This is a genomic window from Leptotrichia wadei (assembly GCF_007990545.2).
Taxonomy (GTDB): Bacteria; Fusobacteriota; Fusobacteriia; order Fusobacteriales; family Leptotrichiaceae; genus Leptotrichia; species Leptotrichia wadei.
The window spans coordinates 2,018,501-2,076,171 of the sequence record NZ_AP019829.2; the positions used below are offsets into that span (position 1 = coordinate 2,018,501).

The following is a 57,671-nucleotide window of genomic DNA, read 5'->3' on the forward strand; positions in this document are numbered from 1 at the left end:
AAAATTCCTCCAGCGATTCCGACAATCCCGACAATTGGAGTTACCCATTTATCCAATCCTACAAAGTCCCAAGTATAAATCCATGCATTTAAAATCAAAAAATACATAACAGCTTCAGCTAAAATAAATAGTCCAGCAACCCTAAACATCTTAACTTTATTTCCAACTGCAATCAAGGCTGTCAAAAATAAAACTAAAACCCACATAGCACAAGGATTAAATCCATCAATTGTTCCTAAAACTATTGACATTGTCAATAAAGAATAATTTGTCAAATCAATCGTCTTATTAATAATTGGAATATTTACAAGCACCTGACGTTCAGCCCTTTTTGTAAGTCCTGGAATTTCACAAACTTTATCTCCAGTACAAACCGCACCATTACTGCTCACATTCCCCTTTCCAGCTTGCCCGCTTTCCAAATATTCCTTCAAACTCAAAATCTTATCTTTAGTTTTTCCAGAATCTATCAGCTCTTCAATTTCTTTTCCAGTAGTTTCTGCTGTATTAAATCCTTGAATGATATGCTCATCAACATAAATAATCGGAGTTCCCTTTACAAGTTTCAACTTTGTCGCAGTTTCATCAAAAAAAGCCTTTTCCTCCTTACTCTCATCAATCTTATGCTCCACATACTCAAAATCATCCCTTTTAGTCGACAATTCCTTCAAAAACTTTTCCAAATTAGCACAATTCTTACAATCTTTTCTCCCAAAATACTCAATTTGTATCTTCTTTACTTGACTATTTCCAACAGAATAATTAATTTGATTTATAAAAAATAATCCCAAAATCATAATTAGTAATGTAAAAACTTTGCTTTTTCCTACTTCATCTCTAAAATCATTTCTCCAAAACATACTTTTTCACACCTTTCTTTTTTACAATTTTTATCCTTTTATTTTAAATTTTTTTATTTTTTATAAATAATAACCGTACTAACTGCATATTCCCTGCTATGTGAAATGCTAATCTGAATTGTAAGTCCTTGCGCCTTCTCCTTTATCACATTATAAAGTGTCACATAAGGCTTCCCAAGCTCATCATTCAAAATCTCAATATCACTTAGCGAAAATCCATGCACTCCAGTCCCAAATGCCTTAGAAACTGCCTCTTTTGCCGCAAATCTCCCCGCGTAACTAGAATACGGATGTTTCTTTTTCTCAACATGCTCAATTTCCTTTTCTGTATAAACTTTTCTTTTAAAAAGGCTTGTCTGCTTAATCGCCTTTTCAATTCGGGATATTTCAATAATATCTGTCCCAATACCGTATATTTCCATTTTTATCTCCTTTTTAAAACTTGCTATTGTTAGATTATACTACAAATTTTTAAAAATACAAAATTTGTATAATTTTAGTAGTTTAATTTTAAATAAGTTTATGTATATTTTTTTCATTTTTCAAACATAGTCTAGTATAAATAACCCGTCGAAGCATTTTTCTGTGCTGGCAAAACTGTTTGAGCATAGCGAGTTTTTTTTCAGTGCAGAAAAATGTCGTAGACTAGCCATAGGTTGTAGGATTTGTCGCAATGAGCAATCCTACGAAAATAAAAAAGAAAAAACATAGTAATATGAAAAAATATTTATTAATCAAAATATCTAAAAAATAATTTAATTGATACTAAACCCTATTTGAATAACGAATACATTGTAAATCTTTTTAGCAGATTAAACCTGATATTTATTCTTAAATAATTAAAGTAAATGTTCGCTTTTTAAACGGGGAATAGTATGAATAATTACGAATTTGCTATTAAACAACCTTATTATAAAAAATTATTCCTATTTCTAAACGGGATTTAGTATTAATATTTATTAAAAAAAACTCTACATAAGAAAAAATAATTCCTAAATAGAGATTTTTTATTTTAAAATTTACTATTTCACTTTCACAATTTTCTTTTTTCCAGCCCTAATAATCATTCCGCTTTCGATATTGACACTTGCCTTAATATCTTTTATTGGCTCGTCATTTATTTTGAATCCACCTTGTGAAATTAGCCTTCTTGCTTCACTTGTTCCTCCAAGTAATTTTGCTTCTTTTACAAGTAAGTCGATTACATTAATTTCTCCATAAGGAACTTCCACTTCTGGTAAATCTACGTCAAGATTTTTTTTACTGAATACATTTTCAAACCAATCTCTCGCTTCTTTAGCCGCTTTTTCACCGTAGTAAATTTTTACAACTTCAGCTCCCAATTGTTTTTTAGCTTCCATTGGATGTAAACTTCCATCTGCGATTTGTGCCTTAATTTCTTCAATTCTCTCAAAAGGGACATCAGTTATCATTGTATAATAATTTTCCATCAATTCATCTGAAATTGACATAACTTTACCAAACATATCGTTTGGCGTATCTTTTACACCAATGTAGTTTCCTAATGATTTAGACATTTTTTCCACTCCATCAAGTCCAACCAAAATCGGCATTATCATACAAATTTGCTGCTCTTGACCAAAGTTTTTCTGTAAATCTCTTCCTCTTAGCAAGTTAAATTTTTGTTCAGTCGCACCTAATTCCACATCTGCATGTAATTCTACTGAATCATACCCTTGCAAAATCGGATACATAAACTCAATCAATGAAACTGGTTTATTTTCAGATAATCTTTTTGAAAAATCTTCTCTTGAAATCATTTGTGAAACTGTAAATTGTGACAACAAATTCAACGCATCAGATAACGACAATTTTTCCAGCCAGTCAGCATTGTAAACAACATTAATTTTATCTAAATCTAAAATTAATTTTACTTGTTCCAAATATGTTTTAATATTTTCCATAACTTGTTCTTCTGACAACATTTTTCTAGTTTCAGATTTTCCAGTCGGATCCCCAATTCTTCCAGTGAAAGTCCCAATCAAGAAGAACACATCGTGCCCCAAATCTTGAAACTGTTTTAATTTTCTCAAAGGTACCGCATGTCCCAAGTGCAAATCAGACCCAGTTGGATCAATCCCCAATTTTACTCTTAATGGAGTATTTGTTGAAATTGATTTTTCCAACTTTTTCTTAAATTCATTTTCATTAATTATTTCATCACACCCACGACTTAAAATATTAAATTGTCTTTCTACTTCTTGTTTAATTTCTAATTCTGTCATTTTTTTATTTTTTCTCCTTATTTCTTAATTTTCTTTAATTTTTATATTTTTTTAATTTTTTTAACAAATCTATTATTTCTCAATTTTTACTAATTTTATTTTTATAAATATGCAACATATTTCATAAAATAATACACAATCGGCAATACAAATAACGCACTGTCAAATCTGTCCAAAAATCCACCATGTCCTAAAAGTAAATTCCCAGAATCCTTAACTTCCAATTCTCTTTTTATCTTAGATTCCACCAAATCTCCCAGTTCGGCAAAGATTCCTATTGCAAGTGCAAGGATAAAGGCTTTTAATCCTCCAATGGCAACATAATCGTAATTTACAGAACAGTTTTTTGATAAAAATGAAATTCCGCAGACAAAATTTGCTATGAATAAATATATTTTGTCAAAAGATAAAATTACTAAAAATACCCCTAAAATTCCTGCAATTGCACCTTCAATTGATTTTTTTGGACTAATTTTTGGAGCAAGTCTGTGTCTAAATATTTTCCCGCCGATTGCCATTCCGACAAGATAAGCAGAAATATCACATGCCCAAATTAACATAAATGTCATTACAACTAAAATTTTTCCATTTGGAAATTCATATTTTATTAGTAAAATATGTGAGAATAAATATGAAACATAAATTATTCCAAATAAAGTATAGGAAATTTCTGCCATTGCATTGTGAATTTTTACTTTAAAAACTTGCCTTAAAGACAGAAGAATTATTGCAAATACGATAAATCCTCCCATATCAAAGTTAATTTGCTTAAAAAGTTCAAATTTAAAATATGAAAAAATATTTTTTGAATTTTCCTGAAAATATATCGCAACAGGCAAAAACAGCCCAAGTCCCATTCCAATCCTGCTTGCTACTTCAAATCCCTTGTCCTTTAGCATTTTGTAAAATTCAAAAAGCGATATTCCAATTATTACAAGAGTAAACACCAAAAACATCAGATTCCCTTTTAAAAATATCCATAAAAGGAAAGGTACAAACAACAAAATAATAAATAATCTACTTAACATTCAGCCCTCCGTATCTTCTATCCCTTTTATTAAAGGATAAAATCGCTTTATCTAATTCATTTTCATCAAAATCAGGCCAGAAAACATCTGTTATATAAAACTCCGAATAGGCAATTTCCCAAAGCAAAAAATTGCTTATCCTAAATTCTCCACTCGTTCTGATTACAAGTTCTGGATCTGGGATTTCTGGTCGGTACATATATTTTGAAAACTCTTCTTCTGTAACTTTTTCGATTTTTTTTGTTTCATTTTCACTCAAAATTTTATTTACCGCACTTACAATTTCCCTTCTTCCGCCATAATTAAAAGCAATATTAAAAGTTATTTTACTACAATCTTCCAAAAATTTTTGTGTATCTTCAATTTTTTTTAGAAGTTTTGGAGAAATATTTTCCTTTTCCCCTGTCACAACTAACTTTACACCTTGCTTTTTCAGATTTTTTTTCTCTTTATCTAAATATTTTCCAAATAAATCCATAAGACCATTTACTTCCTTTTGCGGACGCTTCCAGTTCTCAGTTGAAAAAGCGTAAACAGTCAAATATTTGACTCCAATTTCTCCAGCATATCTTAAAATTTTCTCAAGGCTAGCTGCTCCAGCTCTATGCCCTTCTAACCGAATTTTTCCACGTTCCTTAGCCCATCTGCCATTTCCATCCATAATAATCGCGATATGCTTAGGAATTGCTAATTTATCTCTATCCATATTATTCCTTTCAAGAATAAAATATTATTGCTATAATTATAACAGGCAAATCATTATTTTTCAAGGTGTTTGTAAAATTATTACATAAAAATATACTTTTAAATTTATAATATTGTTTAACAAATTGAAATGTTTAATTTAGAGAGAAACCCATTTTTTATTTATTATATAATATTTTGGGTTTTCTCTTTTTTATTTTTGAATTGATAAATGAATTTAATTTATTAAATCGAATAAATATCTATCTCGTTATCATAATATCTTCTCAGGAAGTTTTGTAATCTTTTACTTCCAGAACTTTTAAAAATTTCTTCAGGCACTCCTTCTTCTATGATTTTTCCTGAATCCATAAATACAATATAATCAGAAATTTCCCTTGCAAACTGCATTTCATGGGTAACAATTATCATTGTCATATTTTCTTTTACCATATCTTTTATAACTTTCAGAACTTCTCCTATAAGTTCAGGATCAAGTGCCGAAGTTGGTTCATCAAGCAAAATTACCTCTGGACTCATCGCAACCGCCCTTGCGATTCCCACTCTTTGCTGCTGCCCCCCAGAAAGCTGATTTGGGTAAAATTCGGCTTTATCTTTTAATCCTACTTTTTCAAGCATTTTCAATCCAATTTCTATTGCTTCGTTCTTATTCATTTTTTTTACAATCAAAAGACCTTCAATTACATTTTCCAAAGCAGTTTTGTTTTTGAATAAATTATAATTCTGAAAAACCATTGTCGTATTTTTTCTAAGCCTATTTATATCTTTTTTATTTATTTTACTCAAGTCAAATGTTTCGTTTCCAAAAGTTATTGTTCCCGATGAAGCTGTTTCAAGAAAATTAAGGCTTCGTAAAAATGTTGATTTTCCCGACCCACTCGGTCCTATGATGCTTATTACCTGTCCTTTTTCTATTTTAAAGTTTATTCCTTTCAAAACTTCATTTTTTCCAAAAGACAATTTTAGATTTTCAACCTTTATCATTTTACAGTCCACCTACTCTCAGTTTCTTTTCCACAATTCCCATGACTTTTTCCACAATTATACAAACAACCCAGTAAATTCCTGAAACTACGATATATGCTTCAAAAATATCCAGTCCTGAAGCTGAAATTATTTTTGCCTTTCCAATCATTTCCACAATTGAAACTGAAAAAGCAAGTGAGGAATCCTTTATCAAACTTATAAAAGTATTTCCAAAATTAGGAAAAGTTATTATAATCGCCTGCGGAAGTACAATTCTTCTCATTGCCTGCCACTTTGTCATTCCAATAGACAATGCAGCTTCAACTTGCCCTTTATCCACCGACTGAATTGCCGCCCTGAATGTTTCCGACAGATAACCTGATACATTTAAAATAAATGCCACATAAACAAAGATAATCGCAGGAATATTATTCACATCTATATTAAATCCATACTTTAAATGTATATAATCTAATATTTTAGGCAATCCATAATAGGCAAGGTAAATCTGAACTAAAAGAGGTGTCCCTCTTATAAAGGACACATAAATTGTAGCAAGCCTTGTCAGCACAGGAATTTTATTTATTCTCACAAGTGCGATAAAAAAACTAAGTATCAGCGAAAATATCATCGTAACAATCGCAATATTCAGAGTCATCGGCAATGCTTTCAGTATTTCTGGAATCGCTCTTACCATAAATCCCCAGTTTAAAAAAGGTACATTATTATTCATTACTTTTCTCCTGTTTATAAATTATTTCGTATAATCTCCGCCAAACCATTTTTCTGATATTTTGGCAAGCGTTCCATCAGCTTTCATTTCAGCTAGTGCTTTATTTATTTTATTTTTCAATTCTTCGCTATCTTTTCTAAATGTGAAATATACAGGCGTTTTCGTTACAGGCTCTCCTACAATCTCTACAAGATTTCCTCTTTGCTTTGTAAAATATCCTACTGTCAATCTGTCATTTAAAGTAGCGTCTGCCTTTCCTTGTGCAATTTCTTCTAGTGCAATTGAAACATTTCCATCAAAATAAGCATAATTTATTTCCTTGTTTTTGTCAAAATCAGTCAAAGTCTTGTTATAATTACTTCCTACTCCTGTCATAACTCTTTTACCTTTTAAGTCCTCAAGTGTCTTAATGTCAGTTCTTCCTTTTTTAACAATAATTTGAGCGGCTGATACTAAATAATCATCAGAGAAAGTATATTTTTTCTCTCTTTCAGGATTTTTAGCAATTTCATTTGCAATAAAGTCAAATTTTTTCGATTCCAGTCCTAAAAACATACTATCCCAAGGCGTAGGCACAAACTCTATATCTAAATTTGCCCTTTTCCCAATTTCTTCAACAACTTCTACATCATATCCAGTTAATTTCCCACTTCCATCGGTAAACGTAAACGGTGCATAAACTCCTTCTGTTCCAACTTTCACTTTTTGTTTTCCTTCACTACTCCCACTTTTACCATTTTCCTGTTTCCCTCCACAACTGATAAGAAATAGTCCTATCAATAAAATTCCTGTTAATTTTAAAATATTTTTCATGATTTTCCTCCTAAAATTTTTATATTTTTTATTATTTTTTAGATATTTTGTTTAATAAATATTTTTTCATATTACTATATTTTTCCTTTTTTATTTTCGTAGGATTGCTCATTGCCGCAAATCCTACAACCTATGGCTAGTCTACGACATTTTTTTACACTGACAAAAAACTCGCTATGCTCAGACAATTTTGCCAGTGCAAAAAAATGCTCCGACGGATTATTTATGCTGGACTTTATTTAAAAAATGAAAATTATATTTTAATTATTTGAAAATATTAGGTTTATATCATTTATAAAAAAAGTTTGTAATAAATTCGTTATTTAAATCGAGTTTAGTATAAATTTAAATTTTTAACTATTTCGTATAATCTCCGCCAAACCATTTTTCTGATATTTTAGCAAGAGTTCCATCGGCTCTCATCTCAGCAAGTGCTTTGTTCACTTCATTTCTTAATTCTTCGCTATCTTTTCTAAATAAGAAAAATGTCGGTGTTGTACTCAAAGGCTCTCCTACCAGCTGAACCTTATCTCCTTGCTGTTTTTTATAGTAACTTACCACAAGTCTGTCGCTCAATGTTGCATCTGCCTTTCCTTGTGCTATTTCTACCAATGTCAATGTAATTCCACCGTCAAAATAATTAAGATCTATCTTTTTAGCAGCTGTTTTATTATATTCCTCAACAGTTTTTGAATAATTGCTTCCAACTGCTGAAATTACTCTTTTACCTTCCAGATCCTTTAAAGTCTTTATGTTATTCTCTCCCTCTTTTACAATAATCTGAGCAGCTGAAACTAAATATTTATCAGAAAAAATATACTTTTCTTCTCTTTCCTTAGTTTTTTCAATTTCATTGGCAATAATGTCATATCTTTTTGACTCTAGTCCCAGAAATATACTATCCCAAGGAACAGTTGTAAATTCAATATCTGCATTTATTCTTTTTCCAACTTCCTGAATAACCTCAACATCATATCCTGTCAATTTCCCGCTACTTTCATCCTTAAATGAAAATGGGGCATAAACTCCATCTGTACCTACTTTTATAACCCTTTTTTTTCCAGCGTTCGTTTTATTTCCACAGGATACTGCTAGAATCAGCATTAATAAGATTCCTAGCAATAATTTAATTTTTCTCATTCCAAGACCTCCAAAAATAAATATTCTTTAAAGAAAAAAGCTGAATAAGATTATCCAGCTTTCTAAGATGCAATCTTATTTTTTCAATTTATTCACTTTAAAATAAGCTTACATCTAAAATTATTTTTTAATTAATTTTAAAATAAACTATACAAATTCATATACATTATCGTATCTAATTTTTGATTTTTTTTCGTAATATTTCTCATTTTTACAGTTCTCCTTCATAACTACATTTGTATATAAAAGTATTATACTATAAAAATTTTAATTTGTAAAGCTTTATTTTTGTATATACATATATTTTTTTAATAATGATTTTTTCTTATTTTATTTACTCTAACCATCACCATCCTATATGTATCCATAGGATACCAATTAAGTTGCCTAAAAGCACATGAAATCAAGCACATTTAAGCAACCTGAAATAGAGTGGCATCCTATTTTTGATACAATCGAACATAATCAATCTCTGTAGTTTGAACTGGGAACGGAGAATGCTCAGAAGGTGGATTCAATGCCGGTTCCCATTCCACGTAGTCATTAATAATGAAATGCCATCTATCATTTTCAAATCCTTGTTTAACTAAAGCAGAAGGAATATTCAGCTTGCTAAAGTCTTCATCTGGCATAGTAGAAAGATAATTACCATATTGGTCATATCTAGTATTATCAACTACACTGATACGTTGAGCATCCTTAATACGGTAATGAACCACAGGAATCAACCTTCCATCCATATAATAACGTACTTTTGTTCCATCAAACTCAATTGCCCAAACGTGCCATTCATGTGTCAGTGACGTAGTATGTCCACCAACAATATTTTCCAAACGGTGTGTAAAGCCACGCGGTGTCCATTCATGATTGACTTGACTGTAATAACAGCTGATATTAGTTGCAGGCCATGCATAACTAGGAGTACTTGAAAACCATTCCAAAATTAATAATGAACCATAAGGAGCATTTCCACCAGGAACTTTGCAGGCAGGTGTATCCACATCGTTTCGCTGTTTCTGCATCCAAAGGGCCGTACGCATTCCTTGCAAGTGATTCCAATTCATTTTGGCACGTATTTCTGCACGGAACGGTTTAGAGGCATCTACAATATTGCCAGATTCTAGTCTACCACTTGAATACTGAGTAACTTTACCTGCAGGGCATACACCTGTAGTTGCATTTGCATCAGTTAAAGGATCGCCTTTTCTGTTAACACAATGACGTCGTGTAGTAAGTATTGCGTGATCACCATCTAAACTGATACTGCTTGGCAAATAAGTTAAATGGCTACCCAAATGATTGATAATTCTTTTACTTACCCAGTCAGAAGGAATATTTCTGCCTTTAAATTCCCAACATTTTACACTCTTCCATTGTCCCGAAGCATCAGTTGCACTATCACATCCATTTGTAAGTGGAGCTGGAGTAGGTGATGGTGCCGGATGATTATTATTAATGAATCTTCGGATTACATCCACTGCTTTTTTTTCAGTGCCGTCTGATTTCCAAATTCCAAAATAATTTTCAGGATCTGCTGCATCCAGTATATCAGGACGTCCATTATGATCAGTATCAATGTTCGCATCAGGAACACCATCTCCATTTGTATCAATATTTACGTCAAGCCATCCATCGCCATTACTGTCCCTATCTAATATTCCCGAAGTAATGTAAGGCTTTCTGTCTTTTGCCTGATAAAAAATAAGAGGCCCATATATATTTGATTTTTGATATTGATCTAAAATTTTACTTATCACATTAGCTTGTTTTGTTTCTTCAACACCAGGATAAGCAGCATCTATTCCTACTTCTGTTATCCATATTTTTTTATTTCCATCACCGTGTTCTGACATTATCTGATATAATGTTTTTTCTCCTCCTCCAGGTGCTACAACGTCGCCTATCATGTTTGCCCAGCCATTATCTCGAAAAGTTCTGGCATAAATTCCGTAAGGATGGTGTGATAAACCATCGAAATAGCCTTTTGCTCCAGCTCTGTACATTCTTTCTAAAAATTCCATAGGTCCAACATATCCTGTTGTACTATTACTAGCACCTACCGTCATTCCACCTGCCATAACATTTACATCATTATGAGCATCATGCGCTGCTGTATACGCTATTTTTAGTAAATCAGTATAATGTTCAGGATTCGGTCTAGGATTTTGAATAGTGTCATGCCAAAATTCTGGATTTCCTGGTTCATTCCAAAATTCATAGTCTATTACTCCCTTTGGAGCATATCTTTTTACTAATGCACTTACAAAATTTGAGAACTCATTATTATACTGTGGAAGTGGTGCAAACGAAGCAACCCAGATTTTTCTTGCATTTAACGCATTTTTTTCAGCAGCTGAAAGTTTGTCTGCTCCTGTTGCCCATTCGGGAGCACCGCTTATTTGCATTAAGACTTTCAAGTTATATTTTTTGGCAAGAGCAACAGCATCATCTATATCCTGCCAGTCGTATCTTCCATTTTTTGAAGACTGGATTCTATGCCACGAAGCTGTAATTCTTACCCACTGAAATCCTGCCCCTGCTATTTTGGAATAAGAATCTTCGGCTTCTCTAAGATTACTTCTCCAAAATGGATTGACAGGCTGTATTCCAATTCCTTTCACATTATGAATTTTTGTATCATCTTTTTTTTGTTTTTTAGGATTATCATCTTTTCCACCATCATTTCTGCCATTTTGATGTCCAGGGTTTCCACCTTTTCCGCCACCTTTATGATGGCCAATTCCACCAGCAATCGCTCCGACAGCAGAAGCTCCTGCCACTCCGCCAATAATAGGCCCTACAGGAACTTTTCCTCCTATGTTGCCTCCTAATGATCCTATATTTACTTTTGGCTGCGCGATATTGCCAATAATATTGCTGTTTTTTTCTGTTGTATCTGTACAGTTTAATATTACTGCATCATAATTTCCTAAATTATCTGAAAAAACTTTATTTCCATCAATAACTTTAACTATATTTGAACATTTTAAAAGCTTTTCAGCTGTATTTACTGTTCCACTATTTATCGTTGTTTCCTTTTTTAGAAGATTTTCAGATGTACCTGAACACTTTAAAACTATGTTGTTTGTTACTGTATTTGAACATTTCAACTGTACCGCATTGGCACTTTCAATTTGAGATAATTCATCTATTTTAATTATTCTAACTATATTTGAACATTTTAAAAGCTTTTCAGCTGTATTTACATCTTTTGTCAGTTCATCTTCCGTGCTTTCACTTGTATTTAAACATTTCAGCAATATATTTTGAGAACTTATTTTATTTGTTCCAATAATATTTTCACTGCCAGTTTCAGAATTTATACATTTTAAAAATATATTATTGCCGTTATTTTCAGTTATTCCAGTTCCTTGTGCATTTTCCCCTGCCATATTTGAACATTTTAACAATATATCATTATTTGATTTTATTTCACTTACTGAAAAAGACACATTGCCTGTATTTTCAGCCATTATCGAAAAACTCATAAAAATTAAGAGCAGTACAGCAATTATAAATCTTTTCATTTTCTATCACCTTTCCCAAATTAATGTTTCAATTTCATGTTGTAGTTAGATTTTTTCTTTTTAGAAAACCTGTAATTTTATAATCTGTTAAAACTTAAATTATTGATTATATCTATAGAATCTTCTTCAGATACAGTTTTACCATTTTCTTTTTTTATCTCATCTTCAAAGTATTTTTCTCTTTTTACAGTACCTTTTTTTAAAGTTGAAACAGTATTGCTTTTTCCTTTCAAATTACCAGCTATATCTATCCTGTCTTCTTCCGGTATATCATTATAGGTATTATAGCCTGCCACTCTAGCTTGCTTTATTTCATTTTCCAAAGATTTCTGCCTTTTTATAGGATTCTTTCTAGAAGTTAAAACTTCCTTACTTTTATCTCTCAAATTATTAATTATATCTATTCTATCTTCTTCTGGTATGTCATTATAGGCATATCCTGCTGTCTTAACTTCTTTTATTTTTGGTTTATTTTTTATACTTCCTATTCTGTATCCTGCTCTTATACCAAATGTATCTATTTTACCTTTAGTTTTTATAGGACTGACTGTATCTTTTGGCTGATATTTAAAATTTGACCTTTCGTAAAGAGCTTCTATAGAAACTGGCCCTAATTCTGTACCTAATCCTCCAGCATAGTAAAGACCACCATGAAGATCTTTCTTGTTAAAGTTTTCTTCCTTTATTTCACCGTGTACATATCCTATTCGCCCAACGGCATAAAGAAGATTATTCCCTTTATTATTTACTAAGTTAATTTTTGTTGTAGCGTAAGCGGGATAGGTTCTTAAAACATGTTTCTGTTCTTTATCATTAAAAAAGGCTGTAATATCAAGAAATTTTTGTTCAACACCTAGACCTAGTTCAACAATTCCCTGATTATCAAATAAATATTCCAAACCAACAACAGGCATCTTTTTAATATCAAAATCAGATTTTGCAGACTGCCATTTATTATTTTTCATTCCTGTTCCTAAAAATTGCTCTGGCTGGATATTGTATCTATTTTTAAAATTATATCCTGCATTTAATCTAAGTTCTCCACCATTCCATTTTCTTTTCTGAATTTTATCCGTAGTGTACTGCATATCTCCTGTTTTAGCAAAAATATCAGTTCTAAAAGGATCAAAAGGCACAGTTTCATTTTTTTTCTTCGGTAAATTTTTGATATTTCCGATACTGTATCCTACTCTTACACCAACCGTATTTATATTATCTTTCGTCTTTTTAAAATTATTTAGAGTACTTATATTATTTCTATTTATGTTACCTAAATTTACTTTGTCATATCGTAAATTTGATCTTTCATATAATGCTTCAATCGAAATGGGACCAATTTGAGTACCTAGTCCACCAGCATAATAGAGTCCACCACGAAAATTTTTATCGTTCAAATCTTCTTTATTGTCTCTTCCAGCTTTAGCCTTAGCATACCCTACTCTTCCGATAAGGTAAACGAGATCATTTCCTTCTTTAGAAGTTACTAAATTGTACTTACTTGTTAAGTACATTGGTGTTATTTCATACATTTTCATTTCATTCTTATCTTTTAAAGCTGAAGATTTTACAGAAAACTTATGTTCCGCACCAATTCCTAATTCAAGTCTTCCCTGATTGTCAAATAACCACTCTATTCCTGCAACGGGACCATTTTTAAATTTATAGTCGTAAATAGTATTTGACAAACCTTTCTGATGTTTAGTTAAATCATTTTTATATGCCCTGTCAAAGTCCCAGCCCCCATTTATCTTTATTTCCTGAGCCATTGCAGTTGCCGCTGACAGCATCATTGTACTTAAAATATGTAATTTTTTCATAATTCTGTTCTCCCTTAATTTTGCAAATCTCTTTTTTATAATTCAATATCCGAACATTTAGAAAAAATTATAAAAAAATAAAATTTATTATGTTCTGACTAAAATACACCTTTCTTGCTAAGTATATTTTACTAAATTTCTTAGGCTTTTTCAAGAAAAAAAAATGACATAAAGACATCATATAATTAAATACAAAACTAATTTTCTTGTTGAAATTGATTTTTTTTCTTGCTATAATCATAGCAAAACTACTTTAAGACTAAACTCAAAAGTTATGACTGATTTGCTCAAATCCTAGTTTTGTCTAATTTAAGTTAATTTTGAAGAAGTTTACGATATAAATAATAAAAATGAGGTGTTACGATATGAAAGTAAAAATGATACTGCCTGCTCTTACAGAAGCTGAAAGCCCATTCTGGCGTCCTGTCAAATACTCGTTATTCCCTCCATTGGGACTGGCAACACTCGCAGGGTATTTTTCAGAAGATGATGAAATTGATTTGCAGGACCAGCATGTAGAAAAGTTAAACTTAGAAGATTATCCTGACCTGGTTATTATTCAAGTGTATATTACAAATGCTTACAGATCTTATAAATTAGCCGATTATTACAGAAAAAAGGGCAGTTACGTAGTATTAGGAGGACTTCATGTGACTTCATTGCCTGAAGAGGCGCTGGAACATGCCGACACTATAATGATTGGACCGGGAGAAGATATTTTTCCTAAATTTTTACAGGACTTTAAAAACAGAAATCCACAAAAAATGTATATTTCTACACACAGAACATTAATTGGAGCCCCTCCTGCACGAAGAGACTTGATAAAAAGGAATAAATATCTTGTACCAAATTCTATCGTTGTAACTAGAGGCTGTCCTCATCATTGTGATTTTTGCTACAAAGACGCTTTTTACCAGAATGGAAAATCATTTTATACTCAGCTTGTCGATGATGCGCTAAAAGAAATTGACAGGCTGCCAGGAAGACACCTATACTTTTTAGATGACCATTTATTAGGAAATCCTAAATTTGCCGCGGAACTTTTTGAAGGAATGAAAGGAATGAACAGGCTGTTTCAAGGTGCAGCAACAGTTGACTCAATACTTACGGGAGATTTAATAGAAAAGGCTGCTCAAGCCGGATTAAGAAGTCTTTTTGTAGGATTTGAAACATTTTCTCCAGAAAATCTAAAATCCAGCAATAAAAATCAGAATTTAAAAAGAAACTATGAAAAAGCAGTAAACAGGCTTCATTCGTTGGGAATTATGATAAACGGGAGCTTTGTATTTGGATTGGATTACGATGACAAGGACGTCTTTAAAAGAACTGTTGAATGGGGAGTAAAAAACGCCATAACAACTTCTACTTACCATATTCTAACGCCTTATCCAGGAACAAGGCTGTTCAAGCGGATGGAAGATGAAAGCCGAATAATAACAAAAAATTGGGATTTATACGATACAAGACATGTTGTCTACAAAACTAGAAATATGACTGCCGATGAAATTGAACAGGGCTATAACTGGGCATATAAGGAATTCTACAAATGGTCAAATATATTTAAAGCAAGCGGAAATCATGAAATATCCAAACATAAGTTAAAACACTTTTTTTATACTGCTGGCTGGAAAAAATTTGAGCCTTTCTGGAATTTCATAATAAAAACTAAACACTTAAACAATATGACTCCCGTGCTTGAAAGCATACTAAGCAATGTCAGAAAAAATAAATAAAATAATAAAAATTAAATGAACTTAGAGTTCTGAAACTATAGTCATTCGTTATTTTTAAGTCAATGTTAAAACAGTTTTATTATATGATAAATTGAAATGTCTAAAATTAGAGAGAAAACCATTGTTGGCTTATTGATGGTTTTCTCTTTTTGATTTATTGAAATTATTTTTTACGATTTTTTGAAAGTTTATCTATTTTTTTGATTTAATATATATTCATAGTATTCTTTATATTTTTTCCCTATATTTAACAAATCCCTTTCTACTGCAATATTATAGGCAGTTTCTGTAATTTCATCCAAGTTTTCCACATTGTTTTCCACAATATTCCTTATTTTTTGGCAGAATTCTTCGTTAGTCCTAGCCTTAAAGCATGTTTTTCCATTTTCTAGCCAACCCTCATACACAGGAATGTCCCTTACTACAAGCGGTAATTTTGCTGAAAGCGCCTCCAGCACCACAATTCCCTCATTTTCCTCATAAGTCATAAATAAGAAGGCTTTTGCGGCACTGAATGCGCCTATTAAAATATCCGTATCGACATATCCTGGGAAAATCAGATTTTCTGGTGGATTCTCAATGATTTTCTGTATTTTGTCAGGCAGCATTGATTTTACACTTGATGAGCCAAACCACAGAAACTGGTAGTCACTACATTCTTGCGCCACTTTTACAAAGTCCTTTATCCCTTTTCTTTCAAAAGGCAGTCCAGCCGTTATAATTAGCGGTTTATTTATGTCATATACTGATTTGTATTCGTTTAGAAATTTTTGTTTTAAAACTTCATTTTTATTAAATTTATTTATATTTACACCATTTGAAATTACTCTGATTTCCTTTTCTTTTTCCAAATATTTCGATTTTATAAGATTTTTTGTATATTCTGATGGAGAAATTAAATAATCTGCTTCATTATATAATTTTTTCGTCCAGAACTTTATAATTGGTGATAGAACATAACTTCCCTTTATACTTCCACGAAAATCCTCATAAGTCGTATGTGTATGATAAATTACAGGCTTCCCTTTTTTCTTAGCCTGCTTTAATACTTCATAAGATTTTAATGCAACTGTATTTATATGTGCCAAATCATAATCATCTTCAGGATCCTGCGTAATTTCAATATTATTTGCTCCAAGGGCTTCTACCTGATGATTTAAGGCTTGTCCAACGCCGGATTTGCTGAAGGAACTTTTCCCCTCTGAATATAGTAAAACTTTCACGACTATCATACTCCTCTATTGTTTTTTTATAAACTGCTTCCACTCTTTCCCCAAATTTTTGGGCTGTATAATCTTGTGAAGCAACAAAAGCATTTTCAATAATTTTTTCTCTAAATTCCTTATTTTCCTTTAAAAGCATTATAGAATCAATAAATTCCTTTTCATTTCTATAAACAAGCCCCGCTTCATTTTTTACAAGCAAGTCTTCCAAATTCAAGTCATACCTCGCAACAACAGGCGTCTTAGCCGCCATTGCCTCAACAAATGTAAGTCCTTGCGTTTCCGATACGCTCGCATTTAAAAAAACATCTCCCATCTGATAATATGCAGCAACTTTATCATGCGGCACTTCCCCAGTGAATATAACTCTATCAGATATTCCCAGTTTTTCAGCCTGTTTTTTCAAATCATCTAAAATTCTTCCACGACCAACAATCATAAACTTAAATTTTTCATCCTTAATTTTAGAAAACATATCAATTAACAAATCTATACTTTTCTCTTCGGCAATCCGTCCAATATACACACAAAGAAATTCATTTTCATCAATTCCAAAACTTTCCCTCATAAATCTCAAATCTTCTTCAGAATAATTTCCACGATAAAATTTATCCAGTTCCAGTCCAGTTGGAATGATATTCATTGTCTTATCCACACCATAAGAATATAAAATATCCTCAACTTTTCTTGTAGGAACAATCAAGGCATTACATTTTTCACAATAAAACTTACTAATCGCAGCCGCAATTTTTTTTCCAGCTTTAACAAATCTTGATCCAAAAATATAATGCGTATAATATTCATACAATGTATGGTAAGTATGAACAAGCGGTATTTCCAAATTAATTGCAGCAAATCTCGCAAATGTCCCTACTCCCCATTCTGTCTGTGAATGAATAATATCTAGCTCCAGCCTTTTTATTTTTTTTATTATTTTTGCCGAATAAATCATCCCTAACCTATACTGTGGCAACGGCTTAAATTCCATACTTGGAAGCCTCAAGACATTAGGTTCTACCTGAGGTGCATCAGGATCAGTCGTAGTAATAATATACACCTTATGCCCCAACTTTCTAAGCTCTTTTTCAAGCGTCATAATCGAACTTACAACTCCATTTACTTGAGGTCTGTATGTATCTGTAAATATTCCAATTCTCATTTTTATATTTCTCCTTCTATAATAAAGCCTTATTTCAATTTTATTTTTACTCTCTTGAAATTTTTTTAGGCTACTATAAATTTTCACACAAATAATCATCTTTTATTCTATCTCTTATTATTTTTTATATAACAGTTCTATTTCAATTTAAATAAAAAAACTCTTATCTGCTAATTTTTAGGGATTTCCAAGAAGAACTTACCTATTTTCCCCATTCTATAATCTTTCATAAGCCTTCTCGAAATAATTTCATAATTATGTTCATCATTTTTAGAAACACCAAGCCGTTTTTCCAAAATTTCCAGTATCTTATGGTTTTCGAATTCCAAAATTTCCTCATTAGTTATATATTCTTCCAAATTATACACTTTTACAAGATTATCTATTTTTCCCAAATCCTTTAATTTATCCAAAAATTTCATAGCAACTTGTTCTAACTGCAATACATTATCCTTTATTGAACCAGTGATTGCTAAATTATAAGCCACTTCATCATCTTCAAACTTTGGCCACAAAACCCCTGGTGTATCCAACAGTTCCAATTTTTCATCAATTTTTATCCATTGCTTACCACGTGTAAATCCTGGAGTATTTCCAACTCTTGCTTTATTTTTATTCACAAATTTATTAATGAATTTAGACTTTCCAACATTAGGAATCCCAACAATCATAGCTCTTACTTCGGTTTTACGAAGTCCTTTTTTTTTCATTTTTTCCAATTTCTCAGCATAAATTTTATCTGTAATTTTTCGTAGTTCATTAAAATTAGTCCCTTTTTCTACACTCAAAGCTACAAAATAATCAGAAAAATTATTTTTCAAAAAATAATCTTCCCAATTTTTTAATTCCTTGCTATCAATCAAATCCACTTTATTCAGAACAATAATCTTTTTCTTATTATTCGCCAACTTTGAAATATCTGGATTTTTACTAGAAATTGGAATCCTTGCATCCAAAATCTCAATCACAACATCAATTATCTTGAGATTTTCTACAATCAAATCCTTCGTTTTCTTCATATGCCCTGGATACCAGTTTATATTCATTCTTTCATTCTCACCATTTTCTCTCTAAATTTTTATTTTTAATCCTAAAATTTAAGATTAATTTTAAAACTAAAGATAAAAACTCAAACAAATATTTTTATTCTATTGAAATTTTGTTTATTATGTCTGTATTAAAATAATTGTTGTACCCTAATTAAATGCTTAGATAAGACAGGAATACAAGGAAAATGGCGATTGATTTCCCTTGATTTAAAAAATTACAGAAAAATATTTATTAGTCAAAATTTATTTATAAAAATCTATCTTATCTTTACTAATTTTTAATTACTCTATATTTTTATTTTTTAAATAAATGCCATCATCATTTATAGCTCTTATAAATAAAACAATTTCTCCCTTTATTGGCTTTTTTTCCAATTTTCCAATAATTTCAGAAACATTTCCGCGAATTATTTCTTCATAAATTTTAGTAAGTTCTCTTGTAATTACAATATACCGTTCTCCCAAATATTCCCTTACATCCTTTAAAGTTTTTAAAATTCTGTTGGGAGATTCTAAAATTACAATGGTTCTTTCTTCTTCCTTTAATTTATTAAAAAGTGTTTGTCTTCCTTTTTTCTTTGGTAAAAATCCTTCATAAGCCATTCTTCGCATATCTAATCCCGAAATGCTCGCTCCCGTAACAATTGACGAAGCTCCAGGTATTCCAATGACTTTTATTCCAGCTTTCAAAACTTCATTTACTAACTCAAAGCCAGGATCTGAAATGCACGGTGTTCCAGCATCTGTTACAAGCGCAATTTCTTTTTGATCTTTTAAAAGATTGATGATATTTGTGATTTGATGAAGTTTATTATGTTCATGGTATTGATACACCGTTTTTTCAATCTCATAGTGGGTAAGAAGCTTTTTTGTAACTCTCGTATCTTCTGCAAAAATATAATCAACTTCTTTTAGAGTTTTTATCGCTCTAAAAGTCATATCTTCTAAATTCCCAATTGGTGTACCAACAACATAAAACATATATTTTCTCCTAATTTTTAATTTTTATTACTATTTTCTTTTTCCTGTTCCATTTATTTTTTTATTCATTTCTTGAATTGCTCTCTTTAACTGAACATCTCCTGCCGAAATAATTTTAGCTGCTTCTTCTTTACCTTTATCTTTTGTTAATATTTCTTCAATTTCTTTTTCTCTATTTTTTCTAGCTTGTTCACCGTCATTTGAATAACCTTTTAAAGCCAATAATTCTTCCATTTTAACCTCTATATCAGGTTCAATACCTTTTTCATGAATATAATTTCCTTTTGGTGTGAAATATTGAGCAATAGTAAGTTTTATTGCATCTTCAGTTCTCAAAGGTATGACTTGTTGCACAATTCCTTTTCCAAATGTTTTTTCTCCAATAATTGTTCCACGTTTGTAATCTTTTATTGCACCTGTTACAATTTCTGAAGCACTTGCACTTCCTTTATTTGTCAGTACAATTAATGGGAAATTACCAAGATTTTTTAAAGTTCTATTATAGTTTCTTTGTTGTCCATTTTTGTATTTCAAGTAAACAATTAAGTCTTCCTTTACAAAAAGTGAAGCTATATCTTGTGCTTCTTGAAGTGATCCTCCTGGATTAGAACGTAAATCCAAAATTAATCCTTTCATTCCTTTAGCCTGTAAATCTTTTATAGCCTTTTCAACTTCTGCTCCAACATGATTTCCAAATTTCAAAAGACTTACATAACCAATATTATTTTCAAGCATTTTGCTTTCTACCATTTCCAATTTAATTTTGGCTCTTGTCAAAGTGAATTTCATTGGATCTTTTTTACCTTCCCTAACTACTTCCACATCAACTTTTGTACCTTCTTTACCCTTCAAAAGTTTTACAGTTTCATTTGCTGTAAGCGGTAAAATATCTTTCCCGTCGACTTTTGTAATTTTATCTTTTATTTTAATTCCAACTTTTTCAGCAGGACTTCCAATAAATGGCGAAACAACTTCAAGAGGTTCTCCTTTTTTCTTACTGATAGTCATTCCAACTCCAACATATTCACCATCCATATCTTCTGAAAAGTCATTAAGATCTGCTTTAGACAAATATTCTGAATAAGGATCCTTCAATCTGCTTACAACTCCTGCAACTGCACCTTCATAAAGATCATTTTTACTTGGAGTAGCTTCCTTTCCAACAAAATTATTTTCAATAATATTTATTACATCTACAATTCTGTTCAATTCTGTTGCATCTTTTGTATACCCAGCACTTGTATCCTTATCATTTCTCGATGTCTTTACTATAGTAGTTGCTGCAAATAAAGGCATACTTACCAATACAAGTCCCAATACTGTCTGTACTATTTTGTTTTTTTTCATTTTTCCTCCTAAAATATACTTAAATAGCCAACTATAAAATTACTATAAATTGCTATTTTGAATTTATGAAAATTTTAATAACATTAAAAACTCCTTATTTCCCTTTGCTCCTCTTATTGGCGAATCTTCCACGCCAATTAATTCATATCCACATTCTTTTGAAAAAGAAATTACTTTTTTTATAGCTTCATCATGATATTCTTCATTTTCCACAACACCATTTCTTCCAATTTTTTCCTTTCCAACTTCAAATTGTGGCTTAATTAACATCACAATTTTCCCATTTTCTGCAAGAAACTTTTCAAAATACGGAATAACTTTTGTCAAAGAAATAAAAGAAACATCAATTACTATAAAATCCACTTTTTTATTATTAATATCTTTTTCCTCGAGATCCTTTATGTGCATTTCCTCTATTGAAAAAACTCTTTCATCATTTCTCAATTTCCAGTCAAGTTGATTTTTACCAACATCCACACTATACACATACTTCGCACCACTTTGCAAAGCACAATCTGTAAATCCTCCAGTAGATGCTCCAATATCAAGTACCAATTTATCCTTAAAATCTAAATTCCAAGTTTTTATAGCCTTTTCCAATTTCAAGCCACCACGGCTGACATATTTCAATTTATTCTTGATACGGATATTTAAATCATCATCGTCCTTAAACATCGTTCCCGCCTTTGTCACAACCTGTTCATTTACAATGACATTACCCGCCATTATTTCCCTTTTTGCTTTTTCCCGTGTTTCCAAAAGCTCCCGTTCTACAAGAATTAAATCCAATCTTTTTTTCATCATTTTCTCTTTCTAAATTTTATAAACAAAAACTGAATAAATCTGAATTTTTCCAAAAAGTTGTAATTTTTAAGTTATCCTTTTAAGTAGTGATACTATATCATAAAACATATCTCTTATTTTTCTATTTATTTTTGATTACTAAAACCATATTTATTATTTTATCCCAAAGTCTATTCAAAAATAAAAAAATAATATTTTATTCCTAACTATATTTCAGATTTATTTATTTTTTACAAATTTATTTATTTTACCACATTTTAAATTATTTTTCAAATTTTCACCCTTTTCTTAATAACAAAAATATAGGATAATTAATACTAATTCTTATAATATATCTCTATGTGAACTACTCCCGCTTTTAGAAGCGGGAGCTTCTTGGGAAGTATCTGCTTTTGCTAGCCAAATATATTTACCAAGCTCTTCGGGTAGTCCCTACCCTGTCTTCTTTTATTTTCCTAATATTCCAACATCAATTTTCCAATGTCTTTTATATTCAATGACGCATTGTAATCTCTATCAATTTCAATCCCACAGCACTCACATTTATAACTTCTTTCTGATAATTTCAGTTTCTCTTTAACGTTTCCACATTTACTGCAAGTTTTCGGTGATGGAAACCACTTATCTATCTTCAAAAATTGTTTCCCTAAAAACATCAGTTTATACTCAAGCATCCTCAAAAACATTCCCCATCCATTATCTCCTACACGTTTACCAAAATTTAATGTTTGGCTCAACCCTTTCATATTCAAATTTTCAACAACTACAGCATTATAATCTTCAGATAATTTTTTCGATAATTTATGCAAAAAATCTCTTCGACAATTCTTGATATACTCATGTAATTTTGATATTTTCATTTTTTGTTTATACCAATTTTTAGAAAATTTCACTTTTCTTGACAATGATTTCTGTAATTTCTTCAATTTTTTCTCCAACATCCTAAAATATTTTGGATAATCAACCCTTTGGTTTTCAGAACTGAAAAATAATTCAGACATTGAAAAATCAAGTCCAATTACTTTATCATTACTAGCTACTTTTTGAATTTCTTTTTCAAATTCCGTCAAAACAGAAACATAGTAATTTCCATTACTGTTTGTCAATGTTACTGACTTTATCTTGTAATCCTTCAGTATTTCTCTATGATATTTTAATTTTACTCTTTTCAATTTTGGCAAAATAAAATATTTATTTTCTTCAATTCGTATCGAATTGTTCACATAATTTGTCGTATAACTTTTAACACTAGTCTTTTTAGATTTGAACTTTGGAAACTTCGCTCTCTTTTGAAAAAAATTCGTAAACGATCGTTTTACATTCAATTGAGCATTTGAAAGTGCCAAACTGTCTACTTCTTTTAAAAATTCATTTTCACTTTTCAAACTGGCAGGTGTAACTATTTTATTTTTTCCAGTTTCTTCATAAATTTTATTAGCAATATATAAAATCATATTGTAAATAAAATGAACACATCCAAAAGTCTTATTTATCAACAATTCTTGTTCCTTATTTGGATAAATCCTGTATTTGAATGCTAAATTATATTTCATAAAATTACACCTCCTTTTGATTTTGAATATATTTTTTAATTATCTCTAACGGTGCACCTCCGACACTTATAACTAAGTAACCTCTACTCCAAAAATATTCTTTCCACAATCTTCCCCTTATTTCAGGAAATTCTTTTTTTATCAACCTGCTGGAAGCACTTTTATAAGTATTTACAAACTTAGAAAGTTCAGTATTAATAGCATTAATCAACATTTGAATATGATCAACATCATGTTCCCATTCTTTAAGAACAATGTTATACTTCGGACATATTTTTTCAAAAATCTCTTTCAATCTATTAGAAATTTCATCATTAATGACTTCTCTTCGATATTTTATACAAAAAATCATATGATAATTTATATCAAATACTGAATGATAATTACTATTATATGACATTATTATTAACTACTTCTATATTATTTCACTGAATAAATTATATCATAAATATATCCTTTTTTCAATTTTTTTTTACAAAAAAAAGCAATTCATCTCCCGCTTGTAGAAGCCGAAGACTTCTTGCTATCTTTTGTTAAATTTTACTTATTTTAAAATAATCTTCATATTGTTAAATCCCAATTATATAAAAAATACTTTTTATTGAAAAAAATCACATCATATTTACAGGATCTACATCAATCGTTACTCTAACTTTCTTTTCCATTTCCCGAAATTTACCAACGCATTTTTTTATGATTTTTTTTATTTTTAAAATATCTTTTCTTTCAAATTTAAAAAATATTTGATATCTGTATCTGCCATTTATCTTATAAATTGGTGATTTAAAAGCATCTGATATAAAATCATTTGAAGTCAATTTCATAACTACATTTATATTTCTAATAATTTCTTCACGTAACATTTGAGCTTTTTCCTTTACCAAACTTTCTTCTGTTGTTGAAATTACTAAAATAACAATTCTTCCAAAAGGCGGGTAATTTAACATTTTCCGCATAATCATCTCATTTTTATAATATCCTTCATAATCACTTTCAATTGTTTTTTTTATTACATTATTTTCCCCATTAAAAGTCTGAATAATTACTTCTCCATCCTTTTCACCACGACCCGCACGTCCTGAAGCCTGTGTTAATAGCTGGAAAGTCTTTTCTGAGGCCCTAAAATCTGGAAAATTCAAGATTATATCAGCATTAATTATTCCAACTAATGTTACATTTGAAAAATGTAGACCCTTTGCGATGATCTGTGTTCCGAGCATTATGTCATATTTATGATTTTTAAAGTCATTATAAACCTTTTTATAATTCTGCTTAGTTTTTATACTTTCTGAATCTACTCTCACAATTCTAGCCGACGGAAACACCTCTGCCAGTTCTTCCTCAATTTTTTCTGTTCCAGCCCCAATTTGTCTCATCTTATGCCCGCCACACTCATCACATGTATTGTTAAATCGCCTTTCATAACCACAATAATGGCATTTCAAGCAATTGTCATATTTGTAATAATTCAAGGAAATACTACAATTCGGACAAGTTGGAATATTGCCGCAGTCTTTACATTTTAGCAAATTTGAAAATGCCTTTCTGTTCAAAATTAAAATAACTTGTTCATTTTTTTTCAAAGTTTGAGAAATTTTATCTAGTAATCTCTCTGAAAAATTTTCTGTAGTTTCATTCAAATCTACAATTTCAAACTTCGGTAACCTCGCATTTTTATATCGTTTCGTAAGCTCAACTAATTCAATATCCCCCTGCTGTGCCTGATAATATGTTTCAAACGATGGAGTCGCCGAACCTAAAATCACTTTTATTTTTTTGTTTTTTTCAGTTTCTTCCTTTTCTAAGTCTACATCTTTTCTTAATTCTTTATTTTTTTCTAAATCATTATCTTTTTTCAATTTTTCGTTTTTCAAAAAAGCTCTTTTTATCGCCACATTTTTTACGTGATACCGTGGATTATTTTCCTGCTTATAAGTATTTTCGTGTTCCTCATCCACAATAATATACTTCAAATTTTGAACTGGAGCAAAAATTGCTGATCTTGCCCCAATCACTATTTTTTTTTCTCCATTTCGTATAAATGTCCATTCTTCCCTCTTTTCCTTATCAGTAAGTTTACTGTGAAGAATAGCCACTTCATTACAAAATTCCTCTTCTAGCCTTTGTATCATTTGAACTGTAAGAGAAATTTCCGGAACTAGAAAAATACTTCCAAATCCTTGTTTTAGAGCTTCTTTTATCAAATGAATATAAATTTCAGTTTTTCCTGAACCAGTTATTCCCTTTAATAGAAAAATCTGCTTTTCACTATTTTTTATTGTATTCACAGCTTTTTTCTGTTCATTATTTAAAATAATTTTCTTTTCTATAATTTCACCTTTCTCATTTTCCTTTTTTGAAATTTTAGAATTTAAAATTACTTTTTTTTCAACAGAGATAATCTTTTCATTTATCGCCTTTTCTACAATTTCACTAGAAAAATTCTTTTTCAAAGTTGTAACTGTAACTTCCTTCCGCTTTTTCATATATTCATTAAATTTTTTTATTTCTTCCAGATTTTTTTCCGAATCATCTCTTTCAACCCAGCATTCTTCCACCCAAAAATCCTTTTGATAAATAGCCTTCTTAGAATAATTTAATTTAAGTGCTCCTGGATAAACTGCCTTTATAACACTATAATAATCACTTATATAATAACTTCTTATCCATTTTATAAGTTGCATAATATCATCTGGAATGGACAAAACAGGAGCTGCAGCCTTAATTCTTTTTATTTTAGAAACATCAAACTGAATTTTGCTTTCTGCAGTTATTGCTATCACAAGCCCCATTTTATCCCTATTTATAAAATTAACAATGCACCATTGTCCAATTTCATATTTTTCTTCAGATTTATACGTGTATATTCCCCTATTATTTTCCACATAGATTTCATAATAATACATTTTTATCCCTCAAAAACCTCCCATATAATTATTCTAGCATTATTTGTATCTTAGACTTTTTATCCAATTTAGTCCCTTTTTCAGGAAATTGTGAAACAACTATTCCACTTCCGGTAACTTCATAATCTGAAAATTTTCCTTGTGGATAAATAGATAAAAATTCCCTTAAACTTATTCCTGACAAATCCGGCATAATATTTTTGTTAAAATCTTGCTTTATTTTTCCTAGATCCTTCTTCTTTTCCTTTTGAACAGATTCAGTATTTTTTATATCTATAGTCTTAATTTTTCCATCTGGCTGTATTCTTTTATACTCTATTAATTTTTGTAGTACATTTCTTGCAGATGGCAAGGCAACTTGCGCTCCATAATATTTTTCACCTTTAGGTTCACTGATAGTTATCAATATAGCATATTTAGGCTTATCTGCCGGGAAAAATGCAAAAAATGAACCAACATGACTATTTTTATATCCGTCCTTTCCAGCTTTCTGAGCAGTTCCTGTTTTTCCACCAACACGGTAGCCAGGTATATATGCTCCTCCTCCAGTTCCACGATTTACACTTGCTTCCATATACTTTCTATTTAATCTTGAAGCTTCATCACTAAATACTTTTTTTATCATATCGGGCTTATTCTGTTTTACTGTATTCCCATTGCTGTCTTCTATCCTGTCTACCAGATAAGGCTTCATTAACTTACCATTGTTAATGACTGTATTTAATGCCATTATCATTTGAATCTGTGTTACCGCAATCCCCTGTCCAAAAGATATATTAGCCCTTCTGACTTCATCTTTCAAAGTTTTAAACTCACGAAGTTTCTGCATTGATTCAAAATACGTATCTATGCCTGTTTTCCCACCGAATCCAACATCTGCTAAATAATGGTAAAAAGTATTTTTATTAATCTCATTCTGTATTTTTACCATCGCTACATTTCCAGAATGTGCGACTATATCTGCTAAACCTAAAGTCCCAATTGTTGAACTGTCATGATCTCTTACTATTGTATCATATACTTTTATTGAACCTGATGAATATATTTTTGTATTTTTATTAATTGCTTTTGTTTCCAATCCTATTGCAACTGTTATAGGCTTAAATATTGAACCAGGTTCAAAATAATCTGTAATTGGTCTATTTTTTATTTCAGCCTTTTCTTCTGCCTTTGGATACGATGACATTGCGAGTATTTTTCCAGTTTCTACCTCTATTAAAATTCCCATTGTAGAAGAAGCATTATATTTTACATAAGCATCTTCCAGTTCATCATTAAGAGCATATTGTAAGAAACTGTCAATTGTAAGTACAAGGTTATCCCCTTCTTCTTCTTTCCTGTCTTCAGATTTCTTTATATTCCCAAGTTTCATAATTCCCTGTAGAGCCTTTGGAATTTTTCTAAGTCCAGTTATAATACCTGTTTTTCCTGAAAGTTCCTTATCATAATATTTTTCAATCCCATAAACACCCTTATTTTCATTATTTACATATCCAATAGTTTCTTGAAAGGCATTATTTTGAATATAATTTCTTGTAAACAATGTTTCAAATGTTACGCCTTTAAATTTTCTTTTATATCCTTCCTTTTTCTTCTCCTTATCCTTTGAATTTTTAAAATCAGTATCAATTTCCGCTTCAATAGCTATTTTTGTATTATAGGGAATTATATGTTCGACTTTTAGATATTTTTTCTGAATCTGTTTATCTTCTAAATATTCACTTTTATATTTTTCAACTTCCAATTCAGGAATATATTTCTTTAACATTCCTAATACTACATCAATATTTTTCTGTTCAATCAAGCTAGGATCTAAATTAACAATAAACTTCTCATCGTCATAAGCTAATACTTGTCCATCACTTGTAGCTATTCTTCCTCTTTTAGCCTTTGTAAAACTTAAGGAAGTATATTGCTTTTCACCTTGTTTTCTATATTTCTCTCCACCTTTAGTCTGAAGCTGATATACTTTTCCAATTATCATTGCAAATCCTATTGTTGTAAACAATACCAAAAGCCCAAATCTCCCCCTAAATGTGTTTAAGTATTTTAACAGTACTTTAAAAAAGCTCTCAACCTTTTGTTCTTTTCTATTTTTTTTCACATTTGACTTTGCTCTGTCAATAATATTATCTTTTTTCTTGCCCTCTTTCATTTTTCTCCTAATTTAACCAATATTAACCTTCAAGTCTAGCTAAAATCATTTCATTAATCATTTGAGGATTAGCCTTACCTCTAGATAATCTCATCGCTTGCCCAACAAGATATTTTAACGCATTGCTCTTACCATTTTTATAATCTTCCACCGATTGTGCATTTTCAGCCAATACTTGCTCAACAATTTTCTCAATCGCACTGTCATCAGTAATTTGAACCAATCCTTTTTCTTTTACAATAATTTCAGGATCTTTATCTTCTGTCAATAAAATTTCAAATACATCTTTCGCTATTTTTGAGCTAATTGTTTTCGCTTGAATCAATTTAATCAATTTCCCTAAATTTTTTGGCGTTACATTAAATTTTGAAATCGAAATATTTTTTTCCTTCAACACTCTCAAAACTTCTGTCAACACCCAGTTCGCCGCAAGTCTTGGCTCTTTTGTATCATTTACAATTTCTTCGTAATATTCAGCTAATTCTTGTTCCGAAGAAAGTGTTGCAGCTTCCATTTCATGCAATTTATACTCATTTACAAATCTTCTCGCTTTTTCATCAGCAAATTCTGGCATTTCACCTTTTACTTTTTCAAGTCTATCGTCAGAAATTACAAGTGTAGGCAAATCTGGCTCAGGGAAATATCTGTAATCCATCGCTTCCTCTTTGCTTCTCATTGGCTTAGTTACAGCATTTTCCTCATCCCAAAGTCTAGTTTCCTGAACAATTCTTCCACCATTTTCAATCACTTCAATTTGTCTATTTGTTTCATATTCAATGGCTCTCATAACCGCTTTAAACGAGTTTAAGTTTTTAGTTTCCGTTCTAGTCCCCAATTCTTTTTCACCTTTTTTTCTAACAGAAACATTCGCATCACATCTAAGCGATCCCAATTCCATACTTACATCACTAACTTTAGTATATTTTAATCTATCCTTCAATGTATTCAAATACGCATAAGCCTCTTCAGCATTTTTAATTTCTGGCTTAGAAATAATCTCGATTAACGGTACAGATGCTCTGTTGTAATTCAGCAACGTTTCAGAAGTCGTGTGAATACTTTTTGCCGTATCTTCCTCAATTTGAATTCTCTCAATCCCAACAACTGCCTCTTTTCCAGAATTTGTCGTAATTTTCAAAGTACCATTTTCCGCATAAGGTTTAAAATATTGCGTAATTTGATAATTTTTTGGTGAATCTGGATAAAAATAATTTTTTCTATCAAATTGACTCTCCTCATTTATTTCACACCCCAAAGCAAGTGCCGCTTTTATCGCATAATCAAGCACTTTCTCATTCAATTTTGGCAATGCTCCCGGTTGACCAGTACATACTGGACACGCCGATGTATTTGGATGTTTGTTATCATAATCGGCATCGCACGAACACCATACTTTTGTTTTTGTTTTTAATTGACAATGCACTTCCAGTCCGATGACTGTTTCATATTCCATACTCATTTTCTAATATTTTTCCTTTCTTCTTCAAAATTTTTATTTTTTAAAATCTTTTCGTTATTCACTAAATAATTTTAGATGATTTTTATTTTTTAAATTATTATCTTTATATTTTTCTAAATAAAGTTTTTCAAATTCCTCAATTTCCAGATTATGATTTTTTAAAAACCAATTTTTATGATTCTCTATATACTCTTTTCTAAGTTTTTCATCATTTAAATCATTTGGAATCCTTTTCATTCTCTCATCTATGCTATCAAATCCCAAAAAAGGCTCACTTAATCTCTTTTTGGACATTTCTATATATTCTCGATTAATTTCTATTCCAATTCCTTTTCTGCTTAACTGCTGACAAACTCTCATCGCTGTCCCGCTTCCTAAAAAAGGATCTAATACCGTATCATCTTCATTGGATGAAGCAAGTATCATCCTTTCAAATAATGCCTCCGGCTTCTGTGTAGGATGCTTTTTCCTGTTTTTATTACTGTAATGAACATGCGAAACTTCCCATACATTTCCTGGATTTGCACCTCTTATATTATTTACAGAACGATAATATTTTTGCGGTATTCTTATATCATCTAAATTAAATTTAAATTTTTTCTTATCTTTTGTAAACATCAAAATATCATCATGTCTAGGAGAAAAACCTCTTGTTTTACCTATTCCTTGTGTATAAAACCAAGTTATCCACGAATTAAAATACAAATTAAATTCTTTTTCTAACATAACATAAATGTAAGATATATATTTCATTCCCATAAAAATATACAATGTTCCATCATCTTTTAAAATTCTTACAGCCTCATTTATCCAAAGCCGTGAAAATTCAAGATACTCATCAAACTCCAAATTATCCTTTGTAAATCCATAATCCTTATTTAAATTATATGGAGGATCAGTTACAATTAAATCCACACTCTTATCAGAAAGCTCCTTTAATTTTTCCAAAGCATCTCCCAATATTAATGTTATTCCTTTATCCATTTATTTTTCACCGCTTCCCTATAAAAATCTTCTATAGTCCTGCGACTGCTATTTAAATACTTTTTATCTAACAATTGACACATTTCCCAAGCAGTTCTATATTCATATTCAACATAATGTATATCTTTTATTTGAATTTGCCCAGTTCCCAAACTTGGATTATAAGCAATATCTTTTTCACTGACATATTTTAAATCGTAGATATTAAATTCTGTCAATTCCATTATCCCATTAATTATAGATGTAATAGGATTTTTCTCATTATAAACTTTATGCTTTATAGATAAAATTATAAATATAAAATCAGGATTTTGGATATATGCTGTCCTTATTCGTGAAAAAGAAGTTATATTTGGCGATTTTCCGCTATTTTTTATATTATTTGAAGTAGCTTTTACATCAATATTTCCTGTTATTACATTTTTATTTTTCCTAAATTGTAATATTATATCCGACATTCCCAGTCTTTCCTGAGCTTCTACATTTATAAGTCTATATTTATTTTCAGATTCATCTCTTATTTCTAAAAATGTCTCAAAAGCCCAAGCCTCAATTAATGGAGCAGCGAATTTATTTATATTTTCCAATGGAAGTCCCATTTTCAAATTGGTTTTTATTATTATTTTATTATTTCCACTTTCTCTTTTTTCTTCAAAAATCTGCTTTACCGAAGAAATAACAAACTCTGATTCCAATTTATAATTTTCAGATTCAACCGGCTTTTTCAAATCCAAATCCGTATATTTCATTTAAACCCCCTCAAAAAAACTTTTAAAACTCAGGATATTCAATTTTCCCACGAACACCTTCAAATTTATGAGAAATATTAAACAATAAATCTTCTCTAAAATAATTTCCGATTAACTGAATTCCAACAGGAAGTCCATCTACAAATCCAGCAGGTACTGAAATTGCAGGAAGCCCCGCCATATTTATTGATACGGTAAAAATATCTCCCAAATACATCTGGACTGGATCAGTAATTTTTTCACCTTTTTTAAATGCTGTAGTTGGAGAAACTGGTGTTAATAAAACATCTACTTCTTTTAATGCTTTTGAAAAATCATCTCTAATAAGTCTTCTAACTTGTGAAGCCTTTTTGTAATAAGCGTCATAGAATCCAGAACTTAACACATAGTTTCCAATCATAATTCTTCTTTTTACTTCATCTCCAAAACCTTTTGTTCTTGACTCAACATACATTTTTTCCACATCTTCATTGCTTTCTCTCACACCATATCTTACTCCGTCGTATCTTGACAAGTTTGAAGCAGCTTCAGCCGATGAAATTATGTAATAAGTAGAAATCGCATATTTTGAATATGGAAGTGATACTTCTTTAATTTCAGCTCCTAATTCTTTCAATTTTTCCACCGAATCCATTATCACTTTTTTAATATTTTCATCTAATCCTTCTGCAAAATATTCTTTTGGAATCCCAATTTTCAAGCCTTTCAAGTCATTATTCAAATTTTCCAAATAGTTAGGAACTTCCACATTTACACTTGTCGCATCCTTTTCATCATATCCCGCAATTATTTGTAAAAGTCTAGCCAAATCTTCAGTTGATTTTGCCAAAGCTCCAATTTGATCAAGCGAAGATCCAAACGCCATAAGCCCGTATCTTGAAACTCTTCCATAAGTCGGCTTAATCCCAACAGTTCCAGTCAAACAAGCAGGTTGCCTAATACTTCCACCAGTATCTGAACCAAGTGCAATCGGTGCTTGTCCCGCTGCAACCATCGCTGCCGATCCTCCACTGCTTCCACCAGGAACTCTTGTCAAATCCCACGGATTAGAAACTGATTTTATCGACGAATTCTCATTTGAAGACCCCATCGCAAACTCATCCATATTAGCCTTCCCAATTATCGGTGTCCCAGCCTTTTTCAATTTTTCCACAACTGTCGCATCATAAACTCCCACATAATTTTTAAGAATTTTCGATGCAGCCGTAGTCAAATCCCCTTTTGATACAATATTGTCCTTCAAAGCCACAGGCACTCCAAACAACAACTCATTATCATAATTTTTTCTACCTTTTTCATTATTTTCAGAATCATATTTTTTTGCCTCTCCTAAAGCCTTCTCAGGAAACACATTAGAAAATGCTCCTATTTTTTCTTCAGTTTTCTCAATTCTATCCAAAAAAGATTTTGTCACTTCTTCAGAAGTAATCTCTTTATTTTTTATCATTTCAGCTATTTCACTAGCCGTTTTTTTGTATAAACTCATTTTTCCACCTTTCTAAATTTTTTCTAAAATGTATCTAAAAATCTCAATTTTTCAAAAAATTTTTTCTCTTCCAATTTTCAAACTTCTATTCTTCAAAAATTCTACCAATCAGACATTTTTCAATACATCCTAATTATCCGCATTTTCTCCCACAACTTTTGGAACAATTATAAATTCCTCATCGCTATTTGGTGCATTTTCCAAGATTTCTTTCTTAATTCCACTATCCTTAACAATATCTTTTCTCAATACATCCTTCAAATCAAGCACATTAAAAAGTGGCTCAACCTCACTCGTATCCACACTATTCAACTCTTCCATATGATCAAAAATTTTATTCAAATCCACTCTAAATTTTTCAATTTCATTTTCTGAAAATTCCAGCTTTGAAAGTGCTGCTATTTTCAGTACATCTTCTTTGCTTAACATTCGCTATTTTCCTCCTTTATTTTTTACATTTCAATAATTAATAAAAATATCTCTTAAAAATTAATTCCCTGTAAATTTTTCTTAGTTATTTCATAAAGTTCTACTAATCTGTTGTAACTTAAAAATTTTACTCTATTATTCACTTTTAAATCTTTAAAAGCTAAGTATCTTATTTTTTTCTCAAATTCCTTTTTTCTGACTTCATCAGCAACAATAAACATTTCTGTATAAAAATCTTGTAAATCATTATACTTTAATAGTGAATTTTGTATGTCTGTTGAATGTTCTACTTCAAAAAATGAATGTGGTAATTTTACTTCTTTATCGTCAAAAAATCTATTGTTAAACCAAATTACATCAATTGTTGAAGTTCTATTTACTATTTCAGGATAGCTAAATTTTGGAATTTTTTCAAGCGATCTCAAATCACCTAATTTTTTATTAATAAAATTTTTATTCTTATCTTGATTTGGAATAAAAGTATCCATTTTTTTTAATTTCCAATTTCTAAGAGTAATCCTTGATAGTACGAATGATTAAATTTAATCATTTCTTCAGAATTTTTATTTTTTTCATCTTCTTGGATTATTCCTCTTAACTCATTTTCTTTTCTAAATTGCTCTAATCCGTATAATCCTGGCTTTATTTTATAAATTTCTTTTCTCTGCTGAACAATTCTTCGTATACTAGCAAATGGTGTTTTTGTTTTCCATTCACACTCTTCTATCTTGAAAACTTCATGATTTAATTCTCCTAAAGTAGCAACTCCCCCCAATTTTTCAAGTGTTAAAATAACAGCCTCGTATTGTTTCATTTTTTATCTCCTAAAATTCAATCCATTCTGAACATTCTTCCCCATCTGTTGTTTCTACAGACATAAGTCTACTTGTAACATTTCCTGGCTCAAGTACAAATTTTCCCTCATAATAATTTTTTTCTGCAATTTCAAAAGCTTTTCCCGTATTTTCTGCTTCAATTTCAAATTCTCCTGAAACATGCTCTTCTATTACTATTTTAAATTTTTTCATTTGAAAATCAACTCTCTTTCCAAATCAGATTCTTCTTAATTTATTCTGAAATTCCTTTAATATCCTCAATAATTGTGCTAAATAAAGTAGATTTTCCTACTCAATTTACTCCTACAAACAAACAATTTTTTTTATTCGTAGTTCTATTAAATTCCAATTCTTATTCCATATCCCCTAATCTTCCCAATTTATCTGAAATATCCACTCTTGGGTTTGTAATTTTAGAAGATAACAGTTCTATTAAATTTTCTATATTAATTTCTTTTATCTTAACTCTTTCTTTTTCTTTTATAGATCTTGTTTTTGAATTCCCCCCTTTAGTTATTATCCAAACTTGTTTTTTAGGCTCTTTTAACGCTATTTCCATTTTTTCAACTCTTATTGTATTTTGATTTATTTGGCTAACATAGTTGTCTATTTGCATTTCTTTATAATCTTCAAAATCTTCTCTTAAAGTACAATCATACAAAATATCCAGTTCACTATGTTTTAATTATTCCATCAGCTCTCCCAGCTTGTTTTTTTCTAGAATATTGATATAATTCCACACCTAATAAATTTAATACAAGTGCACAATAATCTTCAAATGTTTCGCCTTTTTTTATTTCATCTAAATTTGTTTTTAAAACATTGATTATTTCATTAGATGTTTTTTCTATCAAATTATTTCCTGTAATTTTTATTGTTGGAGTTTCATTACTTTTTGAAATTTCTGCTACCGAAAGAATATATCCATTTTTACTTCTCATAACTTTTAATTTAAAGAAAATTTCCTGATCATTAGTTAATCCATCAAAACTCAATCCATCTAAATAATTAATTGGAAAACTAGAATACAATATAAAGGTCCTCTCAAAATTTTCAGGAAATATATGTTTATACTTTCTTCCTTTTTTATCAAGTTTTTTCAAGCTTCTTATTTTACCTTTAAGGACTTCATTTTCACTAGGAACTAAATTAATATCATTTGCATATCTTTTTGTATCATCCACTTCATTCGGAACAAAATAAACATAATCTCCAGCTTTCAAATCTTCAAGTTTAAATCCTTCTGCTAAACTAGCATTTCCAAAAATAAAATTTTTTTCATCTTTTCCATCATTGACAAGCCCATATCCTTTTTCAACACTTATTTTCTTAATTATTCCGATTGAATATTCTTTTTTCCCCATTTTATAATCCTCCACATTACAATTTAAATTATGTATTTTTATTAATCTCAACCAAACCAAATTCCCTTTCTGCTTCTTTCTTCACAAACAAAAACTCTCTCAACGATTTCTCCTCAAATTTACCATAATTCCTTTTCAACTCATCAATTGCGCTCCTAAGAATTTCCCCTTTTCTCACTCTTTTCGACATTCCCAGAAAAACTCTCTCCAAAAAATCCAAATTTTTGTATCTTGCCAAAACTTTTTCTCTCTTCAACCAGTCAAAAAAACTTTTAAAATCACTTGGAAAAAATTCATCATATTTTTCAATATTTTTAATTATTTTTCTTTCAACTTTTTCCACATTCTCAAAATCAGGATTTTCGCAAAAAATATTCTCAAAATTTTTACATAAAAAATGGTCAACATACATATCCGACACAATCCCTTTAAAAATCCCAAATTTTTCTCGCAAAATCTCATTCAAAAAATTTTCTTCTCTATCAGAAATTTTATCAATCAATCTATGCAAAATTATCCCATTTTTCAAATTTTCCTGCAAATCAATTTTATCAACTTTCCCCTTGTAAAAATCTCCAGCAAAATTGCCGTAAAGCGTACTTTCACTCATCTTTTTGTCAATTTCAAGCGATATAACCGAATGAGCTAAATAATTCATTTTTATCCCTGTTTTTTCAAATAATCCAAAATCTCATCGAAATTCTCAAACTCAAAAAAATCAATCTCATTTTCTTCACAAAACTTAATCGCTCGAGTTCCAGTTCTAATAAATGAAAAGTCCGCCACTTCAATCGCCCTGTAATCTGAAGGTCCGTCTCCAACGAAATAAACTGTATAACCTTCATCTTGATACTTCTGAACAGCCTCTTTTTTGTCAACACCGTAATACTGCTCTTTATCTAAGTAAGGAAACGAAACTGTGATTTTATTTCCATCAAATTTAATATCATTCGAGATAATTTCTTTTTCATCCAAATTAATTCCATAATTTCTAAGAACGCCTGCAATATTCAATTTCGTTCCAGCACTCACAATTCTAAATTCTATGCCACTTTTCACAAAATCCACAAATGTCTCATCAATCCCAATCAATTTCAATGTTTCCAAAAACTGTTCTTTCGTAATATTCAAACTCTCAATCCCAGTCTGCAAATATTCCTTCATCGTAATCTCGCCACTGCGATATTTTTTCCTAATATTCGTCTTTAATTCTGGCTGATGCACCGAAAGTAGTGTATCTGTCGAATCTTTTTTACTAATTGTAATATCAAAATCTATTAAAAATATTAATTTTTTGCTCACATTTTCTCCTTTAGCTATCAAAAATACTATTATTTCTCAATTTTTAATGACTTTATTTTTATAAATTTTTCAAATATTTAATTTCATCTTCATTCAAAGCACGGTATTCTCCCACTTTCAAATGCCCAAGTGTAAGTTCTCCCACTTTAATCCGTTTCAATGAATTAACGTTATATCCCAATGTTTCCAGCATTTTTCTTATCTGACGGTTTCTCCCTTCAAAAATTGCAATTCTAAGTTCCTTTTTGTCAATTTTTTTAACTTTAGCAGGTGCTGTTCTTTTTCCGTCAACTACAACTCCATATTGCAATGCTTCGAGGTCTTTATCATCAATTTCACGGCTAACTTTAGCAATATAGCTCTTGTATAGTTTTTTTCTTGGGTGCATTACATGATTGTAGATATCTCCATCGTTACTGATTATAATTAGACCTTCTGTCATAAAGTCCAGTCTTCCGTAAGTAAAAAGTCTGGCACGTGATTTTATAAAGTCAATCGCAAGTTTACGTCCAAATTTATCTTCATTTGAACAAAGCACTCTTTTTGGCTTGTTTAAAATATAATATTCGTATCTTGTGTTAAGTTTTACTCTTTCTCCATCAATTCTAACAACATCTTCAGGCTTTATGTCCATTCCAATAATCGCTTCTTGCTTATTTACCGTAACTCTTCCTTCATTTATCAGTTCATCAGCCTTCCTACGAGAACAAAATCCCGTTTCGGCTATAAATTTATTTAATCTCATTTTTTACCTCTTTATTTTTAATTTATTAAAAATTATTTTTATCAGAAAGTTCTATCTTCTTTTTACTAAATAACTAAAATATAATTTTATTTTTCAGTATTTTCATTATCTGAACTTTCAGTTTCCATTTTTTCATCTTCCTTATAAAGCGAATTAATTTTTTGAAACTGTTCACTTCCTGGCAGCTCTTCCCTTCCGTGAATATTCAAGTAACTGTAAAAATCCTCTGTCACTTCATATAAATTTGGAGTTCCAATTGACTTCTTCTTTCCAGAAATATAAATTAATTTCCTTTCCAAAAGATTAGCCATTGTTTTATCCGATCCAGCGCCTCTGATTTGTTCGATTTCAGCTTTTGTTACAGGTCCTTTATACGCAATAATTGCCAATATTTCCATTGCCGAACGTGATAATTTTTTCAATTTCATTTCTGAATTAAAAAATCTTTTCACATCAAAGCCAAAAAGTGGATTCGACACTAGATAAACTGCTCCATCTTCAATTTTTAAATTTATTCCACTATTTTTTCTCTTTTCCTTCAAATTATACAGCACTTCTTCCATTTCAAAGTTTTCCATCGCATAAAACTGTGCAAGCTCCTGTACAGTTACCGTTTCCTTTGCCAAAAAAATTATTGCTTCCACTTTTTCTTCAATTTCACTAATTTTAATTTTTCTTTGAACACCGATTATATTTTCTTGTTCCTCTTCTTTTTTATTTTCTTTTTTTTCAAATTTTTCCATACCCTACCTTTTTTATTTTTTATTTTTTAAAATCCTATAATCACACACTTATTTACTATTTCATTAATAGGGGAATTCTCCTATTATGCTTCCTTCAGAAAATTCCCCTAATTTCTAATATTATTCAAATTAATATTCATGTGTTGGTGAAATAATAATATTTTTGTATCTCTTGAAATCTGTCAATACTTCTGCAATTCCTGTTACTACAGCATGAATCGCATCATCTCCAACAGTTACCTTTAATAGCAATTCCTTTTCAATTCTTTCTTTTAGAATTTTTATTCCAGCTCCACCACCAGATAAATAGATTCCTGTTTCATAAATATCCGCCGCTACCTCAGGTTCAATTTCTTCTATCGTAAGTCTTACTTCATCAATAATAGCATCAATATGTCTTGTAATTGCTCCATTTATGGCAGAAGTCTTAATTTTCATGCTCTTTGGTAATCCAACTCCCAATTCCCGTCCTCTTATTTCGTATTCCAATTCAGGATCATCTTGACTTATTGTATTTATTTTTAATTCTTCGGCTGTTCTTTCACCAATTAATAAATTGTATTCATCTTTTACAAATTCCATAATATCTTCATTTAAGTGATCCCCAGCGATTTTAACTGACTTAGATAATGCCGCTCCACCTGATACAATAAATGCAATTTCAGTAGTTCCTCCACCTATATCAACAATTAAGTGTCCTTTTGGCTCAAATAAATCAATTCCAACACCAATTGCAGCCGCTATTGGTTCTTCAATTAGATAAACTTCTTTTGCACCAGCATCTTTTACAACTTCAATCACTGCTCTTCTTTCCACTTGTGTAACTCCACTTGGAACACAAATAATTACTCTGGAGCTTTGGAATTTATCTTTCTTTATTCTATGCAAAAATTCTTCAAGCATTCTTTCAGTAACTTCATAATTTGAAATTACTCCATTTTTTAATGGACGAATAATTTCAGTATGCTTAGCTGTTCTTCCAATAATTTCTTTTGCTTTTTCTCCGATATGTTCTAGCTCTTCAGTTTTTTTATTAATAGCCACATAAGTTGGCTCATCCACTTGAATTCCTTCACCCTTCACATACATGACAGTATTTGCTGTTCCTAAATCAATAGCTATATCACGTGTAGTCTTTGGTGCTATATTTGTCTTAAACAAGTCAAAAAATTTCATCTATTCTATCTCCTTCATTTTATTTTTTATTTTTTTACAAAATATTTATCAATTATTATAGCTTTAAAATATTTTACCATTTTTTTTGAATATACTCAAGCAACTTTAAGGGAGAATTTACTATAATATTTAATTAACATCCCAAATTTTATATTTTTTTAATCATTTTCATCAATATTATCAACTATTATTTGATCATCATAGCTTATAATTCCATGTTCCTTCAACTGATCATAAATTCTTGAAGCTCTGTTAAATCCTACTTTTAGCTTACGCTGAAGCAGTGAAATTGAAACTTTATTTTCCTGTCTTATGATATTTATTGCATTTTCAAAATAAGGGTCTGTATCGTCTTCTATTTCTTCTTCAGGTTCCTTTAAAATTTCATTTTTATATTTCACCTTTTTAGTAGATTTCAACGTATCAGTCAAGTTCTTAACTTCTTCATCAGAAATATATGCCCCTTGTATTCTTTCTAATTTTGAAGATCCATTAGCCAGCAGCAGCATATCACCTTGTCCTAAAAGTTTTTCCGCTCCAGCTGAATCAAGTATTGTTCTCGAATCAATTTGTGATCTTAGTGCAAATGAAATTCTGCTTGGCAAGTTAGCCTTTATCATTCCAGTTATAACATCTGTAGATGGTCGTTGTGTCGCAACAACTAAATGGATTCCAACTGCCCTTGCCTTTTGTGCAATTCTTGCAATTGATTCCTCCACGCTTCCAGAGGCAACCATCATAAGGTCAGCCAGCTCATCAATTATTATAACAATATACGGCATTTTTTCCACAAAGCTCAATGAATTATAACCTTTTATATTTCTTACCCCATTTTCCATAAGTTTCTTATATCTATTTTCCATTTCATTAACTGCCCATTTTAAAGCTATTGCAGCCTGTTGTGGATCTATAATTACTGGCACTAAAAGATGAGGGATATCATTATATGGCATAAGTTCCACCATTTTGGGATCAACCATTATGAATTTTACTTCCTTGTCGGATTTTTTTGAAATTAATGTTGAAATTAAAGTATTCACACAAACTGATTTCCCTGACCCTGTTTGTCCTGCAATAAGCAAATGTGGCATTTTAACAATATCTATGAATTTATCTCTCCCGACAATATCTTTTCCCAATATTACCTTTAATTCTCCAGTATCAAGTTCCTTATTTTTTATAATATTTGAAAAATGCACAGGCTCCTTTATTTTATTTGGAGTTTCAATTCCAATTGTATTTTTTCCTGGAATTGGAGCTTCTATACGAATGCTTTCCGCCGCAAGGTTCATTGCAATATCATCTGAAAGTCCCGTTACTTTGCTAACTTTTACACCCTTTGGAATTATAATTTCATATCTTGTTATAGTTGGTCCATATTCATAATTTACAACTTTTGCATCAACTCCAAATTCTTTCAACACATTTTCCAGATGATTCACATTTTCCCTTATATTTTCTTCAATTTCTTTCTTTTTCTCAACATCCATTGGTTTAGACTTAAAAATTTCCGCAATAGATTTTTTTACGACATCATCATATCCCTGATTATTATCAAACATTGCATTAACTTTCCTCAACTCTTCTTCCAGCCCCTTTTCTTTTCCATCACCATTTTCAAATGCTTCAAGTTTTGGAAATTGCTGAAAATTTGGATCTGCATTTACAGAGTTTATTTCTGCTCTTTTTAAAGGTGTTACAATTTCTAGTTTTGTTTCTTTTTTGTTATTTTCATTTACATTTTCTATTTCAAGTTCTTTTTCTTTTTTTATTTCTTTTTTATCCTCTGTAATCTTTTCCTTTTCAGTATTTAAAGTATTTTCTCCATTATCTTCAGATTTTTCCAAAATTTCTGTTTTTTTCACACTTTCTAGCGGTTTTACAACTGCATCCAATGTATCTTCTTTTTTTCTTTTCTCTTTTATTTTTTCTCTCCTTGCATTTTCATCTTTTATAAAATTTCCTTTTTCTTTTTCCTCAAAAATTTCAATCCATTCCTTTTCTTTTTCTGCAAGTTCTCCCTTAGAGTAAACTTCTGTTTTTTGCAAGAAATTTTTTTTAGGCTTTTTTGCAATTTCAAAACTTAATTTTTCGTTTCTAGATTGTATTATTTTTGCCTTTAGCATTTCCTTTTGATAACGTTTATAATCTGTTCTCTTCAGATTTTCAGCATACTTTTTTGCCGCCAATTTTCTTTTTTTCTCTTTATAATCATCACTTTTATAATACTTTATTATTTCCTTCAAAACTTCATACCCAAGTTCGATAAGATCCCTAACTAGCCATGCTACGAAAAGCAATGCCAATATCAAAAGAATAAAAAACATCCATTGAAAATGCAGCACTTTGAAAAACGGCATTGACAGCAATGCTCCCAAAATCCCTCCGCTTTCACGATTAAATCCTATTTCCAAAAGCTGCCTACCAGCTTCAGTAAAATTCCCAGATAAAGTTTTTCCATGAACAACAGAACCTCTTATCAAAATCATTCCCCAGCTCAAAAACAACCCCGTTAATGCCACAACCTTTCCCTGTGTTATATTAATTCCAATTTTTTCATAAAAAAATAGAATTATACCATATAACATAGATACTATCGCAATAAACCATGTCATTTTTCCAAAAAACAACGTAATTCCACTTAATATAAGCGAAAATATATTTTCGCCGACATTATCGCTGAGCATTTTTGACTTATTTGCCAGCAGCAATATCAATATAAACCCAGCAACAAACCAGATTATACCTTCAACTTTTCTTCTATTCATCTTAATTATCCTTTCTAAAAATTCTATCTAATTTAATAAATTCCAAATCTAAAATCTCTAACCAATTTTATCATACAACAAAGTTATTCTCAATGCTACCTAAAAAATTATATGAAATAAATAAAATTTAAAACTTAGATTAGAATAGTCGTCGGTTTCAAAGTGACTTTTTTACATTATACTATATTTTTTCAATTTTGTCATTTTCTATTTCTCTAAAAAAATAGACTGTAATAAAAAATAAACTCCTATTTTAAATAGAGAATTATATTTTAGAAAAAAAATATAATTTTTTTCATTTAGATACTTGTTAATTGAAATAAATGTGGTAAAATTAATATAGAGTAGAAAAATTTATTAATACAAGTAAAACTAATTTTAAATAAAATTTTAGGAGGAAATACCATGGATTATATGAAAAAATACGAATATTGGCTAAATTCAGATGCCATTGACGAAAAAGACAGGGAAGAATTGAAAAGCATCGCAGGGAATGAAAAAGAAATAGAAGATAGATTTTTCAAAGATTTGAGCTTCGGAACTGGTGGAATTCGTGGAGTTCGTGGAATTGGAACTAACAGAATGAATAAATACGTAATTAGAAAGGTAACTCAAGGACTTGCAAATTATATGCTAAGTTTTGATGAAAAAGCGGCAAAAGAAAAAGGAATCATAATTGCTCATGACTGTAGAATAGGTTCGAGAGAATATGCGCTAAATACTGCAAGAGTAATGGCTGCAAATGGAATTAAAGCATATATTTATGAAAGTTTACGTTCAACTCCTGAATTGTCATTTGGTGTAAGATATAAAGGATGTATGTCAGGAATCGTTGTTACGGCTTCTCATAATCCAGCTGAATACAATGGATATAAAGTTTATTGGGATGATGGAGCACAAGTTGTTGATCCACATGCACCAGCAATTGTTGAAGAAGTAAATAAAATTTCTACATTGGAAGAAATAAAAGTTATTTCTGAAGAAGAAGGAAGAGAAAAAGGATTAATCATTCAGCTTGATCATAAAATTGATGATGACTATATAGCAGCAATTAAAAAACAAACTATACATACAGATATTCCAGGAAAAGAAGATTTCAAGATTGTTTATACTCCGCTTCATGGAACTGGTGGAAGACCAATGAAGAGAATTTTATCTGATTTTGGATACAATTTTGAAGTTGTAAAAGAACAAATTGAACCAGATGGAAACTTCCCAACTGTAGTTTATGCAAACCCTGAAGAAGTGGCAGCGTTCAAATTGGGAACAAAATTAGGAAACGAAATTGGAGCACAATTAATTTTGGCAAATGACCCAGATGCTGATAGAATTGGTATTGCGATAAGAGATGACAAAAATGAATGGTACTATCCAAATGGAAACCAAGTAGGATTGTTGTTATTGCAATATTTATTGAATTACAAAAAAGATATTCCAGCTGATGCACAAGTTATTACAACAGTTGTTTCTACACCAATGATTGATGTTGTTGCACCTGCTAAAAATGTTGGAGTTATGAAAACATTGACTGGATTCAAATACATTGGACAAAAAATTAGACAATTTGAACACAAAGAATTGGAAGGATCATATTTATTTGGATTTGAAGAAAGTTACGGATATTTGATAGGAACTCATGCAAGAGATAAAGATGCGTTGGTAACTTCAATGGTTATTTCTGAAATGGCAACTTATTACCACTCAAAAGGAACTTCTATTTACAAAGAATTACAAAAATTATATGAAAAATTTGGATATTATTTAGAAGGAATTAAATCAGTAATGTTAAAAGGTAAAGATGGAATTGAACAAATGGCAGCATTAATGTCTAACTTGAGAGAAAATGTTAAAGATGAATTGCTTGGTAAGAAAATTAAAATTAAAAGAGATTTCTTCTCACACAAAGAACATAACTTGGAAACTGGTGAAGAAAAAGAAATTAAATTGCCAAAAGAAAATGTATTACAATTCGTGCTTGAAGACAATACATTCATTACAGCAAGACCATCTGGAACAGAACCAAAAATCAAATTCTATTTCAGCGTAAATGCAGATTCTAGCGAAAATGTCAAAGCTAAACTTGATAAAACAATGGAAGAATTTTCTAAATTTATTGGATTATAATTTTTTGAGTAAATATTTTGAGAAATTCGATGATTGAGAGAAAATAAAAATTTTATACAAAGTTTATAAAATTGAGTAAAAATTAAAGTAAATAAATAGATGAAAACAGGGAAATTTCTTGTGATGAGAATGATTTTCCTGTTTTTTTATTTGAAAATTGAAAATATTTTTGATTTATATGAATTCTTATGAAAAATAGAGATTGAATTTGTTTTACTTACTTAAAAAATATAAATATTTTTAAAAAATGTATCATAAGTTACACGTCTTGAAGATAAAAATATGATAAAATAAAAGAAAGTTTTGTAATCAAATATTTTTTGAATAAAATTAATTTGTAAAAAGATTTTGAACATTGATTAAAAAAATAAAGTATGAGGTGGTGTTTTTTATGGAAAAAGCGAATATGAAGGATCATTTGAATATAAATTTTGATCTGATTGAAAAAATGACTGAAATTAAGAAAGATTATATAGAGGGAACGGCGGATGTTGAAACGACAAAAAGGCGGATAAAGGAAACTTTTAAGGATAAAAAGATAACTCCTGCTGAGTTTGCCTATTCTGAACAGAAAATAAAAGATTTGGGATTTGATGATGAGACTGTTCATGATAAAATGAATGATGTGCTTGATTTGTTTGATGAAATTATTGAAAGAGAGAAACCTTCGCTGCCTGAAGGACATCCAATAAAAACCTATTTGAGGGAAAATGAGGCGGCTAGAAAACTAATTGCTGAAATGAAGGAAGAACTGAATAAAAAATTTATAAAAAATAGATGGCTGGAGTTTTACGATAAACTTTATACATTTAATTTGACACATTTGGCTAGAAAACAGCATCAATTATTTTCAATACTTGAAAGTAAAGGATTTGACAGACCGTCTAGAATAATGTGGACTTTTGATAATGCAGTCAGGGATAATATAAGTGAGGCTAGAAAGCTTTTAATGGAAGATAAAATGGAAGAATTTTATGCAAAACAGGAAATTGCTTTGGAATTGACGTTGGATATAATGCACAAGGAAGAAGAGGTTTTATTTCCGACTTCACTTAAAATGATTACTGAGGAAGAATTTAGAAATATGAGAAGTGGGGATGATGAGATTGGATATTTCCTGATTGAGAAGCCTAAAGGATTTTTGCCTGAGAAAAAAGAGGAAAAAATTGAAAAAGAGGAAAATGCAAATATAAATACGTCTCAAACAGGTAACTTTATGAACGACTTAGCGGGACTTCTTTCAAAATATAATATGAATGCAGGTGGAGAAAAATCTGACGTGTTAGATGTCAAACAAGGAAAACTTACTTTGGAGCAAATAAACTTGATTTTCCAACATATGCCAGTGGATTTATCTTTTGTGGACGAGAATGAGATTGTTAAGTTTTATACTGATACGAAACATAGAATTTTTCCTAGAAGTGCGGGAGTTATAGGGAGAGATGTTAAAAACTGCCATCCGAGAGAAAGTGTTGCTTCGGTTTTGGAAATAATTGACGCATTTAGAAATAATGAACAAGATGAAGTGGATTTCTGGCTTGAAATGAATGGGAGATTTATTTATATCTATTATGTAGCTGTGAGAGATGAAAATGGTATATTTAAGGGAGTCCTTGAGATGATGCAAGATGTTACGAGAATAAGAAGCCTTGAAGGAAAGAGAACGCTTGTAACTTGGGAAAAACCTAAAAAATCTGAAATTAATCAGGAAAATCAAAAAAATTCTAAAGAAGATAAAAATCCTTATGGATTAACAGAAAATACAATAATCGGAGAAATAATAGATAAATATCCTTATATAAGAGAATTTATGCCAACATTGTCGCCTACATACAAAAAACTGCTTGATCCAATTCAATATATGATAATGTCTAAAGTTGCAACGCTTGATATGATTGCGATGCGTGGTGGATTCCCTCTAGATGAGTTAATAGATAAAATCTCAGATGAAATTAAAAGGCATGAATCTAAAAAATAGTTTTATGGAAAGGAAAAATTAATGTTGCTACACTATTTTATTTCAGGTGGAATATTTATGTGGGGAATACTGGCGGCTTCAATTTGCGGAGTCGCAGTAATTTTGGAAAAATTATGGGTTTTTTTTACAATGGAAAAAGATTTTACAAAAGAGTATAGAAAAGAGCTGTATAAGGCATTGCAAACAAAGAGTAAAGAGGAAGTTATTAAGATTACAAACTCAAAAAGAGATTCAGTTTCTAGAATTATTACAAAAACAATGGAAAATATAGATTTGGATTTAAATAAAATTGAGGAATCAGAGAAGGAATATCTTGAGGAAATAATAAGAGAAGCTGTTTTGGCACAGACAGGAAAACTGGAAAAAGGGATGTGGCTTCTTGGGGCAGTAGTAAATACAGCACCTCAGTTGGGGCTTCTTGGAACAGTTACTGGAATGATAACATCATTTTCGGCATTATCTGCAAGTGTGGAAAGTTCTAAAACAGTTGCAGCAGGAATATCAGAGGCTCTGTACACTACGGCGTTTGGTCTAATTGTGGCGATACCTACTTTAATCTTTTACAATTACTTTAATAGAAGAATAGATGCGACAGCGTTGGAAATGGAGAGAGCGGCTTTGCATATTATGGGAAGAGTGAAAAAATAGAATTATAAAGTATTGAAGGGAATAAAAAATGAAATTTTCTAATAGAAGAAATAGGCAGAATGCGGAAATATCAATGCTTAATCTTATTGATGTCATATTTATGTTATTAATATTTTTTATGATTGCCACGACATTTAATAAATATTCACAATTTCAGCTTTCTATTCCTAAATCGGATGCTAAATTTGATAAAAAAGAGGAGACGAAGGCAGAAATAATAGTTAATAGAGAGAAAAAATATTTTTTGAAGTTAGGAAACAATGTTAAAGAAATTTCGGGAGAGAATATTCATAATGAGATTTTGAGATTGCCAAAAGAGATGCTTGAAAATATGACATTGACGGCTGATGAGCATCTTGAATATGGATATATTGTAGAAATAATGTCGAAATTACGTAATGAGAATGTAAAAAATGTTAGTCTTAATATACAAAAAAATGATAAATAATAAATATTAATTTTAAGAAAAGGAGAGCGTGACAGATATATATAATTGTCATGCGGGAATGAAATTTATGTTAAAAAAAATTGCAATTTTAAGTTTAATTTTAGCTAGTCTTTCTTTGTATGCAGAAGGAAAATACGAGGGAAAACTTGAAGAAACAGTCGTAACGGCGACAGGATTTAATGATAATATTGACAATCAAATAAAAAATGTTACGATTATTACATCGGAGGATATTCAAGAAAAAGGGTATAATACTGTAGAAGATATATTAAAACAGGCACCAGGAGTTAATATAACACAAACTGGATTCGGTTCAGCGGTGGATATGAGAGGTCAAGGGAGATTTGGATTAGGAACGAGTGCAAACATTTCTAAAGCAGTTTCTTCAGTAAAAATCTTGATTGATGGAGATATTGCTATGGATACGATTGATACTTCCCATGCTTATATTCCTTTAAATACAATATCAGTTAATGATGTGGAAAGAGTAGAGATAATAAATGGCGGAGGAACAGTTCTGTACGGGAGTGGAACTCGAGGTGGAGTTGTAAATATTATTACGAAAGATAGAACAAAAGAAGGAGCTTCAGGCAAAGCTTACTATCAAAATAGCTCTTATGGAACAAATAAATTAGGATTTGATGCTGGAATAAATTATGGTAATAAATTTATCATTGATTTGGGGTATGAAAATGTTAATGGAAAAGGATATAGAAGAGGTTCTAAAGAAGCGTATGAATATTTGAATGGGAGCTTGAAATATAATATAACAGATAATCACAGTTTGAAATTTAAGGCGGCGAGATACAATTCAGAAGAAACATTGGCTTCAGATTTAACAAAATCGCAACTTTTGAGTGACAGAAGACAGTCTGGGACTTTGAGTGATCTTGATATTGATAGAAAAGAGTATAGCTTGGGATACGAAGGGAAAGTTACCGATAACTTGAAGTTATCATTGACAGGATATAAACAGGATACAAATAAAATTATGTACGGAATGCCTAAAACAAAATTTGAAGATAATAAAAAAGGAATCAATTTTAAGGGAAATTATGGACTTGAAAATGGGAATATAATTTTTGGATATAACTACATCGACCATAAAGGAAATAGAGAGCAAACTATATTTGGAACACCAATTATGAATGTTGATTTAGCGAAAGAGACGAATTCGTTTTATTTGCTAGGACGGCATAAAATTGTTGGCAATTTAGAAGGAACAGCAGGTTATAGATATGAAAGAGCGGAGTATAAAACAAATAGAGAAGTTCCGTCTACGAGAATGCCGATACCTGGTGGAAGAGGCTTTGTGAATATTCCATCAAGAGAAATGCACGGTTCGAGAAAAGACAACAATAGCGCTTATGAATTGGGACTTAATTACAAATATTCTGATACAGGAAATGTTTATGCGAAATATGAAAGAGGATTTAGATCACCAGCTGCAACAGAATTTGTTGATTATGCACCAGGAGCTAGAAATTATACTTTAAATAATTTAAAAACAGAAAAATTTAATACATATGAATTAGGATTTAAAGATATGTTATGGAATTCGTTTGTAAGTGCCACAGCGTTTCATACACGAACAAATAACGAAATATACTTGAATATGGATCACGGAGTATTGGGAGGACCAAGTACAGCAAGATGGACATTCCATAATTTAAAAGCTACCGAAAGAACAGGTGTAGAGCTATTTGCTGAGCAATATTTAGGTAAATTGAGAGTAAATGAATCATTTACATACGTGAATGCTAAAATTAAAAAAGTGGGAGATGATGTACTAACTTCAACAACTTATAATTTTAAAGATGGGCAAAAAATACCAGGAGTTCCATCTACAAAAGTTACATTAGGACTTGATTATGAAATAGCAGACGGTTTGAGAACTACTGCTAACTTAAATTATTATTCAAGCTCAGTAGATACCTACAATGAAAAAATACCTTCATATTCTACAACAGATTTAGGTTTAAAATACAAACATCAAAGTGGATTCGGGATTAATGCAGGAGTAAAAAATGTATTTAACAAAAAATATAATGTCGCTCAAGGAAAAGATCCGCTTACAGGAAAGACGGTATATTCACCAGCTGACGAACGAACTTATTATATTGGAGCAAGCTATGAATTTTAGAAAAGTGAGCTTATTTCATAAATTTGTTTAGAGCGTTAAAGAGAGGGAAAAAATGAAATTTTATATAATTTCAGTTATTTTAAATATTATGATTTTGTTTATTCCAGTGGTCTATTATACTTCAAATAGCAGTAAAAAAGAAAATAAGCAAAACGAGCCAATAACAGTAAATTTAAGTGAAGGTGTGTTTCAAGATTCTTCGCAAGAAACTGCTGGAAATGAAAATATTGGAGAAAAAAATAATAAATCTGGAAATAATGAGAGTGTAAAGAATATTGATGATACTAAAAATAATGGAAATTCTGAAAAAATAGAAGTTTCAAAAAATGATGAAATCTCAAATTCACAGTCTGAATCTAACTCAAAGAAAATTAATAACTTGAATAATCAGAAAGAAATGAAAAAAGCTAAAAATACTAAATCAATCTCACAAAATGAACAAGAAAAAGAAGAGCTAAAAGTATTTCCATTAGAAAATAAGAAAAAGGATATTTCACAGGCTATTTCTGGTATTTCATCAATCTCACCTTTAGAATCAATACTTTCCTCAAAAAATACTGAAAAAATTTTACAAAAAAATGAGAACTTGAAAGTAATTTCAAAAGAAAATCTGACAAATGCAGTATCAACATCTACAAATATTTCAAAAAATATTTCAGAAAACGCTGCTGGAAATCACAAAAATGATTCTCGTATTTATAAAGCAAGAACTAATAGTGTTGCTGGAAAAAATGAGAATCAGGGAGATGGTACTAATAAAAATAGTAAAAGCAATTCTTTTGTTCAAAAAGGAAGAAATAACGGGAATAATGGAAAAGATGGAAATAACAGGGGAAATGTTAATGGAAAAGGTCAAAGTGGAGATAATTCAAAAACAGGAAATTTAGAAAAAATTAGCAAAAATTCTAGTAAAAATCATAATATTGAACGAAAAAGAAGTACTGAAAAAGGGGAAGAGGGAAATGAGAATGTCTGCAATGAAGGGAAAGATTTTACAGTTTCGTATAATCCAAATTTGAGCTATCCTATTGCAGCACGAAGGCTTGGGAATAAAGGAATTGTTACTGTTTCAGTAAAAATTCAATTCAATAGCAGTGGTTCTGTTAGTGTGATTTCAGTATCAGGCGGGAGCTCAATATTTCAACAGGAGGCAAGGAGAGCAGCTGGTAGAATAAGAGTTAAAATAAAAAATCCTGAAACTTTGAAATGTACGATAACAAAACCATTTACATTTGAACTGAAATAAAAAAAGCCGAATAGAAATTCGGCTGATTTTTTTGTATAATATATTTATGACAAACATTACACAAAATAAACTGAAATATATTTTCAGTAACAACAATATTTTACTAGATTTCTTAAAATTTTACAAGAAAAATAATATTGGCGACAGTCACCTTGAATATATTAAACTTTCCATTGATAAATTTCTTGCCTGCAGGGATATTTCAAAAGGTTTTGTCAAGTTCAAATGTCCCCACTGTCCTGTTACACACCTGTTCCCTATTACTTGTAAGTCTAGGCTCTGCCCTTCTTGCGGTTACAGGTATTCTATGACATGGACTGAAAATATTCAAAAGCATATTCTCAATATTGAACACCGCCATGTCCTTTTTACTATCCCTCAAGAATGCAGAAAGTTCTTCTTTTATGACAGATCCCTTCTGTCAAAACTTTCTGCCGCTGTTAACCAGGTGTTCAAGTTCATCTTTCACAATGTCAGCAGGAAAAGAAAAAGAAAAAACAAAATTTCTGAACATTCCAAATACTACTTTACTGATTCTGATATTGTACATTACGACCTCATTTCTGTCATTCATACTTTTGGCAGGGACCTGAAATGGAACCCTCATGTTCATGCCATTGTTTCATTAGGAGGATTCAATAAAAATCTTGAGTTCAGGAAAATGAGATACTTCAACGTTGACACTATTGACGGGCAATGGAAATACCATGTCCTTAAAATTATTGAAAACGGAAGCTATCCCAGCAGGAAGATTGAGAAAGACGCTAGAAATACTGCTACGAAGCTTTACAAGGAAAACAGAAGGTTCTTCTTTAACGTTGGCAATGGCGATATTAACAGCACAAAAGGCATTATCAAATATCTTGGACGATACCTTGCACGTTCCCCCATTGCTGAATACAAGATTACTGACATTACTGACAAGGAGGTCACTTTCTTTTTTAACGACCTGGCTAATAATAAAAAGGAAACTTACATTGCTATGCCTTCCGAGAGATTTATTTCCCATATTTTAATTCATCTTCCTCCAAAAAATTTTAAGATGGTAAATCGATATGGATTTTACTCAAGACGTATTTCCGACAAACTCAAAAAAGCAATTGAACCTTTTAAAAGAAATGTTGCAGTATCAAAATATTCATTTTATCAAAGGCAGGTGTACAAGACTTTTGGGATGAATCCTTTTTACTGTCCAGCATGCAAGGTTAAAATGATTGTATGGGAATTTTATCATTACAGATATCCGCCCCTCAAAAAATACTATTAATATTTTATTAATCCAACCTGGTTGGATATTTTGTCGTAGACATTTATATATTTATTTGACAAAAGAAGAGTAAAAGAGGCTGACGCCTCTTTTAAAATTATCAAATATATCAGTAAATGACTAAAAAATATGAATTTAATTTCCTTATAAAAAAAAATACGCCACCCTTGTGATGACGTATTTAAAAAGGAGTTTGAAGAAAAAACTACTTTTTTAACGAAAAGCCAATGTTTATAGGGGTTAAAATTCAAAAGGTAACCAACGGGTAACCAACGGAAAAAAGTAAAAAAATAAATCCGCTATTTATGGGGGGTTGCGAGTGTCAAAAAAATATCACTACATTGCAACTCTAAAAAGAAAATCTAACTAATAAAAAAAATAAAGATTATCCAAAAACGGATAGTCTTTTTTTATTTGATATTTTATAAACGATTCAAAACTTAAAGAAAATATGGTATAATAATATTACCAATCCAAAGCATAGTAGTGATATTTGTTAGCACTACTCCAAATAAATATTTAAAATGCAACCAGTTAGAACCAAAAATGTAACCAGTTCTAGCGGTTGCAAAATATTAACAAATATAATAAATACAATGGTTATAGATGACAACCAAAAATAAAATCTAATGAGACTTTTTGAGACAAATTGCACCAAAAACGAACGAACGTTAGAACGTTCAAAAGTATTTTAAAGGCAATGAATATAATAGTTAGAGAATAGTGCAAACGATAATTGGCGATGACACGAAATGACATAGCGAACGTTAAAAAGCGAACGAACGAAAGAATAAAATTAAATACTAGAATAATAATGGACCTGCTATGAAAATGGGCTTTTTTTATTGATTAAAAGTTAAAATAAACATTTTGTAATATTTATAATCCATATTGTTTAAAAAAATTAAATTTTTGTTGCACTTTTAAAATAAAAAAGGTAAAATAAATTATATCAAAATTAGGAGGGAGATTATGAACAGTAATTTAAAAGCCTTTATTGAGGGAATAGCGGACATAGTTTATCAGCCTGAAATATCGTTGAAAAGAAATTCTAATTTTGAAAAAGATGATTATAAAGCATTAAAATCGGATTGGGAAAAAGTTGGAAATGATATAAGAAGTGCAATAAAAGAATATAGCAAGTGTCAAAAAGTAGGTAAATAGAATGGTGAAAAGAAATAAAAAGCAAATAGCAAAAGCCCCTAAAAATCACAAAACAGAAACACAGATCCAAAGTGTCTCTATACGTTCAGCACCAATACCAACTTATCAGGAATTACAAGGGTATGAAAATATTGAAAAGGGGTTAGCCAGCAGGATTGTGGCAATGGCAGAACGGCAACAGAAAAACAGGCAAAAGATAGAAATGCAGGAATCGCAAACGTTTCAAAGAAATCAAGAAAAACTTGTAAATGGTGCAATAGTTTCAAAAATCCTAGGGCAGATAATTGGCGGTATTGCAGTTTTATCGGCTATAATTGGCAGTATATATCTTTTAAGCATAGGCAAAAGCCTTGAGGGTTATGCCTCTATGATTGGGGCTATTGGAATGTTAGCCGTTTCATTAGGGTTAAGAAATAAAGACAAAGGCAATAAAGAAAAAGAATAACGGGCCTATTAACTTAAATCGTAGTTATTGAATTAACTGCGATTTTTTTATAAAAAAAATAAAATCCTAAAAAGGTACTTCCAGAAAACTTTTACAAGGCGAACGGGTTCGAAGCCCCATTAAAAATATGTTTACTAATTTTTTTAAGTTTCACTTCCGCTTCTGTTTTGAAATAAAAAAAATACTTCAATGTATTATATTCAAATGGCTAGGACATATTAAGACTTTTATATAAAAGCAGAAATAACCAATCATTTTAAAGCGATTTAAGAACATTGAATACCCTAGACATAGTTTTATACCAAAAATCAGATTATCAAACGTAAGTGAAATCCTAGACCCAATAGAGAACGTTTTAAGAATAAATTGAGAAGTTAAAAATGAGAACCAGTATATTTTTACTAAAAAATACTAATTTTTAACTTGCTGGAAACACTAAACTTGAATTAGGGTATAAAAAAAATAAAAGCCCTAAGTTAGATTTAGGGAGTATGGATATAAAAACCTAACACTATTAATTTTGAATAACATTAAAAAAATGTTTTATTTTTTAATATTCAGCCCCCTATTCAGGTTTTAAGGGATAAAGGCCCTTGTAAATTTAAGTATTGCTAAGTTTACAATGTTATTAGAGCCACATAGATAAGCCACACGTATGATAAATGAGTTAAGCAGGGAAAATATTAAAGAATTGAATGGAAAGCCTGTATGGGCTTGTATTTGGCTTATATAAGGGGATATGATTGGTTTCCTAATTTTGAGAAACCAAAAATTGATTTATGACACGTGCCACGGTACGAAAAATTTTCGTATCAGGGTTATCACTTATTTATCCTGAAAAAAGTTATAAGAAAAATCTTGATATAAAATCACGTTCGCCATAAGGGCGAAGGCAAACAGCAAAATATATTGCTTATTAAATTTTCCCCACAAGTGGAGAAATAAAAACAACCAAAGGGGAGTTATATTATCCCTATTGGCTGTAATCAATGATTATTTGCGACCTATATCTAACATAGACCGTTATTTGATATATAAATTCTATATATCGGCTAACAAAAGATGACACAGTAGATTTTATCTACTCACTTCAAAGGGTGTTGCTTTTAACTACCCCCTAACAATTCGTTCAGTCATTTTGAGATGGCAGAAGTTTTGCCAACTGGATTCAATCAGTATCTTTTTCTTTTTTGTTAGTACTTCTATATAAAGCCTCGTTCATTTTATCAAATAAAAAGTTTTTCAAACTTTCAGCAGGTATTACGGGTTCGTTATCGTCTGGTGGAAGTTCTTCAACTTTATAATTTGATAGTTCTAATTTGAAATGATACTCAATAATATCAATAAGTTTTTCTAAAATACAACCAAAATTATCTAATGAAGTAGCATATTTTTCTTCATTTCTTTTAATATAAAGGTTATTTTCTTCTCCCAAAGTATCAGCGTTCATATAAATTTTATAACCAAAACTAACGATTAATTTTTCTAATATATCTTCACGATTTTCTTTTTCCATTTTTTCTTTATCATTATCAAAAAAAAGTTCTTTCCGTGTTTCGACATCTAAAACTTCATTAGATAGTCCTGGAATATCAATAATAAAACCCGCAAGCAATAACTTTGGAATATGCAATATTTCAATAATCTCTTTCGCTACTTCTAAAGGTATTTTACCATCTTTTTCATATCGCTTTATTGTATAGGGAGTTTTATTTAGTTTTTCCGCTAATTCTTTTTGTGTCATTTTCCTCGATTTTCTAAAAAATTTAACAGCTTTTCCCAGATGTTCAAAATCAATAAATTCTTCTTTTTTTTCCATTTTTTTCTCCATATTAATTATTAATTCTCTAATACTATAATATCAAAAAGTAACAAAAAAAGCAACTTTTTATATTTTTTATAAAAAATATATTGACTAAAGTAATAATATGTGTTACCATTATTTAGAAATAGGTAACATAAAATATTACTTTTAGGAGAGTGAGATAAATGGTAAACAACAAATTAAAGGGGAAATTAAAAGAATACAGTTTCAATTATGATAATTTTTCAAAGGTTATAGGATTATCAAAAACAGCATTTACCAATAAAATCAATGGAAAAGGTTTCAAAGACAAAGAAATTGCTAGAATGAAAAAGATCTTTAATTTAACCAATGATGAAGTAGTAGAAATCTTTATAAACGAATAAGGAGGCAAGGGAAATGATACAAAAGAACATCTTAAAATCAAAATTATCATTGAAAGAAAAGACACAAAAGGATTTAGCCAAAGCATTGGGATTATCCAAGGTTAGTGTAAGTAAAAAGGTAAATGGGCTGTTAAGATTTAGTTTACCTGAAGTGAAAAAGGTTAAAGATTATTTGGATCTAACTAATGATGAAGTTGTTGAAATATTTATAAATGGATAGGAGTGATAGAAAATGAAAGAACTAGCGATATTAGCGGGAAATAACAAAATAATGATTAACGGGATCGAGATTGAAACAAAAGAGTATAAGGGGCAAAGGGTTATAACGGCTTGGGATATAGCAAAATTACATGAAAGAGAACCAAGAGAAATCACACAGAACTTTAAATATATAAAAGATAAAATGATTTTAGGGTTAGATTATTTTACAATATCTAGAAATGAAATCTCTAAATCAAAAATTATGATCCAGGATTTTATACCAAACAACGTAAAGAAAATACAGTTATTTACCGAAAGGGGATATTTAAAACTAACCAAAACATTTACAGATGAGTTAAGTTGGAAAATACAAGATATGTTAGTTGAAAGTTACTTTATTGTGGTAACTGGGAAAATACAGCCTAAACAACTAACTAAAATAGAAGTCTTAAAAATGGCACTTGAAACAGAACTTGAAAACGAAAGATTGAGAAATGAAAACAAGGCCCAATGTGAAATAATAAAGGGGCTAAACGGAGAACTAGAGCCATATCAGTTAGAGGACATTATAAACAGAATTATAAGGGCAACTGGTGGAAACTATGGGGCTAAATACAATGAAGTTTATAGAGTGTTTAAAGAACGTTATCACATTGACTTAAAGACTAGAATGACTAACTACAACAAGACAGTAAGGGCAAAGGACAGATTTAAAAGCGTGCTTAAATATGCACTAGCCAATAACTACGGCAAAGACTTATTGAACGTAGTAACAACGTTATTTCCTGAAAGCGTAAGAATTGTAATGGACGGAATCAATCAAAATACAGGGCTAGGAAAAGATGAACCATTGTTATTGGATTGATCCGAAAATGGAAAGTTACGGTGTCGGAATGATACAGGAAATGAAGCCATTTTTGGCTTGAGTGGGCCTGCTATACACAGGTAATGGACAATTACAGTCAAATAAATTTTTGTGAAGTTTGTAGTATAATTTATAAAAAAATTTAAATTATAATTTGACAATTAAG

At 30.4% G+C, this 57,671-nt stretch carries 51 protein-coding genes (1 of these 51 cut by a window edge); 13 read left to right on the forward strand and 38 right to left on the reverse strand.

Going from position 1 to position 57,671, the window contains the following annotated elements; translation table 11 throughout:
• The 11 genes from FVE73_RS09210 to FVE73_RS09260 form a co-directional block, all read right to left on the reverse strand.
• Positions 1 to 860, reverse strand: partial view of a glutaredoxin gene (locus tag FVE73_RS09210; protein WP_018498311.1) — the 5' portion only. The gene continues 436 nt to the left of window position 1, outside the view; 860 of the gene's 1,296 nt are visible here — the first part of the coding sequence; the start codon lies at positions 858 to 860; its stop codon lies off the left edge, out of view.
• Between the two features lie 53 nt (positions 861 to 913).
• On the reverse strand, positions 914 to 1,282 hold the full coding sequence (acpS, locus tag FVE73_RS09215; RefSeq protein ID WP_018498312.1) for a holo-ACP synthase: 369 nt from the start codon (positions 1,280 to 1,282) through the stop codon (positions 914 to 916).
• A 600-nt stretch (positions 1,283 to 1,882) separates the two neighbouring features.
• Positions 1,883 to 3,106: a tyrosine--tRNA ligase gene (gene tyrS / locus FVE73_RS09220; RefSeq protein ID WP_018498313.1), complete on the reverse strand. Its 1,224-nt coding sequence runs from the start codon at positions 3,104 to 3,106 to the stop codon at positions 1,883 to 1,885.
• A 101-nt stretch (positions 3,107 to 3,207) separates the two neighbouring features.
• Positions 3,208 to 4,134 (reverse strand): phosphatidate cytidylyltransferase, encoded by a 927-nt coding sequence (locus tag FVE73_RS09225; RefSeq protein WP_018498314.1) that lies wholly within the window; start codon positions 4,132 to 4,134, stop codon positions 3,208 to 3,210.
• A complete protein-coding gene (locus tag FVE73_RS09230) occupies positions 4,124 to 4,840 on the reverse strand; it encodes an isoprenyl transferase (RefSeq protein ID WP_018498315.1) in 717 nt (238 codons plus the stop codon). Before FVE73_RS09230 ends, FVE73_RS09225 begins: the two co-directional genes overlap by 11 nt.
• A gap of 224 nt (positions 4,841 to 5,064) precedes the next feature.
• Complete coding sequence (locus FVE73_RS09235; RefSeq protein WP_018498316.1) at positions 5,065 to 5,823, reverse strand: amino acid ABC transporter ATP-binding protein; 759 nt, start codon at positions 5,821 to 5,823, stop codon at positions 5,065 to 5,067.
• 1 nt (position 5,824) lies between these two features.
• Positions 5,825 to 6,538, reverse strand: a complete 714-nt coding sequence (locus tag FVE73_RS09240) for an amino acid ABC transporter permease (RefSeq protein ID WP_018498317.1) — start codon at positions 6,536 to 6,538, stop codon at positions 5,825 to 5,827.
• A gap of 21 nt (positions 6,539 to 6,559) precedes the next feature.
• Positions 6,560 to 7,351, reverse strand: a complete 792-nt coding sequence (locus FVE73_RS09245; RefSeq protein WP_018498318.1) for a transporter substrate-binding domain-containing protein — start codon at positions 7,349 to 7,351, stop codon at positions 6,560 to 6,562.
• Positions 7,352 to 7,708: 357 nt separating this feature from the next.
• Positions 7,709 to 8,491: a transporter substrate-binding domain-containing protein gene (locus FVE73_RS09250; protein ID WP_018498319.1), complete on the reverse strand. Its 783-nt coding sequence runs from the start codon at positions 8,489 to 8,491 to the stop codon at positions 7,709 to 7,711.
• A 440-nt stretch (positions 8,492 to 8,931) separates the two neighbouring features.
• A complete protein-coding gene (locus FVE73_RS09255; protein ID WP_018498320.1) occupies positions 8,932 to 12,018 on the reverse strand; it encodes a cellulase family glycosylhydrolase in 3,087 nt (1,028 codons plus the stop codon).
• A gap of 77 nt (positions 12,019 to 12,095) precedes the next feature.
• The gene (locus FVE73_RS09260) at positions 12,096 to 13,835 is read right to left on the reverse strand and encodes a hypothetical protein (RefSeq protein ID WP_018498321.1); all 1,740 of its coding nucleotides are present in this window, start codon (positions 13,833 to 13,835) and stop codon (positions 12,096 to 12,098) included.
• 365 nt (positions 13,836 to 14,200) lie between these two features.
• On the opposite strand from FVE73_RS09260, the gene FVE73_RS09265 reads away from it, so the two are divergent.
• Positions 14,201 to 15,568: a B12-binding domain-containing radical SAM protein gene (locus tag FVE73_RS09265; protein WP_018498322.1), complete on the forward strand. Its 1,368-nt coding sequence runs from the start codon at positions 14,201 to 14,203 to the stop codon at positions 15,566 to 15,568.
• Positions 15,569 to 15,756: 188 nt separating this feature from the next.
• Here the strand turns inward: FVE73_RS09265 and FVE73_RS09270 are convergent, their stop codons facing one another.
• From FVE73_RS09270 to FVE73_RS09390, 26 genes are all read right to left on the reverse strand, one after another.
• Complete coding sequence (locus tag FVE73_RS09270; protein WP_232058510.1) at positions 15,757 to 16,800, reverse strand: glycosyltransferase family 4 protein; 1,044 nt, start codon at positions 16,798 to 16,800, stop codon at positions 15,757 to 15,759.
• Positions 16,694 to 17,950 (reverse strand): glycosyltransferase family 4 protein, encoded by a 1,257-nt coding sequence (locus FVE73_RS09275; protein WP_039782214.1) that lies wholly within the window; start codon positions 17,948 to 17,950, stop codon positions 16,694 to 16,696. The genes FVE73_RS09270 and FVE73_RS09275 overlap by 107 nt, the downstream gene beginning before the upstream one ends.
• A gap of 170 nt (positions 17,951 to 18,120) precedes the next feature.
• Positions 18,121 to 18,996 (reverse strand): ribosome biogenesis GTPase YlqF, encoded by an 876-nt coding sequence (gene ylqF / locus FVE73_RS09280; RefSeq protein ID WP_018498325.1) that lies wholly within the window; start codon positions 18,994 to 18,996, stop codon positions 18,121 to 18,123.
• A 285-nt stretch (positions 18,997 to 19,281) separates the two neighbouring features.
• Positions 19,282 to 19,980 (reverse strand): 16S rRNA (cytidine(1402)-2'-O)-methyltransferase, encoded by a 699-nt coding sequence (gene rsmI / locus FVE73_RS09285; protein ID WP_018498326.1) that lies wholly within the window; start codon positions 19,978 to 19,980, stop codon positions 19,282 to 19,284.
• A gap of 30 nt (positions 19,981 to 20,010) precedes the next feature.
• Complete coding sequence (locus FVE73_RS09290; protein ID WP_018498327.1) at positions 20,011 to 21,327, reverse strand: S41 family peptidase; 1,317 nt, start codon at positions 21,325 to 21,327, stop codon at positions 20,011 to 20,013.
• Positions 21,328 to 21,390: 63 nt separating this feature from the next.
• Entirely contained in the window at positions 21,391 to 22,128 is a 738-nt protein-coding gene (locus FVE73_RS09295) for a TlyA family RNA methyltransferase (RefSeq protein WP_018498328.1), read from the reverse strand.
• 458 nt (positions 22,129 to 22,586) lie between these two features.
• Positions 22,587 to 23,684, reverse strand: coding sequence for an RNA-guided endonuclease TnpB family protein (locus FVE73_RS09300; RefSeq protein WP_146997864.1), 1,098 nt, complete (start codon positions 23,682 to 23,684; stop codon positions 22,587 to 22,589).
• A gap of 4 nt (positions 23,685 to 23,688) precedes the next feature.
• Complete coding sequence (tnpA, locus tag FVE73_RS09305; protein WP_146997865.1) at positions 23,689 to 24,084, reverse strand: IS200/IS605 family transposase; 396 nt, start codon at positions 24,082 to 24,084, stop codon at positions 23,689 to 23,691.
• 211 nt (positions 24,085 to 24,295) lie between these two features.
• Positions 24,296 to 26,590, reverse strand: coding sequence for a replication restart helicase PriA (priA, locus tag FVE73_RS09310; RefSeq protein WP_018498962.1), 2,295 nt, complete (start codon positions 26,588 to 26,590; stop codon positions 24,296 to 24,298).
• Between the two features lie 28 nt (positions 26,591 to 26,618).
• On the reverse strand, positions 26,619 to 28,745 hold the full coding sequence (locus FVE73_RS09315; protein WP_018498961.1) for a penicillin-binding transpeptidase domain-containing protein: 2,127 nt from the start codon (positions 28,743 to 28,745) through the stop codon (positions 26,619 to 26,621).
• Positions 28,746 to 28,767: 22 nt separating this feature from the next.
• Positions 28,768 to 30,204, reverse strand: a complete 1,437-nt coding sequence (gene gatB / locus FVE73_RS09320) for an Asp-tRNA(Asn)/Glu-tRNA(Gln) amidotransferase subunit GatB (protein ID WP_018498960.1) — start codon at positions 30,202 to 30,204, stop codon at positions 28,768 to 28,770.
• Positions 30,205 to 30,258: 54 nt separating this feature from the next.
• On the reverse strand, positions 30,259 to 31,188 hold the full coding sequence (locus tag FVE73_RS09325; protein ID WP_018498959.1) for a DNA-methyltransferase: 930 nt from the start codon (positions 31,186 to 31,188) through the stop codon (positions 30,259 to 30,261).
• Complete coding sequence (locus FVE73_RS09330) at positions 31,173 to 31,937, reverse strand: hypothetical protein (RefSeq protein ID WP_018498958.1); 765 nt, start codon at positions 31,935 to 31,937, stop codon at positions 31,173 to 31,175. Before FVE73_RS09330 ends, FVE73_RS09325 begins: the two co-directional genes overlap by 16 nt.
• Positions 31,938 to 31,959: 22 nt before the next feature.
• Positions 31,960 to 33,423: an Asp-tRNA(Asn)/Glu-tRNA(Gln) amidotransferase subunit GatA gene (gene gatA, locus FVE73_RS09335; protein ID WP_018498957.1), complete on the reverse strand. Its 1,464-nt coding sequence runs from the start codon at positions 33,421 to 33,423 to the stop codon at positions 31,960 to 31,962.
• Between the two features lie 129 nt (positions 33,424 to 33,552).
• A complete protein-coding gene (gene gatC, locus FVE73_RS09340; RefSeq protein WP_018498956.1) occupies positions 33,553 to 33,852 on the reverse strand; it encodes an Asp-tRNA(Asn)/Glu-tRNA(Gln) amidotransferase subunit GatC in 300 nt (99 codons plus the stop codon).
• Between the two features lie 53 nt (positions 33,853 to 33,905).
• Positions 33,906 to 34,340: a hypothetical protein gene (locus tag FVE73_RS10755; protein ID WP_197739255.1), complete on the reverse strand. Its 435-nt coding sequence runs from the start codon at positions 34,338 to 34,340 to the stop codon at positions 33,906 to 33,908.
• A 5-nt stretch (positions 34,341 to 34,345) separates the two neighbouring features.
• Positions 34,346 to 34,666, reverse strand: a complete 321-nt coding sequence (locus FVE73_RS10760) for a hypothetical protein (RefSeq protein WP_197739256.1) — start codon at positions 34,664 to 34,666, stop codon at positions 34,346 to 34,348.
• A gap of 10 nt (positions 34,667 to 34,676) precedes the next feature.
• Positions 34,677 to 34,880: a DpnD/PcfM family protein gene (locus FVE73_RS09350; protein ID WP_018498955.1), complete on the reverse strand. Its 204-nt coding sequence runs from the start codon at positions 34,878 to 34,880 to the stop codon at positions 34,677 to 34,679.
• Between the two features lie 160 nt (positions 34,881 to 35,040).
• The gene (locus FVE73_RS09355; protein WP_155822762.1) at positions 35,041 to 35,304 is read right to left on the reverse strand and encodes a hypothetical protein; all 264 of its coding nucleotides are present in this window, start codon (positions 35,302 to 35,304) and stop codon (positions 35,041 to 35,043) included.
• Positions 35,305 to 35,362: 58 nt separating this feature from the next.
• On the reverse strand, positions 35,363 to 36,052 hold the full coding sequence (locus FVE73_RS09360; RefSeq protein ID WP_018498953.1) for a hypothetical protein: 690 nt from the start codon (positions 36,050 to 36,052) through the stop codon (positions 35,363 to 35,365).
• Positions 36,053 to 36,080: 28 nt separating this feature from the next.
• Positions 36,081 to 36,710, reverse strand: coding sequence for an ACP phosphodiesterase (locus tag FVE73_RS09365; protein WP_018498952.1), 630 nt, complete (start codon positions 36,708 to 36,710; stop codon positions 36,081 to 36,083).
• Between the two features lie 2 nt (positions 36,711 to 36,712).
• Complete coding sequence (locus tag FVE73_RS09370; RefSeq protein ID WP_018498951.1) at positions 36,713 to 37,354, reverse strand: MtnX-like HAD-IB family phosphatase; 642 nt, start codon at positions 37,352 to 37,354, stop codon at positions 36,713 to 36,715.
• 58 nt (positions 37,355 to 37,412) lie between these two features.
• A complete protein-coding gene (locus FVE73_RS09375; protein ID WP_018498950.1) occupies positions 37,413 to 38,099 on the reverse strand; it encodes a pseudouridine synthase in 687 nt (228 codons plus the stop codon).
• An 86-nt stretch (positions 38,100 to 38,185) separates the two neighbouring features.
• The gene (gene scpB / locus FVE73_RS09380; RefSeq protein WP_018498949.1) at positions 38,186 to 38,842 is read right to left on the reverse strand and encodes an SMC-Scp complex subunit ScpB; all 657 of its coding nucleotides are present in this window, start codon (positions 38,840 to 38,842) and stop codon (positions 38,186 to 38,188) included.
• A 129-nt stretch (positions 38,843 to 38,971) separates the two neighbouring features.
• Entirely contained in the window at positions 38,972 to 40,018 is a 1,047-nt protein-coding gene (gene mreB, locus FVE73_RS09385; protein ID WP_018498948.1) for a rod shape-determining protein, read from the reverse strand.
• A 158-nt stretch (positions 40,019 to 40,176) separates the two neighbouring features.
• Positions 40,177 to 42,786 (reverse strand): DNA translocase FtsK, encoded by a 2,610-nt coding sequence (locus FVE73_RS09390; RefSeq protein ID WP_018498947.1) that lies wholly within the window; start codon positions 42,784 to 42,786, stop codon positions 40,177 to 40,179.
• Positions 42,787 to 43,191: 405 nt separating this feature from the next.
• Between FVE73_RS09390 and FVE73_RS09395 the strand changes: the two genes are divergently transcribed.
• The 9 genes from FVE73_RS09395 to FVE73_RS09435 all read left to right on the forward strand — a co-directional run bounded on the left by FVE73_RS09395 (position 43,192) and on the right by FVE73_RS09435 (position 54,249).
• On the forward strand, positions 43,192 to 44,910 hold the full coding sequence (locus FVE73_RS09395) for a phospho-sugar mutase (RefSeq protein WP_018498946.1): 1,719 nt from the start codon (positions 43,192 to 43,194) through the stop codon (positions 44,908 to 44,910).
• Between the two features lie 391 nt (positions 44,911 to 45,301).
• Positions 45,302 to 46,888: a PAS domain-containing protein gene (locus FVE73_RS09400; protein WP_018498945.1), complete on the forward strand. Its 1,587-nt coding sequence runs from the start codon at positions 45,302 to 45,304 to the stop codon at positions 46,886 to 46,888.
• A gap of 57 nt (positions 46,889 to 46,945) precedes the next feature.
• Complete coding sequence (locus tag FVE73_RS09405; protein WP_018498944.1) at positions 46,946 to 47,536, forward strand: MotA/TolQ/ExbB proton channel family protein; 591 nt, start codon at positions 46,946 to 46,948, stop codon at positions 47,534 to 47,536.
• A 28-nt stretch (positions 47,537 to 47,564) separates the two neighbouring features.
• A complete protein-coding gene (locus FVE73_RS09410; protein WP_018498943.1) occupies positions 47,565 to 47,984 on the forward strand; it encodes an ExbD/TolR family protein in 420 nt (139 codons plus the stop codon).
• A 67-nt stretch (positions 47,985 to 48,051) separates the two neighbouring features.
• Positions 48,052 to 50,127, forward strand: coding sequence for a TonB-dependent receptor (locus tag FVE73_RS09415; RefSeq protein ID WP_232058511.1), 2,076 nt, complete (start codon positions 48,052 to 48,054; stop codon positions 50,125 to 50,127).
• A gap of 52 nt (positions 50,128 to 50,179) precedes the next feature.
• Entirely contained in the window at positions 50,180 to 51,373 is a 1,194-nt protein-coding gene (locus FVE73_RS09420) for a TonB family protein (RefSeq protein ID WP_018498941.1), read from the forward strand.
• A 46-nt stretch (positions 51,374 to 51,419) separates the two neighbouring features.
• Positions 51,420 to 52,640: an IS91 family transposase gene (locus FVE73_RS09425; protein WP_026239074.1), complete on the forward strand. Its 1,221-nt coding sequence runs from the start codon at positions 51,420 to 51,422 to the stop codon at positions 52,638 to 52,640.
• A gap of 972 nt (positions 52,641 to 53,612) precedes the next feature.
• Positions 53,613 to 53,804: a hypothetical protein gene (locus FVE73_RS09430; RefSeq protein ID WP_018498207.1), complete on the forward strand. Its 192-nt coding sequence runs from the start codon at positions 53,613 to 53,615 to the stop codon at positions 53,802 to 53,804.
• A gap of 1 nt (position 53,805) precedes the next feature.
• On the forward strand, positions 53,806 to 54,249 hold the full coding sequence (locus FVE73_RS09435; protein WP_018498208.1) for a DUF2335 domain-containing protein: 444 nt from the start codon (positions 53,806 to 53,808) through the stop codon (positions 54,247 to 54,249).
• 1,168 nt (positions 54,250 to 55,417) lie between these two features.
• Here FVE73_RS09435 and FVE73_RS09440 read toward each other — a convergent pair.
• Positions 55,418 to 56,068 (reverse strand): helix-turn-helix domain-containing protein, encoded by a 651-nt coding sequence (locus tag FVE73_RS09440; protein ID WP_018498209.1) that lies wholly within the window; start codon positions 56,066 to 56,068, stop codon positions 55,418 to 55,420.
• A gap of 170 nt (positions 56,069 to 56,238) precedes the next feature.
• Between FVE73_RS09440 and FVE73_RS09445 the strand changes: the two genes are divergently transcribed.
• From FVE73_RS09445 to FVE73_RS09455, 3 genes are read left to right on the forward strand one after another with little or no spacing between them, the layout of a single operon-like run.
• Positions 56,239 to 56,439, forward strand: coding sequence for a DUF739 family protein (locus FVE73_RS09445; RefSeq protein ID WP_018498210.1), 201 nt, complete (start codon positions 56,239 to 56,241; stop codon positions 56,437 to 56,439).
• Between the two features lie 13 nt (positions 56,440 to 56,452).
• Positions 56,453 to 56,659, forward strand: coding sequence for a helix-turn-helix domain-containing protein (locus tag FVE73_RS09450; RefSeq protein WP_018498211.1), 207 nt, complete (start codon positions 56,453 to 56,455; stop codon positions 56,657 to 56,659).
• Between the two features lie 12 nt (positions 56,660 to 56,671).
• Positions 56,672 to 57,505 carry an ORF6N domain-containing protein gene (locus tag FVE73_RS09455; RefSeq protein ID WP_018498212.1) on the forward strand — a complete coding sequence of 278 codons (834 nt, stop codon included), beginning with the start codon at positions 56,672 to 56,674 and terminating at the stop codon, positions 57,503 to 57,505.
• Positions 57,506 to 57,671 lie beyond the last annotated feature (166 nt).

What these genes read in the sequence shown, in the direction of transcription:
- acpS (WP_018498312.1), bottom strand. Translation starts at nt 1,282, where the DNA reads ATGGAAATATACGGTATTGGGACAGATATTATTGAAATATCCCGAATT.
- tyrS (WP_018498313.1), bottom strand. Translation starts at nt 3,106, where the DNA reads ATGACAGAATTAGAAATTAAACAAGAAGTAGAAAGACAATTTAATATT.
- FVE73_RS09225 (WP_018498314.1), bottom strand. Translation starts at nt 4,134, where the DNA reads ATGTTAAGTAGATTATTTATTATTTTGTTGTTTGTACCTTTCCTTTTA.
- FVE73_RS09230 (WP_018498315.1), bottom strand. Translation starts at nt 4,840, where the DNA reads ATGGATAGAGATAAATTAGCAATTCCTAAGCATATCGCGATTATTATG.
- FVE73_RS09235 (WP_018498316.1), bottom strand. Translation starts at nt 5,823, where the DNA reads ATGATAAAGGTTGAAAATCTAAAATTGTCTTTTGGAAAAAATGAAGTT.
- FVE73_RS09240 (WP_018498317.1), bottom strand. Translation starts at nt 6,538, where the DNA reads ATGAATAATAATGTACCTTTTTTAAACTGGGGATTTATGGTAAGAGCG.
- FVE73_RS09245 (WP_018498318.1), bottom strand. Translation starts at nt 7,351, where the DNA reads ATGAAAAATATTTTAAAATTAACAGGAATTTTATTGATAGGACTATTT.
- FVE73_RS09250 (WP_018498319.1), bottom strand. Translation starts at nt 8,491, where the DNA reads ATGAGAAAAATTAAATTATTGCTAGGAATCTTATTAATGCTGATTCTA.
- FVE73_RS09255 (WP_018498320.1), bottom strand. Translation starts at nt 12,018, where the DNA reads ATGAAAAGATTTATAATTGCTGTACTGCTCTTAATTTTTATGAGTTTT.
- FVE73_RS09260 (WP_018498321.1), bottom strand. Translation starts at nt 13,835, where the DNA reads ATGAAAAAATTACATATTTTAAGTACAATGATGCTGTCAGCGGCAACT.
- FVE73_RS09265 (WP_018498322.1), top strand. Translation starts at nt 14,201, where the DNA reads ATGAAAGTAAAAATGATACTGCCTGCTCTTACAGAAGCTGAAAGCCCA.
- FVE73_RS09270 (WP_232058510.1), bottom strand. Translation starts at nt 16,800, where the DNA reads ATGATAGTCGTGAAAGTTTTACTATATTCAGAGGGGAAAAGTTCCTTC.
- FVE73_RS09275 (WP_039782214.1), bottom strand. Translation starts at nt 17,950, where the DNA reads ATGAGAATTGGAATATTTACAGATACATACAGACCTCAAGTAAATGGA.
- ylqF (WP_018498325.1), bottom strand. Translation starts at nt 18,996, where the DNA reads ATGAATATAAACTGGTATCCAGGGCATATGAAGAAAACGAAGGATTTG.
- rsmI (WP_018498326.1), bottom strand. Translation starts at nt 19,980, where the DNA reads ATGTTTTATGTTGTTGGTACACCAATTGGGAATTTAGAAGATATGACT.
- FVE73_RS09290 (WP_018498327.1), bottom strand. Translation starts at nt 21,327, where the DNA reads ATGAAAAAAAACAAAATAGTACAGACAGTATTGGGACTTGTATTGGTA.
- FVE73_RS09295 (WP_018498328.1), bottom strand. Translation starts at nt 22,128, where the DNA reads ATGAAAAAAAGATTGGATTTAATTCTTGTAGAACGGGAGCTTTTGGAA.
- FVE73_RS09300 (WP_146997864.1), bottom strand. Translation starts at nt 23,684, where the DNA reads ATGAAATATAATTTAGCATTCAAATACAGGATTTATCCAAATAAGGAA.
- tnpA (WP_146997865.1), bottom strand. Translation starts at nt 24,084, where the DNA reads ATGTCATATAATAGTAATTATCATTCAGTATTTGATATAAATTATCAT.
- priA (WP_018498962.1), bottom strand. Translation starts at nt 26,590, where the DNA reads ATGTATTATTATGAAATCTATGTGGAAAATAATAGGGGAATATACACG.
- FVE73_RS09315 (WP_018498961.1), bottom strand. Translation starts at nt 28,745, where the DNA reads ATGAAAGAGGGCAAGAAAAAAGATAATATTATTGACAGAGCAAAGTCA.
- gatB (WP_018498960.1), bottom strand. Translation starts at nt 30,204, where the DNA reads ATGAGTATGGAATATGAAACAGTCATCGGACTGGAAGTGCATTGTCAA.
- FVE73_RS09325 (WP_018498959.1), bottom strand. Translation starts at nt 31,188, where the DNA reads ATGGATAAAGGAATAACATTAATATTGGGAGATGCTTTGGAAAAATTA.
- FVE73_RS09330 (WP_018498958.1), bottom strand. Translation starts at nt 31,937, where the DNA reads ATGAAATATACGGATTTGGATTTGAAAAAGCCGGTTGAATCTGAAAAT.
- gatA (WP_018498957.1), bottom strand. Translation starts at nt 33,423, where the DNA reads ATGAGTTTATACAAAAAAACGGCTAGTGAAATAGCTGAAATGATAAAA.
- gatC (WP_018498956.1), bottom strand. Translation starts at nt 33,852, where the DNA reads ATGTTAAGCAAAGAAGATGTACTGAAAATAGCAGCACTTTCAAAGCTG.
- FVE73_RS10755 (WP_197739255.1), bottom strand. Translation starts at nt 34,340, where the DNA reads ATGGATACTTTTATTCCAAATCAAGATAAGAATAAAAATTTTATTAAT.
- FVE73_RS10760 (WP_197739256.1), bottom strand. Translation starts at nt 34,666, where the DNA reads ATGAAACAATACGAGGCTGTTATTTTAACACTTGAAAAATTGGGGGGA.
- FVE73_RS09350 (WP_018498955.1), bottom strand. Translation starts at nt 34,880, where the DNA reads ATGAAAAAATTTAAAATAGTAATAGAAGAGCATGTTTCAGGAGAATTT.
- FVE73_RS09355 (WP_155822762.1), bottom strand. Translation starts at nt 35,304, where the DNA reads ATGCAAATAGACAACTATGTTAGCCAAATAAATCAAAATACAATAAGA.
- FVE73_RS09360 (WP_018498953.1), bottom strand. Translation starts at nt 36,052, where the DNA reads ATGGGGAAAAAAGAATATTCAATCGGAATAATTAAGAAAATAAGTGTT.
- FVE73_RS09365 (WP_018498952.1), bottom strand. Translation starts at nt 36,710, where the DNA reads ATGAATTATTTAGCTCATTCGGTTATATCGCTTGAAATTGACAAAAAG.
- FVE73_RS09375 (WP_018498950.1), bottom strand. Translation starts at nt 38,099, where the DNA reads ATGAGATTAAATAAATTTATAGCCGAAACGGGATTTTGTTCTCGTAGG.
- scpB (WP_018498949.1), bottom strand. Translation starts at nt 38,842, where the DNA reads ATGGAAAAATTTGAAAAAAAAGAAAATAAAAAAGAAGAGGAACAAGAA.
- mreB (WP_018498948.1), bottom strand. Translation starts at nt 40,018, where the DNA reads ATGAAATTTTTTGACTTGTTTAAGACAAATATAGCACCAAAGACTACA.
- FVE73_RS09390 (WP_018498947.1), bottom strand. Translation starts at nt 42,786, where the DNA reads ATGAATAGAAGAAAAGTTGAAGGTATAATCTGGTTTGTTGCTGGGTTT.
- FVE73_RS09395 (WP_018498946.1), top strand. Translation starts at nt 43,192, where the DNA reads ATGGATTATATGAAAAAATACGAATATTGGCTAAATTCAGATGCCATT.
- FVE73_RS09400 (WP_018498945.1), top strand. Translation starts at nt 45,302, where the DNA reads ATGGAAAAAGCGAATATGAAGGATCATTTGAATATAAATTTTGATCTG.
- FVE73_RS09405 (WP_018498944.1), top strand. Translation starts at nt 46,946, where the DNA reads ATGTGGGGAATACTGGCGGCTTCAATTTGCGGAGTCGCAGTAATTTTG.
- FVE73_RS09410 (WP_018498943.1), top strand. Translation starts at nt 47,565, where the DNA reads ATGAAATTTTCTAATAGAAGAAATAGGCAGAATGCGGAAATATCAATG.
- FVE73_RS09415 (WP_232058511.1), top strand. Translation starts at nt 48,052, where the DNA reads ATGTTAAAAAAAATTGCAATTTTAAGTTTAATTTTAGCTAGTCTTTCT.
- FVE73_RS09420 (WP_018498941.1), top strand. Translation starts at nt 50,180, where the DNA reads ATGAAATTTTATATAATTTCAGTTATTTTAAATATTATGATTTTGTTT.
- FVE73_RS09425 (WP_026239074.1), top strand. Translation starts at nt 51,420, where the DNA reads ATGACAAACATTACACAAAATAAACTGAAATATATTTTCAGTAACAAC.
- FVE73_RS09430 (WP_018498207.1), top strand. Translation starts at nt 53,613, where the DNA reads ATGAACAGTAATTTAAAAGCCTTTATTGAGGGAATAGCGGACATAGTT.
- FVE73_RS09435 (WP_018498208.1), top strand. Translation starts at nt 53,806, where the DNA reads ATGGTGAAAAGAAATAAAAAGCAAATAGCAAAAGCCCCTAAAAATCAC.
- FVE73_RS09440 (WP_018498209.1), bottom strand. Translation starts at nt 56,068, where the DNA reads ATGGAAAAAAAAGAAGAATTTATTGATTTTGAACATCTGGGAAAAGCT.
- FVE73_RS09445 (WP_018498210.1), top strand. Translation starts at nt 56,239, where the DNA reads ATGGTAAACAACAAATTAAAGGGGAAATTAAAAGAATACAGTTTCAAT.
- FVE73_RS09450 (WP_018498211.1), top strand. Translation starts at nt 56,453, where the DNA reads ATGATACAAAAGAACATCTTAAAATCAAAATTATCATTGAAAGAAAAG.
- FVE73_RS09455 (WP_018498212.1), top strand. Translation starts at nt 56,672, where the DNA reads ATGAAAGAACTAGCGATATTAGCGGGAAATAACAAAATAATGATTAAC.